The organism is Maribacter aurantiacus (genome assembly GCF_005780245.1).
Taxonomy (GTDB): domain Bacteria; phylum Bacteroidota; class Bacteroidia; order Flavobacteriales; family Flavobacteriaceae; genus Maribacter; species Maribacter flavus.
This window is the reverse complement of record NZ_VBUK01000010.1, coordinates 1-57,486: the sequence shown is the minus strand read 5'-3', so window position 1 is coordinate 57,486 and position 57,486 is coordinate 1. Positions and strand designations below refer to the sequence as shown.

General features: G+C 42.3%; 59 protein-coding genes and 1 other RNA gene (1 of these 60 only partly in view). 40 read left to right on the top strand and 20 right to left on the bottom strand.

Features of this window, described 5'->3' with window-relative positions; all coding sequences use genetic code 11:
* Positions 1-141, top strand: partial view of a trimeric intracellular cation channel family protein gene (locus FEK29_RS14755; protein WP_138259204.1) — the final stretch only. Its footprint begins 465 nt before the window's first position; the window shows 141 of its 606 coding nt (coding positions 466-606); its start codon lies off the left edge, out of view; its stop codon occupies positions 139-141.
* A gap of 4 nt (positions 142-145) precedes the next feature.
* Here the strand turns inward: FEK29_RS14755 and FEK29_RS14750 are convergent, their stop codons facing one another.
* The gene (locus FEK29_RS14750) at positions 146-862 is read right to left on the bottom strand and encodes a peptidylprolyl isomerase (protein ID WP_138259203.1); all 717 of its coding nucleotides are present in this window, start codon (positions 860-862) and stop codon (positions 146-148) included.
* On the opposite strand from FEK29_RS14750, the gene FEK29_RS14745 reads away from it, so the two are divergent.
* Both FEK29_RS14745 and FEK29_RS14740 read left to right on the top strand, forming a co-directional pair.
* Positions 861-1,502 carry an NUDIX hydrolase gene (locus FEK29_RS14745; protein WP_138259202.1) on the top strand — a complete coding sequence of 214 codons (642 nt, stop codon included), beginning with the start codon at positions 861-863 and terminating at the stop codon, positions 1,500-1,502. The two genes, FEK29_RS14750 and FEK29_RS14745, sit on opposite strands and share 2 nt — an antisense overlap.
* Before the next feature lie 23 nt (positions 1,503-1,525).
* On the top strand, positions 1,526-2,335 hold the full coding sequence (locus FEK29_RS14740) for a lysophospholipid acyltransferase family protein (protein ID WP_138259201.1): 810 nt from the start codon (positions 1,526-1,528) through the stop codon (positions 2,333-2,335).
* Here FEK29_RS14740 and FEK29_RS14735 read toward each other — a convergent pair.
* The 3 genes from FEK29_RS14735 to FEK29_RS14725 form a co-directional block, all read right to left on the bottom strand.
* Positions 2,332-2,982, bottom strand: coding sequence for a hypothetical protein (locus FEK29_RS14735; RefSeq protein WP_138259200.1), 651 nt, complete (start codon positions 2,980-2,982; stop codon positions 2,332-2,334). The two genes, FEK29_RS14740 and FEK29_RS14735, sit on opposite strands and share 4 nt — an antisense overlap.
* A gap of 3 nt (positions 2,983-2,985) precedes the next feature.
* Positions 2,986-3,480, bottom strand: coding sequence for an RNA polymerase sigma factor (locus FEK29_RS14730; protein WP_138259199.1), 495 nt, complete (start codon positions 3,478-3,480; stop codon positions 2,986-2,988).
* 227 nt (positions 3,481-3,707) lie between these two features.
* A complete protein-coding gene (locus FEK29_RS14725) occupies positions 3,708-5,135 on the bottom strand; it encodes an amidohydrolase (protein WP_138259198.1) in 1,428 nt (475 codons plus the stop codon).
* Positions 5,136-5,237: 102 nt separating this feature from the next.
* Here FEK29_RS14725 and FEK29_RS14720 point away from each other — a divergent pair, with 102 nt between their 5' ends.
* Positions 5,238-6,530, top strand: coding sequence for an NAD(P)/FAD-dependent oxidoreductase (locus FEK29_RS14720; RefSeq protein ID WP_138259197.1), 1,293 nt, complete (start codon positions 5,238-5,240; stop codon positions 6,528-6,530).
* An 84-nt stretch (positions 6,531-6,614) separates the two neighbouring features.
* The gene (locus FEK29_RS14715) at positions 6,615-7,133 is read left to right on the top strand and encodes a hypothetical protein (protein WP_138259196.1); all 519 of its coding nucleotides are present in this window, start codon (positions 6,615-6,617) and stop codon (positions 7,131-7,133) included.
* 1 nt (position 7,134) lies between these two features.
* Here the strand turns inward: FEK29_RS14715 and xerD are convergent, their stop codons facing one another.
* Positions 7,135-8,031: a site-specific tyrosine recombinase XerD gene (xerD, locus tag FEK29_RS14710; protein ID WP_138259195.1), complete on the bottom strand. Its 897-nt coding sequence runs from the start codon at positions 8,029-8,031 to the stop codon at positions 7,135-7,137.
* Positions 8,032-8,155: 124 nt separating this feature from the next.
* Here xerD and FEK29_RS14705 point away from each other — a divergent pair, with 124 nt between their 5' ends.
* The 4 genes from FEK29_RS14705 (at position 8,156) to FEK29_RS14690 (ending at position 11,173) form a co-directional block, all read left to right on the top strand.
* The gene (locus FEK29_RS14705) at positions 8,156-8,716 is read left to right on the top strand and encodes a porin family protein (RefSeq protein ID WP_138259194.1); all 561 of its coding nucleotides are present in this window, start codon (positions 8,156-8,158) and stop codon (positions 8,714-8,716) included.
* 203 nt (positions 8,717-8,919) lie between these two features.
* Positions 8,920-9,438, top strand: a complete 519-nt coding sequence (locus FEK29_RS14700; RefSeq protein WP_138259193.1) for a hypothetical protein — start codon at positions 8,920-8,922, stop codon at positions 9,436-9,438.
* Positions 9,439-9,520: 82 nt separating this feature from the next.
* Positions 9,521-9,934 carry a type II 3-dehydroquinate dehydratase gene (locus FEK29_RS14695; RefSeq protein WP_138259192.1) on the top strand — a complete coding sequence of 138 codons (414 nt, stop codon included), beginning with the start codon at positions 9,521-9,523 and terminating at the stop codon, positions 9,932-9,934.
* Positions 9,935-9,997: 63 nt separating this feature from the next.
* Positions 9,998-11,173, top strand: a complete 1,176-nt coding sequence (locus tag FEK29_RS14690) for a PQQ-dependent sugar dehydrogenase (RefSeq protein ID WP_138259191.1) — start codon at positions 9,998-10,000, stop codon at positions 11,171-11,173.
* On the opposite strand, the gene FEK29_RS14685 is transcribed toward FEK29_RS14690, so the two are convergent.
* The 4 genes from FEK29_RS14685 to FEK29_RS14670 form a co-directional block, all read right to left on the bottom strand.
* The gene (locus FEK29_RS14685; protein ID WP_138259190.1) at positions 11,165-11,437 is read right to left on the bottom strand and encodes a DUF3817 domain-containing protein; all 273 of its coding nucleotides are present in this window, start codon (positions 11,435-11,437) and stop codon (positions 11,165-11,167) included. The two genes, FEK29_RS14690 and FEK29_RS14685, sit on opposite strands and share 9 nt — an antisense overlap.
* 57 nt (positions 11,438-11,494) lie before the next feature.
* Entirely contained in the window at positions 11,495-12,886 is a 1,392-nt protein-coding gene (gene lpdA, locus FEK29_RS14680) for a dihydrolipoyl dehydrogenase (RefSeq protein WP_138259189.1), read from the bottom strand.
* A 332-nt stretch (positions 12,887-13,218) separates the two neighbouring features.
* On the bottom strand, positions 13,219-13,716 hold the full coding sequence (msrB, locus tag FEK29_RS14675) for a peptide-methionine (R)-S-oxide reductase MsrB (protein WP_138259188.1): 498 nt from the start codon (positions 13,714-13,716) through the stop codon (positions 13,219-13,221).
* A gap of 194 nt (positions 13,717-13,910) precedes the next feature.
* Positions 13,911-14,486, bottom strand: coding sequence for a collagen-like protein (locus tag FEK29_RS14670; RefSeq protein ID WP_138259187.1), 576 nt, complete (start codon positions 14,484-14,486; stop codon positions 13,911-13,913).
* Between the two features lie 248 nt (positions 14,487-14,734).
* Between FEK29_RS14670 and glgB the strand changes: the two genes are divergently transcribed.
* The 4 genes from glgB (at position 14,735) to FEK29_RS14650 (ending at position 21,461) form a co-directional block, all read left to right on the top strand.
* Positions 14,735-16,633 (top strand): 1,4-alpha-glucan branching protein GlgB, encoded by a 1,899-nt coding sequence (gene glgB, locus FEK29_RS14665; RefSeq protein WP_138259186.1) that lies wholly within the window; start codon positions 14,735-14,737, stop codon positions 16,631-16,633.
* Positions 16,634-16,735: 102 nt separating this feature from the next.
* Complete coding sequence (locus FEK29_RS14660) at positions 16,736-19,135, top strand: glycoside hydrolase family 31 protein (protein ID WP_138259185.1); 2,400 nt, start codon at positions 16,736-16,738, stop codon at positions 19,133-19,135.
* 40 nt (positions 19,136-19,175) lie between these two features.
* A complete protein-coding gene (locus tag FEK29_RS14655) occupies positions 19,176-19,985 on the top strand; it encodes a M48 family metallopeptidase (RefSeq protein WP_138259184.1) in 810 nt (269 codons plus the stop codon).
* Between the two features lie 144 nt (positions 19,986-20,129).
* Positions 20,130-21,461 (top strand): MFS transporter, encoded by a 1,332-nt coding sequence (locus FEK29_RS14650; protein WP_138259183.1) that lies wholly within the window; start codon positions 20,130-20,132, stop codon positions 21,459-21,461.
* Positions 21,462-21,503: 42 nt separating this feature from the next.
* On the opposite strand, the gene FEK29_RS14645 is transcribed toward FEK29_RS14650, so the two are convergent.
* From FEK29_RS14645 to FEK29_RS14630, 4 genes are read right to left on the bottom strand one after another with little or no spacing between them, the layout of a single operon-like run.
* Positions 21,504-22,229 carry a head GIN domain-containing protein gene (locus tag FEK29_RS14645; protein WP_138259182.1) on the bottom strand — a complete coding sequence of 242 codons (726 nt, stop codon included), beginning with the start codon at positions 22,227-22,229 and terminating at the stop codon, positions 21,504-21,506.
* 46 nt (positions 22,230-22,275) lie between these two features.
* Complete coding sequence (locus FEK29_RS14640; RefSeq protein ID WP_138259280.1) at positions 22,276-23,370, bottom strand: DUF4097 family beta strand repeat-containing protein; 1,095 nt, start codon at positions 23,368-23,370, stop codon at positions 22,276-22,278.
* Positions 23,351-23,911, bottom strand: a complete 561-nt coding sequence (locus FEK29_RS14635) for a hypothetical protein (RefSeq protein ID WP_138259181.1) — start codon at positions 23,909-23,911, stop codon at positions 23,351-23,353. Before FEK29_RS14635 ends, FEK29_RS14640 begins: the two co-directional genes overlap by 20 nt.
* On the bottom strand, positions 23,911-24,465 hold the full coding sequence (locus FEK29_RS14630; protein ID WP_138259180.1) for an RNA polymerase sigma factor: 555 nt from the start codon (positions 24,463-24,465) through the stop codon (positions 23,911-23,913). Before FEK29_RS14630 ends, FEK29_RS14635 begins: the two co-directional genes overlap by 1 nt.
* Before the next feature lie 108 nt (positions 24,466-24,573).
* Here FEK29_RS14630 and FEK29_RS14625 point away from each other — a divergent pair, with 108 nt between their 5' ends.
* From FEK29_RS14625 to cmk, 3 genes are all read left to right on the top strand, one after another.
* A complete protein-coding gene (locus tag FEK29_RS14625; RefSeq protein ID WP_138259179.1) occupies positions 24,574-25,146 on the top strand; it encodes a sugar O-acetyltransferase in 573 nt (190 codons plus the stop codon).
* A gap of 185 nt (positions 25,147-25,331) precedes the next feature.
* Positions 25,332-27,782: an endopeptidase La gene (gene lon, locus FEK29_RS14620; RefSeq protein WP_138259178.1), complete on the top strand. Its 2,451-nt coding sequence runs from the start codon at positions 25,332-25,334 to the stop codon at positions 27,780-27,782.
* Positions 27,783-27,831: 49 nt separating this feature from the next.
* Positions 27,832-28,527, top strand: a complete 696-nt coding sequence (gene cmk, locus FEK29_RS14615) for a (d)CMP kinase (protein WP_138259177.1) — start codon at positions 27,832-27,834, stop codon at positions 28,525-28,527.
* Positions 28,528-28,571: 44 nt separating this feature from the next.
* Here the strand turns inward: cmk and FEK29_RS14610 are convergent, their stop codons facing one another.
* Positions 28,572-28,952: a LysM peptidoglycan-binding domain-containing protein gene (locus FEK29_RS14610; RefSeq protein ID WP_138259176.1), complete on the bottom strand. Its 381-nt coding sequence runs from the start codon at positions 28,950-28,952 to the stop codon at positions 28,572-28,574.
* A 265-nt stretch (positions 28,953-29,217) separates the two neighbouring features.
* On the opposite strand from FEK29_RS14610, the gene rpsA reads away from it, so the two are divergent.
* From rpsA to ppk1, 9 genes are all read left to right on the top strand, one after another.
* Positions 29,218-31,062, top strand: coding sequence for a 30S ribosomal protein S1 (gene rpsA / locus FEK29_RS14605; protein WP_138259175.1), 1,845 nt, complete (start codon positions 29,218-29,220; stop codon positions 31,060-31,062).
* 125 nt (positions 31,063-31,187) lie between these two features.
* The gene (pyrR, locus tag FEK29_RS14600; protein WP_138259174.1) at positions 31,188-31,727 is read left to right on the top strand and encodes a bifunctional pyr operon transcriptional regulator/uracil phosphoribosyltransferase PyrR; all 540 of its coding nucleotides are present in this window, start codon (positions 31,188-31,190) and stop codon (positions 31,725-31,727) included.
* Positions 31,728-31,732: 5 nt separating this feature from the next.
* A complete protein-coding gene (locus FEK29_RS14595; RefSeq protein ID WP_138259173.1) occupies positions 31,733-32,659 on the top strand; it encodes an aspartate carbamoyltransferase catalytic subunit in 927 nt (308 codons plus the stop codon).
* Between the two features lie 8 nt (positions 32,660-32,667).
* A complete protein-coding gene (locus FEK29_RS14590) occupies positions 32,668-33,000 on the top strand; it encodes a ribonuclease Z (protein WP_138259172.1) in 333 nt (110 codons plus the stop codon).
* Positions 32,997-33,905, top strand: coding sequence for a ribonuclease Z (locus FEK29_RS14585; RefSeq protein ID WP_138259171.1), 909 nt, complete (start codon positions 32,997-32,999; stop codon positions 33,903-33,905). The genes FEK29_RS14590 and FEK29_RS14585 overlap by 4 nt, the downstream gene beginning before the upstream one ends.
* Before the next feature lie 52 nt (positions 33,906-33,957).
* Positions 33,958-34,458, top strand: coding sequence for a hypothetical protein (locus tag FEK29_RS14580; RefSeq protein WP_138259170.1), 501 nt, complete (start codon positions 33,958-33,960; stop codon positions 34,456-34,458).
* Positions 34,459-34,560: 102 nt separating this feature from the next.
* Complete coding sequence (pdxH, locus tag FEK29_RS14575) at positions 34,561-35,208, top strand: pyridoxamine 5'-phosphate oxidase (RefSeq protein WP_138259169.1); 648 nt, start codon at positions 34,561-34,563, stop codon at positions 35,206-35,208.
* Between the two features lie 10 nt (positions 35,209-35,218).
* Complete coding sequence (locus FEK29_RS14570; protein WP_138259168.1) at positions 35,219-35,704, top strand: SixA phosphatase family protein; 486 nt, start codon at positions 35,219-35,221, stop codon at positions 35,702-35,704.
* Entirely contained in the window at positions 35,704-37,773 is a 2,070-nt protein-coding gene (ppk1, locus tag FEK29_RS14565) for a polyphosphate kinase 1 (protein ID WP_138259167.1), read from the top strand. The genes FEK29_RS14570 and ppk1 overlap by 1 nt, the downstream gene beginning before the upstream one ends.
* Before the next feature lie 13 nt (positions 37,774-37,786).
* Here the strand turns inward: ppk1 and miaE are convergent, their stop codons facing one another.
* Entirely contained in the window at positions 37,787-38,368 is a 582-nt protein-coding gene (miaE, locus tag FEK29_RS14560) for a tRNA-(ms[2]io[6]A)-hydroxylase (RefSeq protein WP_138259279.1), read from the bottom strand.
* Between the two features lie 98 nt (positions 38,369-38,466).
* Between miaE and FEK29_RS14555 the strand changes: the two genes are divergently transcribed.
* The 7 genes from FEK29_RS14555 to FEK29_RS14525 are packed head-to-tail and all read left to right on the top strand — an operon-like array spanning position 38,467 to position 45,240.
* Positions 38,467-39,315, top strand: coding sequence for an EboA domain-containing protein (locus FEK29_RS14555; RefSeq protein ID WP_138259166.1), 849 nt, complete (start codon positions 38,467-38,469; stop codon positions 39,313-39,315).
* Between the two features lie 6 nt (positions 39,316-39,321).
* A complete protein-coding gene (locus tag FEK29_RS14550; RefSeq protein ID WP_138259165.1) occupies positions 39,322-40,230 on the top strand; it encodes a TatD family hydrolase in 909 nt (302 codons plus the stop codon).
* Position 40,231: 1 nt separating this feature from the next.
* The gene (eboC, locus tag FEK29_RS14545) at positions 40,232-41,131 is read left to right on the top strand and encodes a UbiA-like protein EboC (protein ID WP_138259164.1); all 900 of its coding nucleotides are present in this window, start codon (positions 40,232-40,234) and stop codon (positions 41,129-41,131) included.
* Between the two features lie 4 nt (positions 41,132-41,135).
* Complete coding sequence (locus tag FEK29_RS14540) at positions 41,136-42,296, top strand: 3-dehydroquinate synthase (protein ID WP_138259163.1); 1,161 nt, start codon at positions 41,136-41,138, stop codon at positions 42,294-42,296.
* Positions 42,297-42,307: 11 nt separating this feature from the next.
* A complete protein-coding gene (gene eboE, locus FEK29_RS14535) occupies positions 42,308-43,501 on the top strand; it encodes a metabolite traffic protein EboE (RefSeq protein ID WP_138259162.1) in 1,194 nt (397 codons plus the stop codon).
* A gap of 1 nt (position 43,502) precedes the next feature.
* Positions 43,503-44,876, top strand: coding sequence for an alkaline phosphatase family protein (locus tag FEK29_RS14530; protein WP_138259161.1), 1,374 nt, complete (start codon positions 43,503-43,505; stop codon positions 44,874-44,876).
* Between the two features lie 10 nt (positions 44,877-44,886).
* Positions 44,887-45,240: a transmembrane 220 family protein gene (locus FEK29_RS14525; RefSeq protein ID WP_138259160.1), complete on the top strand. Its 354-nt coding sequence runs from the start codon at positions 44,887-44,889 to the stop codon at positions 45,238-45,240.
* Here the strand turns inward: FEK29_RS14525 and FEK29_RS14520 are convergent.
* A complete protein-coding gene (locus FEK29_RS14520) occupies positions 45,229-47,058 on the bottom strand; it encodes a DNA polymerase III subunit gamma/tau (protein WP_138259159.1) in 1,830 nt (609 codons plus the stop codon). The two genes, FEK29_RS14525 and FEK29_RS14520, sit on opposite strands and share 12 nt — an antisense overlap.
* Positions 47,059-47,166: 108 nt before the next feature.
* Here FEK29_RS14520 and rnpB point away from each other — a divergent pair.
* Positions 47,167-47,472, top strand: an RNA gene (gene rnpB / locus FEK29_RS14515) — RNase P RNA component class A.
* On the opposite strand, the gene FEK29_RS14510 is transcribed toward rnpB, so the two are convergent.
* The 4 genes from FEK29_RS14510 to FEK29_RS14495 form a co-directional block, all read right to left on the bottom strand.
* Complete coding sequence (locus FEK29_RS14510) at positions 47,471-48,586, bottom strand: DUF2914 domain-containing protein (RefSeq protein WP_138259158.1); 1,116 nt, start codon at positions 48,584-48,586, stop codon at positions 47,471-47,473. The two genes, rnpB and FEK29_RS14510, sit on opposite strands and share 2 nt — an antisense overlap.
* Before the next feature lie 93 nt (positions 48,587-48,679).
* Positions 48,680-49,216 carry an RsmD family RNA methyltransferase gene (locus tag FEK29_RS14505; RefSeq protein ID WP_138259157.1) on the bottom strand — a complete coding sequence of 179 codons (537 nt, stop codon included), beginning with the start codon at positions 49,214-49,216 and terminating at the stop codon, positions 48,680-48,682.
* The gene (locus FEK29_RS14500; RefSeq protein ID WP_138259156.1) at positions 49,216-50,052 is read right to left on the bottom strand and encodes a DUF3822 family protein; all 837 of its coding nucleotides are present in this window, start codon (positions 50,050-50,052) and stop codon (positions 49,216-49,218) included. Before FEK29_RS14500 ends, FEK29_RS14505 begins: the two co-directional genes overlap by 1 nt.
* The gene (locus FEK29_RS14495; RefSeq protein WP_138259155.1) at positions 50,030-50,680 is read right to left on the bottom strand and encodes a hypothetical protein; all 651 of its coding nucleotides are present in this window, start codon (positions 50,678-50,680) and stop codon (positions 50,030-50,032) included. The genes FEK29_RS14500 and FEK29_RS14495 overlap by 23 nt, the downstream gene beginning before the upstream one ends.
* 100 nt (positions 50,681-50,780) lie before the next feature.
* Between FEK29_RS14495 and FEK29_RS14490 the strand changes: the two genes are divergently transcribed.
* From FEK29_RS14490 to FEK29_RS14460, 7 genes are all read left to right on the top strand, one after another.
* Positions 50,781-52,214 carry an ATP-dependent DNA helicase gene (locus FEK29_RS14490; RefSeq protein ID WP_138259154.1) on the top strand — a complete coding sequence of 478 codons (1,434 nt, stop codon included), beginning with the start codon at positions 50,781-50,783 and terminating at the stop codon, positions 52,212-52,214.
* A 71-nt stretch (positions 52,215-52,285) separates the two neighbouring features.
* Positions 52,286-52,855 (top strand): DUF4126 domain-containing protein, encoded by a 570-nt coding sequence (locus FEK29_RS14485; protein ID WP_138259153.1) that lies wholly within the window; start codon positions 52,286-52,288, stop codon positions 52,853-52,855.
* Positions 52,856-52,874: 19 nt separating this feature from the next.
* Positions 52,875-53,588 carry a 3-deoxy-manno-octulosonate cytidylyltransferase gene (gene kdsB / locus FEK29_RS14480; protein WP_193554891.1) on the top strand — a complete coding sequence of 238 codons (714 nt, stop codon included), beginning with the start codon at positions 52,875-52,877 and terminating at the stop codon, positions 53,586-53,588.
* The gene (locus FEK29_RS14475) at positions 53,579-54,277 is read left to right on the top strand and encodes an HAD family hydrolase (protein WP_138259151.1); all 699 of its coding nucleotides are present in this window, start codon (positions 53,579-53,581) and stop codon (positions 54,275-54,277) included. Before kdsB ends, FEK29_RS14475 begins: the two co-directional genes overlap by 10 nt.
* A gap of 9 nt (positions 54,278-54,286) precedes the next feature.
* Positions 54,287-55,414, top strand: coding sequence for an iron-containing alcohol dehydrogenase family protein (locus tag FEK29_RS14470; RefSeq protein ID WP_240042762.1), 1,128 nt, complete (start codon positions 54,287-54,289; stop codon positions 55,412-55,414).
* Positions 55,415-55,434: 20 nt separating this feature from the next.
* The gene (locus tag FEK29_RS14465; RefSeq protein ID WP_138259150.1) at positions 55,435-55,971 is read left to right on the top strand and encodes a 1-acyl-sn-glycerol-3-phosphate acyltransferase; all 537 of its coding nucleotides are present in this window, start codon (positions 55,435-55,437) and stop codon (positions 55,969-55,971) included.
* Positions 55,972-56,267: 296 nt separating this feature from the next.
* Positions 56,268-57,486 (top strand): hypothetical protein (locus tag FEK29_RS14460; RefSeq protein ID WP_138259149.1); only part of this gene is annotated, 1,219 nt, incomplete at its 3' end.

Genomic DNA, 57,486 nt, shown 5'->3' with positions numbered 1-57,486 from the left:
GGTGGCGGTATCTATTTTTTAATCCTTCAATTTCCCGTGAATCCAGATATTCCCTACATCACGGGAATTATCTGCATCATAGTTTTGCGCCTTTTGGCAGTGAAATTTAAGATAGCCTTACCCAGTATTTATAGGAAATGAGCGTTTATTCGATAACCTCCGCTTTGGTGATGTAAATATTCTGTTGTGGCCAATCACCCTTGCCAACGGGTTGGGCATTGATTTTGTCCACTACGTCCATTCCCTCGATTACTTTTCCAAATGGTGTGAAATCTCCATCCAAATGATAGGAACCTGGGTCCGTTACCACGATAAAGAACTCGTAAGGCGAAGCCAGTTTGTGCGGGTTGTCCATTTCGCTACTGGGCATGGAGACGGTGCCCCTGTGATGGCTGTACCCTTTTTTGGTGTCTGGCGGAAGGAGGTATCGGCCAATGTCCCATCGTTTGTCGGCCGTTTTTTGATCGTCTGAACTGCCCCCTTGTATTATAAAATCCTTGACGACCCTGTGGAATTGGGTATAGTCAAAATAACCTTTTCGGGTCAAATAAATAAAGTTGGCCTTGTGATAGGGAACATCGTCATAAAGTTGGATTATGAAGCTTCCAAACTTTGTGGTCATTTTTACCTTGTTGGCTTTTAGGTCTTTTTGATAATCGAAGAAAAAATCGATGGCATTTTCTTCGGTAAGTTCAAAAGTATCTTCTTCTACTTCCGTAGTTTCTTTGGCCGCAACGACAGTAGAATCCACATCTTTTATTTCTTTTTTCGATGGGGTTTCAGGCTTTTGGGGCGTATCTTTACACCCTATAAATGGAACCGTAAGAATTATAAAAAAATAGTAGAAAGTCTTTAAACGCATGGATTTCAACTTTTTTGAACAACGGATTTCAAAAATAAAGGATTTACCGCTCCCGGGCGAAATTTCCCATTATAAAATGGCGCCCCAGGAAAGGATAAAGGAACTTATGGAAGGCAGGTTTCCGAGAAAAAATCCAAGGAAAGCGGCGGTCATGGCGCTTTTTTATCCGGGTTTGGGAAACCGGACGCAGTTTTTGTGCATCTTACGCAAGACCTACGAGGGTGTCCATTCCAACCAAGTGGCATTTCCTGGAGGGAAGGCGGAAAAGGAAGATGGGAACCTAAAGATCACCGCCCTACGGGAAACCTATGAGGAAGTTGGTGTGAACCCAATGGATGTGGAAGTGGTAAGAACACTATCTGAAGTGTATATACCGCCCAGTAATTTTGAGGTGCAGCCTTTCATCGGTCTGTACAAAAAACCAAAGCCTTTCAAGCTACAGGAATCTGAAGTGGCCTCAATTTTGGAAATTTCCCTGGCCGATTTTTTGGAGGATATCAACCTGACCACAAAAAAAATGAAGACCTCCTACGCTGATGAAATTGCCGTACCGGCCTTTAAACTAAACGATTATATTATTTGGGGGGCAACGGCCATGATGTTGAGCGAGATTAAAGATCTTTTGAAGCAGGTGTTATAAGTGTATTTAGTATTTTAGCAACTATGGGATTGTTTAAGAAAAACCCTTTTGGGCATAACCTTTTTCTAAAAAAATGGCTGATACGGATATTAGGTCTAATGTCCCATCAAAGGTATAAGCGATTTAACAAGTTGGAAATCGACGGCTCCGAAATTATTCGAAGCTTGCCAGATACCAATGTACTTTTTGTGAGCAACCACCAGACCTACTTTGCCGATGTAGTGGCCATGTTCCATGTGTTCAATGCCAGTTTGAGCGGTAGGGAGGATTCCATCAAGAACGTAGGATACATTTGGCAGCCAAAGCTTAACATGTATTACGTGGCCGCGGCCGAAACAATGAAAAAAAGCCTATTGACCAAGATTTTGGCCTATGCAGGCTCCATTAGCGTGGAAAGAACTTGGCGTTCCGAGGGAAAGGAAGTAAACAGGCAGGTAAAAATGAGCGATATCTCCAATATTGGCATTGCCTTGAAGGATGGTTGGGTAATTACCTTTCCGCAGGGTACGACCACTCCTTGGAAACCCCTTAGAAAGGGCACGGCCCATATCATTAAAAAGTTCAAGCCCATTGTAGTACCGGTCGTCATTGACGGATTCAGACGCTCTTTTGATAAAAAGGGACTTCGGGTTAAAAAGAAAGGCATTTTACAGTCCATGGTCATCAAAGAGCCCTTGGAAATCGATTACGATAACGAAACCACGGAATCCATCATAGAAAAATTGGAATATGCCATAGAGCAACATCCTTCTTTCTTAAAGGTCATTCCCAAGGAGGAGTTGCTGGCCTACGAAGAAGAGAATAAACAACGTCGTTGGCGAAAAACCAATTAAATTTCCAGCTGTTTAAGTTCCCGATAGTTTTTGTTGAGTTTTCTTAGCAACAGTCCGTATAAAAGAAAGTACACTCCTCCCATGAATAGGGTAAGAATTATACCAAAAATCCCAACAGAAAACATTAGGGTAAGTTTTAATTTTTCCGGAGAAATGTTGTCAAGTTTATACTTCAAATCTGGAAATGCACTTAGCACATTATCGCTTAGGGCGATACCCACAACCATAATCAATACGTTTACCAACACCATGGAAAGTGAAAATATGACATAATGCTTCACCGTTCTTCTGGTTCGAATGATTTTACGCATCAAATTTTTGGAACTGTCCAAAACTGAAATCTCTTTAAAACGCTTGTAAAACTGGAAGATGAAATAGAAAATAACCGCATAAGTCAAAGCAGAGGCCCAAAATAAATATTTGGACACACCAATCTTTTTATAAACTTCCATTCCATCTTGCATGGAGGGTAAGAGATAGAGCAAATGGGGTACGGCAAACTCCAAAATACTGATAATCAATATCCACTTGACTATGGAAGAGGATTTCTTCCAAATCATTTTATGAATATCCTCATAGGAAAGCTTGGGCAGGTTTACTTCCTTTTTCTGCCAATCCCTCTTTAATAATTCCAACTCATCCGTCATAACCTAGGGGTTCAAAATGGTTCTTAATTTTGTTTTGATACGGTTCATCTTTACGCGGGCATTTACTTCCGTGATACCGAGTGTTTCCGCTATTTCCGTATAATTTTTATCTTCCAGGTACATAAATACCAAGGCTTTTTCAATATCGCCCAATTGCCGTACGGCCTTGTACATCAGTTTTAACTGCTGTTCTTCCGTTTCATCATATTCATCGGCCTTTATCTTGAATAAGACCGATTCATAATCCTGTGTATCTATTCTTCTTTTGGATTTCCTGTAAAGGGTAATCGCGGTGTTCAACGCTACCCGGTACATCCAAGTACTGAACTTGGATTCTCCCCTAAATTTGGGGTAGGCCTTCCATAGTTGAATAGTAATTTCCTGAAACAGGTCGTTGTGCGACTCCCTATCATTTGTGTATAGCGTACAAACCTTGTGGACAATATTTTGATTGGCCTCAAGCTCTGTCACAAAACTATGTTCCAGTTCTTTATTCACAAATGGTTGGCTGTTGTTAAGCTATTAGTAGTATGTAATCAGCTTTTGTTACAGTTTGGGTTGAAAATAAAATAACAGAGACCGTCTAAAAAAGTAGTCCCGCAAGTCATATGAAGCTTGTCGAAATATTCTAACCTAATGAAATTAGCAATCGGTTTCGACAGGCTCACTCTGACAATAAGGCAAATAAAACTTTTTAGACAGCCTCTTTTAATAACCCATTGATACTACTTTCTATAATCCAGAGCAGGCTCCCTATCGCCCAAAAGTGGGATGTATTTGAAGTCGGCTCCCCGTTTTTCCTGAAATTCGGCCTTGGCGGCGTCCACTAATTTTTTATCGGAAAAAATATCGATAGCGGTCAAGGTCAGGGTCTTTGCGGCGACCATCATGCCTTTTTTTCCAATTGAAGTACCGCCCGCGGCCACGGCCTGCCAGCTATGCGCCGGTGTTCCGGGCACCCACGTGGCGGCGCTCATTCCTACGGTTGGCACGGTAAAGCTTACGTCGCCAACATCCGTGGAACCTCCCGGTTTTGCTTCGGTTTTGTAGGGTTGGATATTTTGGGCAACACTGATATCGGCCTGATCCTTGCCTAGGGATTTTGCAATTTTATCGGCAAATTCCCTTTCCTCGGTGGTATAATCAAAACCACCCACTTCGGTCAAATTGTCGAACATTACTTTCTGTAAGGTTAGGTTGGGCAACAATTCATGGGTACCCCCGATCATTTCATAGTCCATGGTAGTTCCCGTTCCCAAAGCAGCTCCTTCGGCAGCTTTCACGATCCTGTCAAAAATATCGATGACCACATCCCTTTTTGCATGGCGCGCATAGTAATAGACTTCGGCAAAATCTGGAACTACGTTGGGCGCCTTACCACCAGAGGTTATAACATAGTGAATTCGCGCATCAGATGGTACATGCTCGCGCATCATATTGACCATCATGTTCATGGCCTCTACACCGTCCAAAGCGGAACGACCCTGCTCCGGAGCGGCCGCTGCGTGTGCAGAAAATCCATGGAAACGAAATTTGGCCGATTTATTGGCCAAAGCGGCCCCTACATTCGATGCATTTTGTGCGCCAGGATGCCAATGAAGCGCAATGTCTACATCGTCAAAAAGTCCGGCCCTAACCATGTACACTTTTCCGGATCCCCCCTCTTCGGCCGGGGTTCCATAAAAGCGTATCGTACCCTGTTTATTGTTGGCCACCATCCAGTCCTTTGTAGCAATGGCTGCAGCGGTGGAAGCGGTGCCGAACAGGTGGTGCCCACATGCATGACCTGCTGCACCTCCGGCCGATTTTTTCTCGGCCACGGCCTCTTGCGATAGACCGGGGAGTGCATCATACTCGCCCATAATGGCCACGATAGGGCTACCGCTGCCATACTCGGCAATAAAGGCCGTTGGAATGCCCGCTACGCCGGTTTCAATTGTGAAACCTGCTTCTTCCAAGGTTTTTTGTAGTAATGCGGAACTTTTTACTTCCTGGTATCCCATCTCTGCCAGGTTCCATATTTCCTGCGATATTTCTCCGTAGGTTTCGCTTTTCTGATTCAAGGATTTCAATACTTCCTTTTTGGTTTTTTGGGCGCTCAATGTGAGTACGGAGGTACACAGAACGATGAGCATAATCGTAATTTTTTGCATGCTGGAGTGATTTAGTTGAATTAGTCCTTAAAGTTACTAAAAACGCTATATTCTTTTCTATTCGAAACCCGTTTGTTTAATTTTGCAACTTACTTTTTGAATATGAACATACCTCGTTCCAATAATCCTAGAGTTGTCATCATTGGTGGAGGCTTCGGTGGAATTTCCCTGGCCCAAAAACTTCGGAAGCAAGAAGTACAGGTGGTACTTTTGGATAAGAACAACTACCATACCTTTCAACCTTTGTTGTATCAGGTATCCACAGGCGGATTGGAGCCGGATTCCATTGCCTATCCCCTGCGTAAGGTGTTGATTGGATATGATAATTTCTTTTTTAGGCTCGCCGAGGTAACAGAAATACTTCCTAATAAACAGTTGTTAAAAACCACCATTGGCGAGATTTCATACGATTATTTGGTGGTCGCTACGGGTTCAGAGACCAATTTCTTTGGCAATACGGAATTGGAGCAGCATGCCATGGCCATGAAGTCCATCCCGCAATCCTTGAATCTAAGAAGCCTCATTTTGGAGAACTTTGAACAGGCACTGCTCACGGATGAATACCACGAACGTGATGCGCTCATGAACTTCGTCATAGTAGGAGGCGGGCCTACCGGGGTGGAACTGGCGGGTGCCTTGGCCGAAATAAAAAAAGGTATCCTGCCCAAAGACTATCCCGATCTGGATACACGTAGGGCACAGATAAATTTGGTTCAAGGAGGAGACCGACTTCTAGATGCGATGAGCGAAAAGGCGTCCGAGAAGGCCGAGAAATTTTTGGAAGATCTGGGCGTACAGGTTTGGAAAAATGTGAGGGTAACCGGATATGACGGCAAAACCGTTCGGACCAAAACCGATTTAGTCTTCGAGACCGCCACCTTAATTTGGGCCGCCGGCGTAAAAGGGGCCACCATAAAGGGTCTGGATGCCAAGGAACTGATTGCTGGTGGTAATAGACTTTCGGTCAATGAGTTCAACCAGGTGATTGGATTCCCAAATATTTTTGCCATAGGCGACATTGCATGTATGCAGACCGAAGAGGCACCTAGAGGACATCCCATGATGGCGCAACCTGCCATTCAACAGGGCAGGAAATTGGGCGAAAATTTGATACGACTCATAAACGGAAAACCGCTCGAACCCTTTATTTACAAAGACAAAGGCAGTATGGCAACGGTTGGGCGTAACAAAGCGGTCTGCGATTTAAAAAATATTCGATTTCAAGGTGTCTTTGCCTGGTTCGTGTGGATGTTCGTGCATTTGTTCTTTTTGATAGGCTTTAGGAATAGGGTAGTGGTGTTCGTTAATTGGGTGTATAATTATATCCGATTTGACCGGGAGGCCCGACTCATTATCCGACCGTTTAAAAGAAACTACGATCAGTTCAGGGATTGATTTTTAACGGGCTGCGTTAAATTTTTCATAAGTTGGGAACTCTAAACGGGATTTTTCTTTTCCTTTAAAGAAAAGGCGAATCCTATGAAGTGCTATCTTTTTATAATTTTCCTTTTTATTTGCTCCCTAGGTTCTTCACAGACAATTGGATTGGCAAACGAGCCCAAACCAACAGATGGTTTGAAGTTGGAATCATTTGGGTACCCTGTTTTTCTGGGTGGAGAGCAACATGCGTCCTTTCGTTTAAGCTATATGATTACGAACACCTTTTCGGCAGATCTCAGTGCTTTTTACGACACTTACGTGCTCTCCAATCGATTTAGATCCAACATACTACTTAAGCACTATTTGAATGAAAACTGGTATTTGTTTTCAGGCATGGAAGCAGAATACAGTATTAAAAAGTATCCTGGTTTAGAATCCCAAAAACAGGTTCCTCCAAGAATTGGTATTGTCTCTGGAATCGGTTATGAGGTTAATAAAAATTTTCAAGTGGAGGCAAGGGGCAACTTCCAAATAAACAGTTCTTCCGTGGGAGCCTTTGGGGAACCATTGATACCAATGCCTCAAGTATATACACTAAAAGGAAAGCTCAAATTTTAAGTTACTTCCTTGGATGATATTTATTCAGCACGGCTGCCAGATGGCTTCGGTCAACATGCATATATACCTCCGTCGTCGTGATGCTTTCATGACCCAACATCTGTTGGATGGCCCTTAAATCGGCACCATTTTCCAATAAATGGGTGGCAAAGGAATGGCGAAAAGTATGCGGGCTAATATTTTTATGCAGGCCTATTTTCTCGGCAAGGTTTTTAACAATGGTAAAGACCATGGCCCGTGTCAATTGCCTTCCCCTTCTGTTCAGGAATAGAGTGTCTTCGAATCCTTTTTTTATTTCTTGGTGTACACGAAACTCATTTCGGTAGATATCAATGTATTTTTTGTTGATATCGCTTATGGGTACAAAGCGTTGTTTATCACCTTTCCCCGTAACTTTAATAAAATCCTCATCAAAAAAAAGGTCGGATAATTTTAAACCGATAAGTTCCGATACGCGAAGGCCACAACCGTACAACGTTTCGAGCATGGCCCGGTTTCGTTCGCCCTCGGGTTTGCTCAAATCAATATGCTCTATAAGCTTGTTAATTTCCGCTTCGGAAAGGGTGTCCGGCAATTTTCTTCCTATTTTGGGAGATTCTATCAAATCCAGCGGATTGTCCTGCCTATAATCCTCAAATACCAAATAATTGAAAAAACTTTTTAATCCGGATATGATACGTGCCTGCGATCTGGGATTTACAACTTTGGCAACCTCGTAAATGAACTGTTGTAGGATATCCCTTGAAATGTTTATTGGGGATTCCTTTATTTGATAATCTTCAAGAAATGCAATAAGCTTTTCCACGTCCATTATGTAATTTTTAATGGAATTATGGGCCAATCCACGCTCCAATTTTAAGTAATGTCCATAGTCTTTTAAGGCCTTTTCCCACTTCATACCTAAAGATACATTTAATCCTAGAATAGGTTTCTTTATAATTACGTCCTCTTCTTTAAATATAGTAGATAACTAAATTATCAAAGATTCATATCTTTGAGAGCAACCATTAAACAAATTGAACATGAAAAAAGTAGTTTTTATGGTGTCCTTCGTACTCATGGGATGCTACGCGATGAACGCACAGGATATTACGAGATTTGGGGCCAAAACCGGATTGAACCTTTCAACCTTGGGAGGGGATGCACTCTATAGTTTTGACCCAAAGGCGGGATTTCATTTGGGCGGGGTTTTGGAGATTCCATTTAGTGACAATATTATCATTCAACCGGAAGCACTTATTTCCCTACAGGGAAGTGGTGGTTTTTTTCAGGACGATTTGAATTTTTGGTATTTGAATATTCCCGTAATGGCCAAGTATAATGTGTTCGACGAACTGTACATTGAGGCAGGGCCTTACTTGGGTTTGATGTTGTCAAATAACCTCGATGGAAATACCTTTGTGGGCGGACAGACCTTTGATCAGACAAACGGACTTGACTTAGGTTTGGGGATAGGTGCCGGGTATCGTCTGGATGAAAATTTCTACCTTCAGGCACGGTATTCTGCTGGGTTGATCAATGCCATTGAGGACCTAAAGACCAAAAACAGGGTATTTGCACTTTCCGTGGTGTATTTTTTATAAGGACAAAGTCTATTTTTAGATGGCCGAAGGACTTCCTTCGCCTTTTTTTGTCCCAAGAAAAATCAAACATTTTTGGGTTTGGAACTGAATCCAAAACCTTCATTATTCCCTTTTTTACCACCATTATTTTATCTGTCACAACTTAAAATTAGTCAATTGTTAAAATGGAGTTAAGTTTAACGCTTAATCAACAAACAACAACAATGAAAGGATTGCTTACGATTTTGTTTTTACTGGGAATAGGGCACTTAGGTAGTGCGCAGTATGTTGACAGAACAAATTTTAGGGCAGGTCTGGTTGGTGGTATCGTGGTAGGCGACTTTTCTGAAGCCTATAGCCTAAACCTAGGTTTGGATATTTACCACCACTGGGGTGTTTCCCGGGAGATTGACTTGGGTCTTACTACAGGATTTATGAATGCCTTTGGAGAAAAACAAACCATTTCTAATGGTAGTATATCTGTAGAAACGGAATTTGATAATTATCAATTTATTCCAGCGGGTGCATCGGTACGTATTTATCCAACTTCAGGCTTCAAATTTGGCGCGGATGCTGGGTTTGCTATCGGCTTAAACGAAGGCAATGACGGTGGATTTTACTACAGGCCGTCCATTGGTATCGATTTAAGTGGGGGTTCCTCAGAATTTAATATATCCTATATGGCCGTTACGGACGACGTAACCTTTGGCACCGTGCTTTTGGGGTATTTGTTCCTGTTTTAATTGCGTTTAATAAGTATATAAGTGAAAGTGGTATTCATGGAATGCCACTTTTTTTGTTCAAATAATTAGTACTTTTAGCGGCATGAAGCTAATAATCATCAATGGTCCCAATCTAAACCTTCTAGGGAAAAGGGAACCCGAATTATACGGTCACAAAACCTTCGAGGATTACTTTTCAGAACTGCAATTTCGCTTTAAGGAAGTGGAATTGGAGTATTTTCAATCCAACATTGAAGGTGAGTTGATTACCAAGTTACAGGAGGTAGGTTTTGAATACGATGGCATCGTTTTAAACGCCGCGGCCTATACACATACGTCGGTTGGATTGGGCGATGCCGTAAAGGCAATAAATACACCTGTTGTTGAGGTGCATATTTCCAACACGTACAATCGGGAGGATTATCGGCATGTTTCCTACATTTCCCCTGGGGCAAAAGGGGTGATATTGGGCTTCGGACTTCAAAGCTACGATTTGGCCATCTGCAGTTTTTTATAAAATCAAATCCGTAAAGTCGATCCAAGAGCACCTAGTTTTTCGTACATAATTAAAAATTATGCTATGAAAAATTTATTTCCCCATTTAACCCTTATTCTTATAGTTCTCCTTTCATCCTGCAGTAATTCCGATGATATAAATCTTGCACCGATCGAGGACGAAAGCATATCAATAGTAAATGCCTTTCCCAATCTTTCCTTTTCAAGGCCCTTGGATTTGCAAAGTCCCAATGATGATACCAATAGGATTTTTGTGGTGGAACAAAGGGGTACCATAAAAGTTTTTAAAAATGATACCGATGTTGCTGATGCCACCACCTTTTTCGATATAAGTGGCAGTGTCACCAGTTCCGATGAACTGGGGTTGTTGGGCCTTGCCTTTCACCCTAATTTTGAGGAGAATGGCTTCTTTTATGTTTGTTATACGCCATCGAGCAGTTTAAGCGTGGTTTCCCGTTTTAAAGCGATGGATAACGACCCAAATATGGCCGACCCCAATAGTGAGACCTTGTTACTACAAATTCCCCAACCTTACACCAATCATAATGGAGGCCAGCTGGGATTTGGACCCGATGGTTATCTGTACATTGCATCCGGGGATGGAGGTTCCGGCGGAGACCCTGATGGAAATGCGCAGAATTTAGAAAACCTCTTGGGAGCAATCTTGCGTATTGATGTTGACAATACAGTTAACGGGCTGAATTATGCCATACCAGGCGACAATCCATTTTTAAATATAGAAAATGCAAGACCTGAAATCTTTGCCTATGGTCTTAGAAATCCGTGGCGCTTTTCTTTTGATAGCCAGAACGGGAATTTATGGTCCGGGGATGTAGGCCAAGGCGAAAAGGAGGAAATCAATATTATAGAAAAGAGAGGTAATTACGGATGGAATATCCTGGAAGGCACATCGTGTTACAATGCCCAGGAGTGTGATTCGGCCGGAACCATAGCACCAGTTTTCGAGTATGGTCATGGAAACAATGACCGTTCCGTAACCGGTGGATATGTGTACAGGGGAAGCTTAAATCCCTCTCTGAACGGTTATTATATATATGGGGATTTTATTTCAGGCAGGATATGGGCTTTGGACAATGTATCCGGTGCTACGCCTACAAACAAGTTATTGTTTGAAACCAATTTGCCCATAGCCTCCTTTGGAACGGACCAGGACAACGAACTATATATTTGTAGTTTCGATGGTAAAATTTACAAGATCGTAGAACAACGTCTACCGTAAATATTTTTCCTCCACATAAAAAGTGGCAAAAGGAAGAAGTGAGGCAATTCCAAAAATGGCCAATCGTTTAAAGCCCCATTTTTTGGTGTAACAAACACCTATGGCCAATAGTATAAAGGCGATGAACAAAAAGCCATGCGCATACCCCACCCATTTGTTCGGTTCCGGGATTTCCGCCCAATATTTCAAGGGCATGGTTACTCCAAATAGGGCCAAATAGGATATTCCTTCTAAAATGGCAGTGATTCTAAAGGCTTTGAGCATACCAAAAGAAAAATTGAAGAGAAGCGAAGTGCAAGGGCACTTCGCATTTCAAGTTATTTATAAGTGAATTACCTCGTCGTAGGCATCCGCCACCGCCTCCATGACCGCTTCGCTCATGGTTGGGTGTGGGTGTACCGCTTTTAAGACTTCGTGACCGGTGGTTTCCAGTTTTCTGGCCACTACCGCCTCCGCAATCATGTCGGTCACACCTGCCCCGATCATATGACAACCTAGCCATTCACCATATTTGGCATCAAAAATAACTTTCACAAAACCGTCTGAAGCTCCTGAGGCTTTTGCTTTTCCGCTTGCGGAGAAGGGGAATTTGCCAACCTTGATGTCAAACCCTTTTTCCTTGGCCTGTTTTTCCGTAAGTCCTACGGAAGCAATTTCAGGGCTGCAATAGGTACATCCGGGGATGTTTCCATAATCCAAGGGTTCTACATGCATTCCAGCGATTTTTTCAACACACAATATGCCTTCTGCCGATGCTACGTGTGCCAAGGCCTGTCCAGGGGTCACGTCCCCAATGGCATAATATCCAGGAATATTGGTCTGATAATAATCGTTTACCAAAATCTTGTCCCGGTCCGTAGCGATACCAACCGACTCCAGACCTATATTTTCTATGTTTGTTTTGATTCCAACGGCGGAAAGGACGATGTCCGCTTCCAAAACCTCTTCACCTTTAGATGTCTTTACGGTCGCTTTTACACCATTACCGGAGGTATCCACGGATGTTACTTCCGCAGAAGTCATAATTTTTACTCCCGCCTTTTTGAAACTGCGCTCCAATTGTTTGGAAACGTCTTCGTCCTCAACGGGGACTATGTTGGGCAAGTATTCGACAACGGTAACTTCGGTGCCCATGGAATTGTAGAAATAGGCGAACTCGATACCAATGGCCCCACTTCCCACAACGATCATTTTCTTGGGCTGCTCTGAAAGGGTCATGGCTTCCCTATAACCGATTATCTTCTTTCCATCTTGTGGCAGACTGGGCAATTCCCTGCTACGGGCCCCGGTTGCAATTATGATATGGTCCGCACTATATTCGGTTTCCTTACCATCTTCGGATGTTACCGAAACTTTTTTACCCGGTTTCAAGGAACCAAAACCGTTTATAACCTCTATTTTATTCTTTTTCATCAAGAATTGAACCCCTTTGCTCATTCCATCGGCAACACCTCTACTTCTTTTGATAACGGCGCCAAAATCCTTATCCACACCTTCTGCTTTGAGACCGTAGTCCCCGGCGTGCTGTAGGTATTCGAATACTTGAGCCGACTTCAACAATGCTTTGGTTGGTATACATCCCCAATTTAGACAGACACCTCCTAGGTTTTCCTTTTCAATAATGGCGGTCTTAAAACCTAATTGGGAAGCTCTAATTGCGGTAACATAACCACCTGGTCCACTACCCAGAACAATGACATCAAAAGTGCTCATATAAATTTCTTTTTGAGGTTGAAAATTGAGGTGCAAAAATACAAAACCAAATCGGAATTCTGGCCTTGAAGAGAAATAAAGAAATTCTAAAAGCCTACTTGTTTAAAGTAGTAGTCATTAGGGTATTTCGAAAGTTATAGGTTATTGTAAGGACTAAAAAACCTAAAGGGTATCTTCCCATTTATTCAAATCCAAAGCCTTTGTCAGCGCCTCGAAGAATTATTCCATTGTGGTATTTGGACCTTGCTGATTAATTTTCGGATACTATTATTTTATCTAGAAAAAGACATATGTAAGGTGCCGCATTTTTGGTAATTTGGTATTCTTTACAATTATTTGTTCTCTACAAAATTTAAGGCCACTCCGTTAATACAATGTCTTAGACCCGTTGGGGCAGGGCCGTCCTCAAATACATGGCCCAAGTGCCCACCACAGGTAGCGCAGTGTTCCTCGGTTCTTTTGTATCCAATCTTGTAATCGACATCGTACCCAACATTTCCCTCAATCTCTTGATAAAAACTGGGCCATCCGGTACCCGAATCGAATTTTGTCTCGCTTTTGAAAAGAGGGGTGCCGCACCCTGCACAGACATAGGTCCCCTTTTTCTTGTTATCCAGAAGTTCACTGGTAAAGGGATTTTCGGTGGCCGCTTTCCGTAGCACGTAAAATTCGGCATCGGTGAGTTCTGCCTTCCATTCCGCCTCCGTTTTTTGGACCTTAAATTCCTTCATTTTTTCTTGACCCTTATCTTTGGCCATATCTTTTTCCTGTGAAATGCCTTTGCAGCTGGTCATTACCGCTAGGACCGCTATTAAAACTGTAAATTTCATTTCATTATTTTTTTGGTGAATAATCGTGTCTTTTTATTGTTCGCAAGAATTTGCTTGCACCTACATTGGGTCGCTAATTGGATGGATTCCTTTCAAAGATAGGATACAAATAATTACAGGTTCGTTAAGTTTTTCTAAATATATTAAAATAAAAAACCCCGAATTATCGGGGTTTACATCTATATTTTCGGCATTTATTTTAAAATCACTTTTTGCACATCCTTTTCGGTGACGCCAAGTCTGCCCATTACGGAATGTATGTTGCTAACATCCAATTTTCCGCTCTGTGCAGCTTCGGCAGGTAACACGGCTATCCTAAATACTTGGTTGTCCGTATCGCCGGGCAGTAGGGTGGCCAAATCAAAATCGGCCTCCAAAAAGATACTCACGTCAAAAAACGTATAATCATAATTGTACTGTAGTAGGCCCTGGTCGATGATTCTGGTCTGTGGCATTAACCTCCAAATGTCTACGGGATCGCCATTGCCATCCTCGGTTTGGTCCCATAACAGGTACACCAAAACAACATCGGTTTCAAAAACCTCTATGGATTGTGGAAATTCATAGAATATGGAATAGTCGTTTCCGGCATCAAAGGTTCCCTGAATATCCACCACTTTCCCCAAAATATTTATGCCATCCTGGCCATCGATACCGTCACGACCGTCACGACCGTCCAAACCATCGAAACCCGGAGGGCCTTGGGGTCCTTCACATGCCATAAATAAAAATGCAAATATTGTGCTGAGTAGAATCGTTGTTTTCTTCATGATATTTAATTTTATTGGTTTACCATTATTAATTTAAACCAAGTTATTCAAAAAGCGTTCCATTTTTGGTGTTTGCACGAATATCCTTTTGACCGAACCGTAATTTTTCATTTGATGGCCTGTCCGTAATCCATTAAAATATCAAAACTAAGGAACCAAATTTTGTTTCTGGAGTTGTCTTCAAAACAATTCTCGTTAGATTTTAACGTAAAGTTGATTAGATTTACAGGAAAACCAAAAGCTCGCATATGTCCAAAGTAATACCACATTCGCTATTTACGGATTTTGATATAAACCTTTTTAAAGGCGGTAAGCACTATAGGTTATACGATAAATTGGGATCCCATATCATAGAATTGGACGGTATTGAGGGTACCTATTTTGCCGTTTGGGCCCCTTCCGCGAAATCCGTATCGGTCGTTGGGGATTTTAACCATTGGAATTCCGATGAACATAAATTGAACGTTCGATGGGATTCCAGTGGAATTTGGGAAGGTTTTATCCCAAAGGTTGCAAAAGGCGCCATTTATAAGTATAAAATCCAGTCGCACAATAATGACATCTGGACGGAGAAGGCCGACCCATTTGCCCGTTTGTGCGAGCACCCGCCTAAAACGGCCTCCATCGTTTGGTCTGCCGATTACAAGTGGAAGGATTCCGCTTGGATGGGCTACAGGAAGGACAAAAATGGATTGGACAGGCCTTATTCCGTTTATGAAGTACATATCGGTTCATGGAAACGGGATGCAAGCAATAATGTGCTTAGCTATAGGGAATTGGCCAAGGAACTGGTCTCCTATGTAAAGGAAATGGGCTATACCCATGTGGAGTTTATGCCCGTGATGGAATATCCGTACGACCCCTCTTGGGGATATCAATTAACGGGTTACTTTGCCCCAACTTCTAGGTTTGGTACCCCTGAGGAATTTAAGTTTCTGGTCGATGCTTTCCATCAAAACGATATTGGGGTCATTTTGGATTGGGTACCTTCCCATTTTCCCGAAGATGCCCATGGATTGGGCTTCTTTGATGGTTCTCACCTGTACGAGCATCCGGACAGAAGAAAGGGCTACCACCCAGATTGGAAAAGTTTGATCTTTAACTATGGCCGAAATGAGGTACGTGCCTTTTTGATCAGCAATGCACTTTTTTGGCTGGATCAATATCATGTGGATGGCTTACGGGTAGATGCCGTTGCCTCCATGTTGTACCTGGATTATTCCAGGGAGGATGGTGAATGGGAACCCAATATGTATGGCAACAACGAGAATCTGGAGGCCATGTCCTTCATTAGGGAACTCAATCAGGAAGTGCAGGCAAGTTTTCAGGGAGCGGTCCAGACCATAGCGGAAGAATCTACGGCGTTTTCCGGTGTATCCAGGCCGGTGGAATACGGGGGTCTTGGTTTTGGGATGAAATGGATGATGGGCTGGATGCACGATACCCTTGAATATTTCAAGAAAGAGCCAATTTACAGAAGGCACCATCAGAACGACCTTACCTTTAGCATGACCTATGCGTTTACCGAGAACTTCATGCTGCCATTTTCACATGATGAGGTGGTCTATGGCAAACAGTCCTTGGTGTATCGTATGCCTGGGGATGAATGGCAACGCTTTGCCAACTTAAGACTGTTGTTTGGATATATGTTTACGCATCCGGGGACCAAATTGATGTTCATGGGCGGGGAATTTGGCCAGACGGCGGAGTGGAACTTTCAGAACAGTCTGGATTGGCATTTGTTACAATACGAGGTGCACGCGGGCGTACAGCAATTTGTAAAGGACCTGAACGCACTCTATAAGAGCTCGCCGGCCTTGTACGAAAAGCAGTTTAGCCCGGAAGGCTTTCAATGGATAGACTATGGGGACCATGAGAACTCCGTGCTTACCTACATCAGAAAGGGTCATGATGCCGAAAACGATCTTGTTATCGCCTGTAATTTTACGCCCGTGGTCAGGGAGAATTACAGAATCGGTATGCCAAAAAAAGGAAAGTTGAAAGAGGTATTGAACAGTGACGCTAATAAATACGGTGGAACGGGCAAAGTAAATCCCAACATCAAGACTTCGAACAAACCGTGGCACGGTCATAAAAAATCGGTGGAGATTACAATTCCTCCCTTGGGTGTTGTAATCATGAAATAACGCCGATTAAAGGAGGCAATCTTTTCGGTATATTTTTAAAATAAAGTTTTTTAAGTTATCCGATATTGTTCTTCTTTTGCGGATATCAATAACCAAAATGATATGATTACGAATACGGAACTGGAATATAAAGGAAATTTATATCCCAATCATATTGTCGAGTTTAAACAGGACAACGACAAGCTATATTTTACCACGGAAAACGGGGTAATCCTTCAAGTAACTATTTTACGCGGCAGCGTTCTGCGGTTCAGATACGCAACAAACCATGTCTTTGAGCCCGATTTCTCCTATGCCATAGACGAAGAGGCGTCGTTGGGTTATAGCATCCTGGAAGTGACCGAAAACGAAACCGAGTATTTGGTAAAGACCGCCAGGTTACAGCTTTTGGTGGATAAAATGTCCCTACGCACCCAGATCTCAGACCTCGATGGAACTATCATCAATGAGGACGAAGCAGGCTTCCACTGGGAGGAAAACTATGAGTATGGGGGCAATACCGTAAAGATGAGTAAAATGACCCCTACCGGTGAAAGCTACTACGGTATGGGCGATAAATCCACCCATAGCAATTTAAAGGGAAAACGGGTGGAGAATTGGGTGACGGATTCCTATGCTTACGGGAAGGATCAGGACCCTCTTTATAAGGCGATACCTTTTTACATTGGATTGAATAGGGGAAGGGCCTATGGTATCTTTTTTGACAATAGCTTCAAGACGCATTTTGACTTTGCCTATGAGAAAAGAACCGTCACGAGTTTTTGGGCGGATGGGGGCGCCATGGACTATTATTTCTTTTATGGTCCGGATATGTCCACGGTCGTTTCGGCCTATTCCAATTTAACGGGTACCCCGGAGCTACCGCCTTTGTGGGCCTTGGGCTTTCATCAATCCAAATGGAGCTATTACCCTGAAAGTAATGTGAAGGAAATTGCAAATCAATTCAGGGAGCACAATATTCCTTGTGACGCCATTTATCTGGATATCGATTATATGGATGGTTTCCGATGTTTTACATGGGACAAGAACCATTTTCCCGACCCAAAAAGAATGATTTCAGAATTGGAGCAGGACGGCTTCAAGACCGTCGTGATGATAGATCCCGGTATCAAGATCGATCGTGATTATTGGGTGTATCAAGAGGCCTTGGAAAACGACTATTTCTGCAAACGTGGAGACGGTCCCTTGATGCACGGGAAAGTCTGGCCGGGGGAATGTAATTTCCCTGATTTTACAAATCCAGAGGTGCGCGAATGGTGGGCGGAACTTTACAAGGAATTTATTTCGGATATCGGGGTGCATGCCGTGTGGAATGACATGAACGAACCCGCCGTTATGGAGGTTCCCAGCAAAACCGCTCCATTGGACACTCGTCATGATTACGATGGATATCCCTGTACCCACAGAAAGGCTCACAATGTGTATGGAATGCAGATGGTAAGAGCTACCTATGAGGGTGTCAAAAAGTATGTATATCCCAAAAGACCTTTTGTAATAACCAGGGCAGCTTTTGCAGGGACTCAAAGATATTCTTCAACCTGGACAGGGGATAATGTTGCTACTTGGGAGCATTTATGGATTGCCAACGTTCAGGTGCAGCGTATGTGTATGAGCGGCTATTCGTTTGTGGGTTCGGATATTGGTGGATTTGCAGAGCAACCCAATGGGGAGCTTTTTGCACGATGGATCCAATTGGGCGTTTTTCATCCCTTCTGTAGGGTGCATTCCAGTGGTGACCATGGAGATCAGGAACCTTGGTCCTTTGGTAGTGATATTACGGATATCGTTCGAAAATTTGTGGAGATACGATATCAGCTATTGCCCTATCTATATACGATGTTTTACAAGTATAGCAAAGATCATATACCCATGCTGAAACCCTTGGTGTATTACGACCAGGAGGATACCCAGACACATTTTAGAACGGACGAGTTTATCTTTGGAAACCAAATATTGGTATGTCCTATTCAGGAACCCAATGCCCAAGGTAGAAGAATGTATTTTCCAAAAGGAAAGTGGTATGATTTTTGGACCCAGGAGTGTTTGAATGGAGGTAAGGAACGTTGGGTGACCGCAGAACTGGATATGATCCCCATCTATGTTAAGGCCGGTGCCGTAATACCAAAGTATCCCGTTCAACAATACGTGGGTCAGGTAAAATTAAAGGAATTGGTATTGGAAACCTATTTTACTGTTGGGGTAGAGACTTCTGAGGTTTATGAGGATGCACAGGATGGATACGATTATAAAAAGGGTAGGTATTCATTGCGGAACTTTAAATTGACGGGAAAGGAAAAGTCTTTGACCATCCAACAATTCAAGGACGGTAGCTTTGTAACTGGATATGAAAAATTTAGGTTCAATATCTACGGACTGCCTTTTAAAATTGGTAAAGTGCAGGTGGACAATGAGGAAGTAAATTTGAAAACTGTACGTTCCAATGGGGACAATTCCATGCTCATCGACAAAAACTTTACGCTTTTGCACATAACCTCGAAATAATAATTTTGTAATTTTCGCAAAACAGTAAAACACTAAAACCATGAAGAGAATACTATTGATATTGACCCTGTTTCTGGCAGTCTCTGCCTGCAAGGTCAATCCTTTTACGGGTCAGAAAACATTGAATTTTTATCCCAATAGTCAAATTTTTCCAATGGCCTTTGCCCAGTACGACCAGTTTTTGGGCGAGAACAATGTAGTTAAGGGAACTTCCGAGGCACATATGATTACCAGGGTGGGACAAAGAATTTCCTCGGCCGCGGAGCGATGGTTGTCGGCCAACGGATACCCAGGGTATTTGAACGATTATAAATGGGAGTACAACCTGGTTAAGGACGAAACCGTAAACGCTTGGTGCATGCCCGGTGGAAAAATCGTTTTCTATACGGGGATATTGCCCATTTGTGACGGGGAGACCGGTGTGGCCGTAGTTATGGGCCATGAGGTTGCCCATGCCCTGGCAGACCATGGTGCCCAGAGAATGAGTGCGGGTACTTTGCAGCAATTGGGTGCGGTTGCGGGAAATATAGCCATTCAGGATCCCCAAAAGAGAAATATGTTTAACCAGGCATACGGTATAGGTTCCCAATTGGGAGCAATGTTGCCCTTTAGCCGAAGCCATGAAACCGAAGCAGATCGTATCGGATTACAGATTATGGCCATCGCTGGGTACGACCCTTATGAAGCCGCTGAGCTTTGGAAACGCATGAAGGCACAGAGCGGGGGACAGGCACCACCGGAATTTATGAGCACCCATCCATCTAACGATACCCGGATCAACAACCTAACGGCTTGGGCACCAGAAGCTGCTGCGGAGGCCGCTAAATTTGGTGTGACGAGTTTCAAATAATACATACTTTTTATTGTATATTCAGGCCGTTCTTAGGAACGGCTTTTATTTTAAGGGTACCGCCAAACGATAAACAAGGCCAGCCCCAAAAATTATTTTTTCCAACAAATGTCTCGTGGGCTACCCCAGAGTGGATGTACGATAATGGCAAGAACGCTGGTCTTAAAGGGAAGTAAAAAGCTGTTGAACGCATGGGCGTTCTATGATTGGGCCAATTCCGTTTACAGTTTGGTCATCTCATCAGCGGTTTTTCCCATATTCTATGGAGCACTTTTTAGGGTGGCCGAGATAGAAAAGTTGACCGTCTTTGGAATAGAAATCGCAAGGGCTCCACTAATTAGTTATACCACATCCTTGGCCTTTGTATTTATAGCAATAATCACCCCTTTGATTTCGGGCATTGCGGATTATCTTGGAAACAAGAAAATGTTCATGCAGTTTTTTTGCTACCTGGGCGGTCTATCCTGCATTGGCCTTAACTGGTTTTCCTTGGAGAACATCTATTTTGGATTGCTTTGTTACTTTTTTGGACTTGTGGGGTTTTGGGTAAGTTTTGCCATCAACAATTCGTATTTGCCCGATGTGGCCTATCCGGAACAACAGGATGCCGTTAGTGCGAAAGGGTTTTCCCTAGGATATATTGGGAGCGTTCTTCTGTTATTGGTGAACCTCGCCATGGTGATGAAACCAGAAGTTTTTGGAATCACTTCCGGTGATGGTGGAGTAGCCGAAATCAAGGCCATGAAATATTCTTTTGTTTCGGTTGGGTTCTGGTGGATACTTTTCGCACAATATAGTTTTTACTATTTACCCAAAGGTAATAAACGTGAAGGGGCTCGATCCAATGTTATCCTGAACGGATTTAGGGAGTTGAAGGGTGTCTGGCACCAATTAGGGAATCAAACCCGATTAAAAAGGTATTTAGGGGCGTTCTTCGTATATAGTATGGCCGTACAGACCGTTATGTTGATCGCGACCTATTTTGGGGAGGAAGAAATAGGTTGGGGATCGGATTCTGAACGCACCACGGGCTTGATCGTAAGTATTTTGGTCATTCAAATCGTTGCCATTCTCGGGGCCTCGGTAACGGCATGGGCCTCCAAAAATTTTGGAAACGTAAAAACCCTGATCGTGGTAAACGCGCTTTGGGTCGCTATCTGTGTATATGCCTATTTTTTGATTACACCGATGGATTTCTATATAGCTGCCGGATGCGTAGGATTGGTCATGGGCGGCATTCAGGCCCTGTCCCGTTCCACCTATTCCAAGTTCATTCCTGAAACCAAGGATACCACTTCCTTTTTTAGTTTTTACGATGTTGCCGAAAAAATAGGTATTATCATAGGAACTTTCCTTTATGGTTTTATCGCCCAATTTACCGGCAGTATGCGTAATGCCATTATTTTCTTGGGAATATTTTTCATGGTGGGTATGTTGCTACTTACAAGGGTGAAACAACTAAAAAGACCCCTTTGATTAGAGGCCTTTTCACAGTTGTTGATTGTTCGCTATTTGATTTTATCCTTTTGAAACGTCCCCGGAACCGGACGTTTTCGTGTCTATTTTCTCAGGATTTCCGCGGTAGGTAATATCCCCTGAACCTGAAACCCTTGCCTTTAACATCTTATTGGCCGTTACCTTTATGTCAGCCGAACCTGAAACGGTAGCATCCACATTATCGGCCTCCATATCAAAGGCCTTGATATCACCACTTCCAGAAATGGTTGCCTGAAAATCCTTAGTGCTACCGCTCAATGTGATATCCCCTGATCCCGACATACTTGCGTGTACGGAGTTGGCATCCACATCCAAAATAATGTCGCCAGAACCTGACATGGCCGTTTCCAAATTGTCCGTTTTTATGGTCGTTTTCCCTACAATATCCCCAGAACCGGAGAGTGCAATGGCATCAACACTTTCTACGGGTACGGTTATTGTTATACCATTTTTCCAAGAAGAAGGCTTTAAGTTGACCCCTTTTTCGGTTTTGATTTCCAATTTTCCGTTTTTCACTTCTGTAATAATATATTCCAATAAATTCGATTCTCCCGTAAGTGTCAATTTACCTTCATTTCCTTCTACCAAGTGCACATCGAACCAACCCGATACACCAATGGCATCATAGTCGCTGGTAGTTCTATCGATAGTAACCTGTTCCCCGTTACCGTTAATTCTTTTGCCCCATTGTGCAGAGCAGGAAACTGTCATGGCCAAAACAATGGCTAGTGTTGTGATTTTTTTCATTTTTTAATTGATTTTGAACTGAACATCGTTCAGCTTTTGATTGATATTAATTTTTGGTAAAACTGATGCTGCCGTAATCGCTATTTAAGGTAATCATATTTCCACTTCCCTTACTTCCAAAATACCCTTTATAATGCTTGGAGGTTGATTTTTCCTCACTGATGTTGATAACAAAATCGTCTTTTCCGCTCACACCTGCATAGCTAGTGGTAATATCGAAATCGAAATGATAATTGGCGTTGTAACCAATTTTTACCCCTGTATAATCTGATCGTATATTGACATTCCCTGCATCTTCGGACAATTCCTCAATACGTATGGAACCATAGTCTGATGCTATATCCACATTACCGTGCACACTTCCCAATTTTACGGTAATGTAGTCACCGTTTCCTTGAATATTCCGCACGTTTCCAACTTCCATTTTTCCATAATCACTGCTATAATCCAAATTTTCCATCTGGTCTATTTTGGTGTTGGTATAATCCGCGATTACTTTTAGGTTTCCGGCCTTTTCAAGGGTAAATCCAGAATAGTCCGCCCTGATTTCGCCACTGTTCATAAATCCTATGGTGGAATTAGAGGTGTAATCAAAATTCAACTGATTGTTTCTACCCCGTAGTTCCCCAATTTCCAGCCTTCCATAATCACAGCTAATTTTTGCGTGCCCATCGATCCGGTCCAGAAGTATGGAACCATAATCATTGTCCAAGTCAACACTGTTTTTTATTGGAAGCTTTATGGTGTAATTGATCTGCATGTTCACATTGTTGTTTCTTCCCCAGCTCCAGCCCCAACTGCTTTTGTTGTCGTTGAACTCCGTTTTGGCGGACACCATGGAACTACTGGCATCAAAGGATACCGATATCTCGTCCAGCTTTTGCTGTACTTTTTCCTCGTTGTTACCGTTCGTTTTAATATGGACTTCGATCATGACCTTCTTTTCTGTCCACGAGGTAATATTTAGGTTACCATAACTGTTGTCCACCTTTAAAAGGGCATCGGCATTAACATTGAACTCCTTTTTTATGGTTTTTTCCTTAGTGTACTTTCCGGTTGGTTTTCCACCGTTTTCGGCCAATAAAAAGGACGGACAAAGCAAAAGTACAAGTAGGCCGTATTTAAATAGTATAGTTCGCATCATCGTAATTTTTTAAATTTTTAATAGTTTCAATTTGATTTAGAACATCGTTCAATAAATCGATTCTTGTTTGGAAATTGGTTATCATAGCACTGAGGATCAATTTGCTGTTACCCCCGTTTAACAACTCATTCTCCAACATTTTATAGTCCTGTTCCAGTTTTTTAAGCTGGTCCATGGTGTCTGAAATTATTTTTCTTGTTTCAGGGGTTTCCTCAGCTTCCAACTCCTTTACTTGCTGCTCGATGAGACTTGCAAAGTAAAACTGGGTATTGGCAACCTCGGGTGAAATCTCGGCAACTTGTTCCTCTATGGATTTGTTCAGGTCTAACCGGGGGTACACCAAAGCGACCATAAGGGCCAAGGAGGCCGCTATGGACAAGGGCTTCCACCAGTTGAATTTAGTTTTGGCCGTTGAAACGGTGCCATTAGATTGGTTCAGTTTGGCCAAAAAACGTTCTTGGTGCCCCAAAGCTGGTTCTTCCGTATCAAAACGGTCCTGGAGTGTTTTGAACAAATCCTCTAGTTTATCTTTTTCCATCAGTTCGCAATTAATAATTCTTTTCTAAGACTTTCCTTCGCCCTGGAAATGGTGGTCCTACAATTGGCATAGCTCATATTCATTATGGAACTAATTTCCTCGTAGTCGTAACCCTCGATCAAATGTAAGGTCAAAGAAATTCTGTAATTGTCTTTTAAGCGTTTCATGGTTTCCACTACTTTTTGAGCCTTTTGTTCGGCAAACACATGATCCGAAGCAATTCCGTCATTATCTTCGACCTTGTACATTAAATCGTCCAGCGCAACTTCATTCTTTTTCAGTTGCTTTTTGTAATGGTAAATACTGTTGTTCACAACGATTCTTTTCAGCCATGCCCCAAAAGTAACCTCGCCTCTAAATGTATCCAGTTTCGTAAACGCGTTTAAAAACGATTCCTGCATAATGTCTTCGGCCTCGGCACTGTGTTTTACGATCCGTAAAGCCGTGTTGTACATGGCTTTGTAATACCGATTGTAAACCTCCAGTTGCGCACTTTGTTTACCTTCCTTGCACGATTGCAATAAATCATCAATATGTACCTTACTTTGGCTCAAAAAGTGATTGGTTTGTCTAAGAGATGATCCAATTTACCCATTGTTACAGTTTTGGCCGAAAAGTTTTTCTAAATTGAGCGGTATTTATGCTTCATCAATTTTTAGTTTATGACTGAAAGAAAAAAAATGCTTCAGGGCCTGCTTTATAATTCCCGGGATCCGGAATTATTGGAAATGTATTTCCGTGCCCGAAGATTTTTGAAGGAATTCAACAATTTGGATGCTGAATTGACCGAGGAAAAATATCGGGTGTTGTCTGAACTTTTTAAGAGTATCGGCAAGGGAGTATGGATAGAATCTCCTTTTTTCTGCGATTATGGCAACAACATATCCATTGGCGATGGCACTTTTGTGAACATGAACTGTACCTTTTTGGACGATAATGCCATCAGTATCGGTCAGAATGTGCTCATCGCGCCTTATGTGCAAATTTATACTGCGTCACACCCGTTGAAGGCTTCGGACAGGATAGTTGAAAATTCGGATGGTGCTTCGTACGTTACTTCAAGTATGCCCGTTACTATAGGGGACAATGTATGGATAGGCGGTAATAGTGTTATCTGTCCCGGGGTTGAAATTGGCCATAATGTTACCATTGGTGCAGGAAGTGTAGTTACCAAGAGTATTCCAAACAATGCGGTTGCCGTAGGTAATCCGTGCAAGGTTCTGAGAGAGCTATAATGTTTTCTAATCCCAAACTTCTATCATTATTTGTTATAGGTATGGCATAGGAATTGAAATATAGAGGTGAAGTAAAGACTAAAAAACGATAAAAACCCTGTTAGCAAGGTCTTTCAAGGGTTTTTAAATTTGAACGATAAAAAAATTGCTGTCTAATTTAATGACAGAATGACCGATATATGAGTATGGGAGATTCTAAATTTTCAAATTTTGACAATATGTCCTTACAGGGCATCGATCAGGATTCCGAGTTGATACCATTGCTTACCGCAGAGGATGAGGAGCAAATGAACAGTGAGGAATTGCCGGAAACCTTACCAATCCTACCCCTTAGGAATACGGTCCTTTTTCCAGGCGTGGTAATTCCTATTACCGCCGGGAGGGACAAGTCCATCCAATTGATAAAAGATGCGAACAATGGTAGTAAAGTGATCGGGGTGGTGTCCCAAAAGGACGAGGAAACGGAGAACCCGGATATAAAGGATATCAACACTTTGGGTACCGTGGCCCGTATTTTAAGGGTATTGCAAATGCCCGACGGAAATACCACGGTAATCATACAAGGAAAAAAGCGGTTTGAAATAGCCGAAGTGCTTACCAAAAAGCCCTACATAACCGCTACTGTTCGCGAAACCGAGGAACTTAGGCCAGAAAAGGGCAATAGTGAGTTCATGGCCATCATAGATTCCATCAAGGATCTGGCCTTGAGAATTATTAGGGACAATCCAAATATTCCAAGTGAAGCTTCTTTTGCCATCAAAAATATTCAGAGCGATTCCTTCTTGATAAATTTTGTTTCCTCCAACCTTAATCTTGCGGTAAAGGAGAAACAAGAGTTATTGGAAATCGGGAGTTTGCAGGACAGGGCCTTGGCTACCTTAAAATACATGAACATTGAGCTTCAAAAACTGGAGCTGAAGAATGATATTCAGTCCAAGGTGCGGAGCGATTTGGATCAACAGCAGCGCGAATATTTTCTTCATCAACAAATGAAGACCATCCAAGAGGAATTGGGTGGTGTTTCCTATGATGAAGAATTTGAGGAAATGCGCGAACGTGCCAAGAAGAAAAAATGGAACAAAAAAGTAAAGGAGCATTTTGAAAAGGAACTTGCCAAAATGCAACGTATGAACCCCCAAGTAGCGGAATATTCCATTCAGAGAAACTACTTGGACCTGCTTTTGGATTTGCCATGGAACGAATTCTCCAAGGATAAGTTCGATTTAAAAAGGGCCCAACGTATTTTAGACCGTGACCATTACGGATTGGAAGATGTTAAGCGACGTATTATAGAATATCTGGCAGTTTTAAAATTGCGTAACGATATGAAATCCCCCATTCTCTGCCTCTATGGACCTCCAGGTGTAGGTAAGACCTCTTTGGGAAAATCCATTGCGGAGGCCTTGGGTAGAAAGTATGTCCGCATGTCCTTGGGAGGCCTGCGGGACGAAGCGGAAATTCGTGGTCATAGAAAGACCTACATTGGTGCCATGCCGGGCAGGATCGTTCAGAACCTCAAAAAGGCGGGTACTTCGAATCCTGTTTTTATATTGGATGAAATTGATAAATTGTCCAACAGTCATCAAGGCGATCCATCATCGGCGATGTTGGAAGTGTTGGACCCTGAACAGAACAATGATTTTTATGATAATTTCTTAGAAATGGGCTACGACCTTTCTAAGGTCATGTTCGTTGCTACCGCGAACAATCTTGGGAATATACAGCCAGCGTTGCGGGACCGTATGGAAATCATCAATGTAAGCGGGTATACCATAGAGGAAAAGGTTGAAATTGCCAAAAGGCATTTACTACCCAAGCAACTGGAGGAACATGGTTTGAATTCCGGTCATTTGAAGATCGGTAAACCCCAAATGGAGAAAATCGTTGAGGGGTACACTAGGGAATCCGGGGTACGATCGCTGGAGAAACAAATTGCCAAAATGGTGCGTTATGCGGCCAAATCAATCGCAACGGAGGAAGACTATAATGTAAAGATCAGCACCGCGGATATTGAGGAAGTGCTGGGGCCTCCAAAAATGGAACGCAGCAAATATGAGAATAATGAAGTTGCCGGCGTGGTTACGGGATTGGCTTGGACCAGTGTTGGTGGGGATATCCTATTCATTGAATCCATTCTGTCTCAGGGTAAGGGGAACCTGAGTATTACGGGAAACCTTGGCAAGGTGATGAAGGAATCGGCCACAATTGCCATGGAGTATATTAAATCCAATGCCGATAGGTTTGGTTTGGATGCGTCTATTTTTGAGAAGTACAACGTGCATATACACGTACCGGAAGGAGCTACCCCAAAGGACGGGCCAAGTGCCGGAATCACCATGTTGACTTCCTTGGTATCCCTTTTTACTCAAAAACGAATCAAGAAAAGTTTGGCCATGACAGGGGAGATTACGCTTCGGGGCAAGGTATTGCCCGTTGGCGGTATCAAGGAGAAAATATTGGCGGCAAAGCGTGCAAGGATCAAGGAAATTATACTTTGTGCCGATAATGAACGGGATGTAAAGGAAATCAAGGAATCCTATCTAAAAGGGTTGACATTCCATTATGTCACTGAAATGTCTGAAGTAATCGACATAGCGTTGACAAATCAGAAAGTAAAAAATGCCAAAAAATTATAATCTATTTCTGTATCCTCTTGGAAAATGGAATCGGCAATAAAAACATTCAATGAATAAGATTACCATAGCCATCGATGGATTTTCCTCCACGGGTAAAAGTACCTTGGCAAAGCAACTGGCCAAAAAATTGGAGTATATATATGTAGATACCGGTGCCATGTACAGGGCGGTAACGTTATATGCTATGAATAATGGCTTTGTAGTAGATGGTGAAATTGATACAGCAGGTCTTATTGAGGATTTGGATAGTATTGAGTTGAAATTTGTATTTAATCAGGATTTGGGTTTTGCCGAAATGTATTTGAATGGTGAAAATGTGGAAAGACAAATTCGGACATTGGAAGTTTCCAATTATGTGAGTCAGATCGCCGAAATCAAGGAAGTAAGGACCAGACTGGTCGCCCTACAGCAGGATATGGGCAAGAATAAAGGTGTGGTCATGGACGGTAGGGATATTGGAACCGTTGTTTTTCCCGATGCCGAACTCAAAATCTTTATGACCGCAAGCCCCGAAAAAAGGGCGGTAAGGCGTTACAAGGAATTGCTGGATCGGGGCGAGGATGTAAAATATGAGGATATCCTGGAAAATGTTCAAAAAAGGGATTATATAGACTCGCACAGGGAAAATTCCCCTTTAACAAAGGCGGAAGGTGCCATTGAATTCGATAACAGTGATATGGGATTGGTACAACAATTTGAGCGCATTTATGAACATGCGCTTAGGGTCATTGAAAAAAATAAATAAAAAAACCGTCAGATTTCCTGACGGTTTTTTTTTATTCTTTGATTTTACAAATTTGGAATGACCAAAACCTGATCTGGATGGATGAGATCCGGATTCTTCAAAATGCCAGTATTGGCCTCAAAAATTTGCTTGTATTTCATAGGATCTCCATAGTAGTGCTTGGCGATTTTGCTAAGCGATTCCCCACTTTTAACGGTATGCCTGTGATACACGGAGTCATCTTCTACGGTAATGTTCGCTTTTATATCGGACGGACTTTCGCCACCTATTTCCTTTATTTTGTCCCAAATGATGTTTTTCTCATACTGGGTCTTCGCCATTCCTTTAACCTTAAGGACATCGCCCTCAACGGTCACATTTCCATCTTTGATACCAAGTTGTTCCCCCAGGTCCAAAACGGGTTGATACTTTGCCTTTACGCTCATAATTAATTTCAATTTAACGGTTAATATTTATGCGGTTAAGGTACTAATTATTGTTCAAAACCTTTCCAAATTCACAAAATACTGTAATCAGCGCATAGCAAGGATTTCAACATGTTGTGTATTAAGGAATTTAGTTGTAGTTTTGCACTCCTTTTTTAGCAAGCGAATCAAGATGGAAAAGGGACAAAAAATAGATCAATAATAACTTTCATGATCATTGCTTACATCTTGATTGGGTTATGGAATACAAATTTTATATCAGCACATGGCTGAAGAAAAAACAACGGCTGAAGTAGAAGAAACTATGGAAGCTACTACACAAGAAACTGCACAGGAGACCCCAAAGCAGGACCCACAGGAGTTTTTGGAAAATTTTAACTGGGAAAAGTACGAGCAAGGAATCGAAAGAGTAGACGATTCCAAGCTAAAGGAATTCGAAGAATTGGTTGCCGAAAATTTCGTTGATACTGCCGATGAGGAAGTAGTGGAAGGAACGGTAGTGTATTTGACCGATAGGGAGGCAATTATTGATATAAATGCCAAGTCTGAAGGTGTCATCTCATTGAACGAATTTCGATATAATCCTAATTTAAAGGTAGGTGACAAGGTAGAGGTATTGATTGATATCCGTGAAGACAAAAGCGGACAGTTGGTATTGTCTCACAGGAAGGCGCGTACCATCAAAGCTTGGGATAGGGTGAATGCCGCTCATGACAAGGAGGAAATCGTATCCGGTTATGTGAAGTGTAGAACCAAGGGAGGTATGATTGTCGATGTTTTTGGTATCGAGGCGTTCTTACCAGGTTCTCAGATTGACGTGAAGCCTATCAGGGACTACGATCAATACGTGAACAAAACAATGGAGTTCAAGGTGGTCAAGATCAACCACGAGTTCAAGAACGTTGTTGTTTCGCACAAAGCGCTTATTGAAGCCGATATCGAAGAACAGAAAAAAGAAATCATCAGTCAGTTGGAGAAAGGACAGGTATTGGAAGGTGTTGTCAAGAACATTACTTCCTACGGTGTCTTTATCGACCTTGGTGGTGTTGACGGACTAGTTCATATTACAGACCTTTCCTGGAGCAGGATCAACCACCCGAACGAGGTTGTTGAGCTTGACCAGAAATTGAACGTTGTTATTCTTGATTTTGATGAAAACAAATCCAGGATCCAACTAGGTCTTAAGCAATTGGAGAAACATCCTTGGGAAGCACTAAGCGATGAAATTAAGGTCGGTGATAAAGTAAAAGGTAAAGTTGTCGTTATTGCGGATTACGGTGCCTTTATTGAGGTTGTTGAAGGTGTTGAAGGTTTGATCCACGTTTCTGAAATGTCTTGGTCCACTCACTTGCGTTCCGCTCAGGATTTCGTGAAGGTAGGGGATGAGGTTGAAGCGGTTGTATTGACTTTGGATCGGGAAGATCGTAAGATGTCTTTGGGCATCAAGCAATTGACTCCGGACCCTTGGACAGATATCACTTCCAAATATCCTGTAGGTTCCAGACACAAAGGTATCGTACGTAACTTTACCAACTTTGGCGTTTTTGTTGAGTTGGAAGAAGGTATTGACGGTCTTATTTATATTTCCGATCTTTCTTGGACCAAGAAAATCAAACATCCTTCCGAGTTCACCAATGTCGGTGATACCTTGGAAGTTGAAGTGTTGGAATTGGATGTGGAAGGACGTAAGTTGAGCTTGGGTCACAAGCAAACTACTGAAAACCCTTGGGATAAGTACGAAGAGGAATTTGCCGTTGGTACGGTTCACAAAGCTGCCATAACCGATGTAGTGGATAAAGGAGCTACTATTGACTTTAACGAGGATATTACGGCTTTTGTTCCACAGCGTCACCTTGAAAAGGAAGATGGCAAAAAACTGGGCCGAGGCGATGAGGCAGAATTCAAGATTATTGAGTTCAATAAAGACTTCAAACGCGTTGTAGCTAGCCACACTGCTATCTTCAGGGAAGAGGAACAACGCAATGTAAAAGCAGCGGCCCAAAGGCAGTCTGCAGCGTCAGAAGAGGCAAAACCAACATTAGGGGATGCCAATGATGCGCTACAAGCATTAAAGGATAAAATGGAAGCGGATTCCAAAAAGAAGAAGTAATACATTTGACTTTTAAATATTCAAAGGCCTGGTTTTTTACCGGGCCTTTTTGTTTCTAAAAACTAGGAAAGATAATTAGGGAGAATTCCCTATTTTTGCTTTGCTTAAAGCATGTGTGACGAATTATGGGTCAAAAAGTCCTACTTTCCAAAAAGGAAATCAATATTATCCTTCACCGTTTGGCCTGTCAACTGCTTGAAAACCATGAGGATTTCAAAAATACTGTATTAATCGGAATACAGCCCAGAGGGATATACGTAGCCCAAAGGCTTACTAAAATTTTATTGGAAGAATACAAGGTTAAACATATAGACCTTGGTTATTTGGATATCACTTTTTACAGGGACGACTTTAGAAGAGGGGAAAAAACCTTGGAGGCGACCAAGACGAAAATCAATTTTTTGGTAGAGGATAAAAAGGTGGTTCTAATTGACGATGTGCTGTACACAGGTCGTAGTATCAATGCAGCCTTAACGGCCTTGCAATCCTTTGGAAGGCCCAAGGAAGTTGAGCTGTTGACCCTGATTGACAGAAGATTCAGCAGACATCTGCCCATACAGCCCAATTACAGAGGTAGACAGGTGGATGCCATAGACAACGAGAAGGTAAAAGTGATGTGGGAGGAAAATGACGGGGAGGACATAATTTATTTGATAAATAGATAGTACAAATGAGCGAACTGAGTGTAAATCACTTGTTAGGAATAAAATATTTGAACGAGTCGGATATTCAGCTCATTTTTGAAACAGCGGATCATTTTAAGGAGGTAATCAATCGGTCCATTAAAAAAGTTCCTTCCTTACGCGATATTACTATTGCCAACATTTTTTTTGAAAACAGTACCCGAACAAAGCTCTCCTTTGAATTGGCTGAAAAAAGACTTTCCGCCGATGTCCTGAACTTTTCGGCAAGCCAGTCTTCGGTAAAAAAGGGGGAAACGCTAATCGACACCGTAAACAATATTCTTTCCATGAAAGTGGATATGGTGGTCATGCGACACTCCAATCCTGGGGCCGGTATTTTTTTGGCCAAACATGTCAAGGCTTCCATAATAAATGCCGGGGACGGTGCCCATGAACATCCCACCCAAGCCTTATTGGATTCCTATTCAATCAGGGAAAAGTTGGGCGATGTTGCGGGAAAGAACGTGGTCATCGTTGGGGATATTTTGCATTCTAGGGTAGCACTTTCCAATATTTTTGCGCTAAAACTGCAAGGTGCTAATGTAAAGGTCTGTGGCCCAAAAACTTTGATGCCCAAATATATAGAATCCTTAGGGGTAGGGGTTGAGATGAATTTGAGAAAGGCCTTGGAATGGTGCGATGTTGCCAACATGCTACGCATACAGAACGAACGACTTGATATAAGCTACTTCCCAACAACCAGGGAGTATACCCAACAATTTGGGGTCAATAAGAAGTTGCTGGACAGTTTGGACAAGGAAATCGTAATAATGCACCCGGGTCCCATCAACCGGGGCGTGGAAATAACAAGTGATGTGGCAGATTCCAAACAGTCCATCATACTCAATCAGGTAGAAAATGGTGTGGCCGTTCGCATGGCGGTCATTTATTTGTTAGCTTCAAAAATTAAATAATTGCAAGTATGATTTTTGATAAGGACGGAACTACGACCCTAATATATCAGGAAAAAAAATCACTATCCATCTTTTTGAAAAACTTGGATGAAAAATATTCGGAAGTCAAAAATGACAACCTAATAATCAATCTTTTTTCGTTTGATACATTGACCTCTGGGGATGTCATGGAGTTTTTGGATATTTCCAATAGACATCGTAAGTCGGGCAAATCCTTTGTAATCGTTACGGATAAGGTTTCGTATGACGACGTCCCCGATGAAATTATCGTGGCCCCTACATTACAAGAAGCGAAGGACATCATTGAAATGGAGGAAATTGAAAGAGATTTGGAGCTTTGAAGTTGACCATCCTAGGGTGTTATGCCGCCACGCCCAGAACTTTGACCAACCCAACCTCCCAGGTACTGGAAGTCAAAAACCATATGTTTTTGATCGACTGTGGGGAAGGTACCCAAGTCCAGCTTAGGAAACACGGAATCAAATTTTCCCGCATCAGCCACATTTTTATTTCGCATCTACATGGCGATCATTTTTTTGGACTACCGGGCCTGGTTTCCACCTTTAGGTTATTGGGAAGGGAAAAGGAACTCCATATTTATGGCCCTAAAGGGATAAAGGAAGCTATTACCATGTTGTTAAAATTGGGAGATTCCTGGACAAATTATCCCTTGTGTTTTCATGAATTGACCTCCGTGGATAGCCAGGTTATTTTTGAGGATGCAAAAGTAATCGTACAAACGATACCCTTAGATCATAGGGTCTATACCAATGGATTTTTATTCAGGGAAAAGGAGAGGGAACGCACCTTGAACATAGAGGCCGTTCGATATTATGAAATAGACAAGGCATATTTCAATACTATCAAAAAAGGAAAGGATATTGTTACCGAAATAGGCGAAATCATTCCCAACAGGGAATTGACTTTCGATCCACCTAAACCGACTTCCTATGCTTTTTGCAGCGACACGGCTTATCATCCTAGTATTGTTCCCCTGATAAAGGAGGTGGACTGTTTGTACCACGAGGCCACTTTTTTGGAATCCGAAGTTCATTTGGCCAAAAAGACAAAACACGCAACGGCCAAAGAGGCCGCCGAAATAGCAAAACAAGCTTCCGTAGGAAAATTGATATTGGGCCATTATTCAACACGATATAGTTCCTTGGAGTTATTTAGAAAGGAAGCATCTGTGGTATTCGAACCAGTTGAATTAGCAGATGATGGTAAATCTTTCCACATAGGTTAAATCTTTCTACGCAACCTTTAGGCAGCTCGAATATCCTTAAGTAAAGCCAATCATGAAAAATTCATTTTTACCTGGTTTATTTTTTGTGCTTATTCTATCAATTTCTTGTGAAAAAGAAGATGGAATAAACGCTGAGTTACGAGGTAGTGCCATCATCGGTACTTGGAACCGTTTCGATGAAATACCTAGTGGCAGTATACGAGAGGAATATCGGTATTTCGATGTAGAGACTTTGCACACCTTTGAGTTGGATGGAACCTACACCTATAAAGTGAATTACTATGGTTTTAAGGATGAGAACCCAAATGAACTAATGGGGCAATCTGAAAATAAAGGAACTTTTGAAGTTAACAATGATAGTGTTTTTATAAGGGTTTTTGAAAATACTTCTTGGGAAAAAGGATTTAAACCGAAGGCCGAGACCATCTTATTGAATGGAGAGGCTTATGGGAATCGGTTTACCATAAAGAACGAAACATTGACCTTGTATTATATTTCATATCCTGCAGATGCACCAGTACAGTCCCAAATGAGTTTTAAAAGGTTGGAATAGGTTAAAATTAATTGTTTAATAAGACCCCAAAGGTGATTAAAGCTTTTGGGGTCTTGTTATTTTTAGTGATCTTTGAGTATCTTGATTTTTTTAGTTTTTAGCATGCAGAAAGACCTAGGGAATTATCGCAAATCGTATGAGAAAAGTGCCTTGATGGAGGATAGTATATCCAATAATCCCATGCAGCTTTTTAAAACATGGTTCCATGAAGTGGAGCAGTCAGATGGTGTCGATGAACCCAACGCGATGACCGTTTCTACCATTGGATTGGATGGCTTTCCCAAAAGCAGGGTGGTTTTGTTGAAGCGGTTCAACCATGAGGGCTTTATTTTCTACACAAATTATACCAGTGAAAAGGGTAAGGCCATCGCGACGAATCCCAACATTTGTATATCTTTTTTTTGGCCCAATATGGAGCGTCAGGTTATCATAAAGGGAAAAGCGGAAAAGGTTGCCGAGAACCTATCCGATGGATACTTTGAATCCCGACCTAAAGGAAGCCAATTGGGAGCCTTGGTATCCAACCAAAGCAGTGTTATCGCCTCCAGGGATGTCCTGGAAAAGGAACTTAAAGCACTTGAGGCTACCTACAAAAATAAGGAAGTGCCACGACCAGATCATTGGGGCGGTTATTTGGTGAGGCCCATATCCATTGAATTTTGGCAGGGAAGACCTAATCGGTTACACGATAGGATCCGGTTTACCTTGCAAGAGGATTGGGATTGGAAAATGGAACGCTTGGCACCTTAAGCAATAAAGAATGAAGAATCTACTTTTCATGCGCCATGGCAAATCTTCATGGGACCTTGATGTTGGCGACCAGGACAGGCCTTTGTCACAAAGGGGCATTACGGATGCACATAGGGTGGGAAATAACCTTTCAAAAGCGAATCTGAATCCGGACTTCGTATTTTCAAGTCCCGCAAATAGAGCCTTGCATACGGCCATGATATGTTTGCGGAACCTGAAATTTCCCATGACCAAGTTTCAAATTACAACGGATCTTTATGATTTTTCAGGGAATCAAGTACTTGATTTTGTAAAAAAAATAGACAATTCTTTGGACACGGTCATGATTTTTGGACATAATCATGCCTTTACCCATTTGGTAAATTCCCTTGGAGATTCCTATATTGAAAACGTTCCAACAAGTGGTTTTGTCCACATACGGTTCAATCAAGATTCTTGGGCAAGCATTTCCCAAGGCAAAACAGTAGAAACGATTTTTCCAAAGCACTTAAAATAATGGTGAAATTCAACAATCAGTACGTTAATAGAGAAATAAGTTGGTTATGGTTCAATGAACGCGTACTGCAGGAAAGTGCGGATAAAAATGTACCGCTCATTGAGCGTTTGCGTTTCTTGGGAATTTTTTCAAATAATTTGGATGAATTCTTCAAGGTACGATATGCCACGGTGAAAAGAATCGTGGAAGCGGGCAAGACCGGTAAAAGTGTTTTGGGAGGTGAAAAGGCAAAGGATTTACTCGAAGAGATTACGGAGATTGTTATCCGTCAGCAAAGTAAAAGTTTGGTAATCCTAAAGCATATTGAGGAAGAACTGGAGCGGGAGAACATTTTTATCATTCGGGAAACCGCCTTGAACAAAACCCAGAAGGAATTTGTAAAGGAGTATTTTCTCCAGAATGTGAGTCCGCAGCTCATGACTATCATCCTCAACGACCTTACACGCTTCCCTACTTTAAAGGATACCGCCGCTTATTTGGCCGTAAAAATGATAATAAAGGGGGACAACGGGAAAAAGGAAAAGCGCTTTGCGCTAATTGAGATTCCAAAAGGAGTGGACAGATTTGTGGTACTGCCAAAGGAAGGCGATAAAAATTACATCATAATCCTGGACGATTTGATCAGGTATTGCCTGGGCAATATTTTTACCATGTTCGAATATGAATCCATTTCCGCCCACATGATCAAGATTACAAGGGATGCGGAACTGGATATGGACAATGACTTGAGCAAAAGTTTTATAGAGAAGATTTCTTCCAGTGTGGAGCATAGAAAAATAAGCGACCCTGTACGTTTTGTTTATGATAAAAGTATCGCGAAGGACACCTTGGCCTTTCTAAAGGAGAAAATGCAAATTGAGGATACGGATAGTGTGATTCCCGGTGGTAGGTACCACAACAAAAGGGATTATATGGGTTTTCCAAGTTTGGACAGGAACGATTTACTGTACGATAAAATAAAGGCACTCCCCGTAAAGGGACTCAGCATCGAGGGGAGTATTTTGGAAAGTCTAACCCATAAGGATTACCTACAATACACACCATACCATACCTTTACCTATATCCTCAAGTTTCTGCGGGAAGCTGCCTTGGACCCAAAAGTGCGCACCATTAAAATCACGGTATACCGATTGGCGAATAACTCCCAAGTGGCCGCGTCGCTAATCAATGCCGTTAAAAATGGAAAACAGGTAACGGTGCAAATTGAGTTGCAGGCTAGGTTTGATGAACAGGCTAATATTGAGTACGCAGAGCAGTTGCAGGCAGAAGGTGTAAAATTGATATTTGGGGTTCCTGGACTAAAAGTCCATAGCAAGATCTGCCTGATAGAACGCGAAGAGGACGAAGGTCTAAAGAGATATGGATTTATCAGTACCGGAAACTTCAACGAGTCCACCGCGCGTATTTATACCGATTATACCTTGTTTACCTCCCATGCACCAATTCTTAAGGAGTTGAACAAGGTCTTTGATTTCTTTGAAACGACCTACAAGATAAATAAGTACAAGCATTTGATCGTTTCGCCACATTATACAAAAAAGGTATTTCATAGGCTTATTGAACAGGAAATCGCCAATGCTATCGTGGGAAAAGAGGCCTACATCAAAATAAAGATGAACAGTTTCACGTCTTACGAGATGGTGGATAAACTGTACGAAGCAAGTAGGGCAGGGGTAAAGATCCAATTGATCGTTCGTGGAATCTGTTGTTTGGTTCCCGGCGTAAAGGGAATGAGCGAGAACATTGAGGCCATTAGTATTGTCGATAAATTCTTGGAGCATACCAGGCTGTTCGTGTTCGCCAATGCCGGAAATCCAAAAGTCTATATCTCCTCTGCGGATTGGATGACCCGAAACCTCGATTATAGGGTGGAGGTTGGTTGCCCCATTTATGATGAGGATATCAAGCAGGAACTGATGGATACTTTTGAAATTTGCTGGCGCGATAACCTAAAAGCGAGGGTTTTTTCCGAGAAACAGGACAACGCTTACAGAAAGGCCAAAACGCCCAAACACCGTTCGCAGTTTGAAACGTACGATTACTACGCAAAGAAGTTAAAGGAGAAGTAAATGCCTCCTAACTTTACCCATGTACCTTTTCTGTTTTGCTGAGGTTTTTCATGATATCCGCTTCGTATTCCAACAGTGCCTGCCATTTTGCATCCACCTCTTTTCGGTCCCCATATTTGCGGGCGAATTTTAGGAACATCGTATAATGCCCCGCTTCGCTGATCATGAGTTTATGATAGAAATCGGCCAATTTTTTATCTGGAAGTTCTTCGGATAAAAGTCGAAAGCGCTCGCAGCTTCGGGCTTCAATTAACGCCGCATATAAGAGTCGGTGTACCAATTGGGTGGTTCTGCTTCCGCCCTTGGGAAAAAATTTAAGCAGTTCCAACACATATTCGTCCTTTCGGTCCCTGCCCAATTTTTGACCTCGTTCCAAAATCAGGTCGTGCACCATTTTAAAATGCCCCATTTCCTCACGGGACAATGCCACCATTTCCTCAACCAATTCCGTGTATTCTGGAAATGAGACAATCAGGGAGATGGCCGTACTGGCGGCCTTTTGTTCGCAATAGGCATGGTCCGTCAAGATTTCATCGATATTCTTTTCCACAATATTTACCCATCTTGGATCGGTGGGTAATTTTAAACCTAACATCATTTTAACGCTTATTTACCTTGTTTACGATGTAAAAATAAGGCTTTGTGGGTTTTAATAATTATTTTTGGGAGGAGAGAAATTAGAATACACGTACAATGCAGGTAAGCGAACGGATAAAGGAAGCGCTAGGAGTCCAAGCGGATTCAGGTTCAATGCAATGGCTGACGGAAAAAACCCAAAAACTGGAATCGGATAAATCCGTACGGGACCTGTTCATGACGTACAGCCTCTTGGCTTCAAAATTTGACAAGAGCACTACATTCAAGGTAGCAAATGCCGATGAAGGAACACTCGAATTTTTAACCTCCCGAGATGCAAACTTGTTGGAGGTAGCCAGAATTTACCTGCTTATCAAGGTTTTGGAAATCGACACCGAATTTTATGGGCCCAAAGTGGCCAATATCATCCAGGTGGCCGATATAACGGAACTGGAGACCTTCTTAAAGTTTCTGGACCTATTGCCAAACCCGAAAATGTTCCTATTTACGGCCGTAGAAGCCTTGAGAACGAACATATCCGTCATTTTTGATGCCATTACGTTGAACAATCCATATCCCGCCAAATACTTCAACGACCAGCAGTGGAACCAGATGTATCTAAAAGCTGCGTTTATGGAGCGAGATCTCTCGAAAATACCATCGGTAGCGGAACGTGCCAACGTGGATTTGGCAAGGATCATTTCGGATTACGCCCATGAACGATGGGCTGCCTCACGAAAAATAGACCCCATGTTCTGGAGGCCGGTTTCGGGATTTTTAAATCCGGTGTTGCTTCAGGATATGGAACATTTGATGGAGAGCGATGATCCCGTGGAGAACAAGGCCGGGGCTTTGTGCTGTTATCATTCCGGCACTACCGAAGCGATTGAAATTTTGAATCGTAAACCCGACTTGAAACAGCAGATAGCAGCAGGAAAACTAACTTGGAAAAACTTAAAGAATTAATAGAATATGCAGAATAATTTAATGATAATCGACCCACACGTTCACATGTCATCCAGAACGACCGATGACTATGAGGCCATGCAGCAAGCGGGCGTGGTAGCTATAATAGAACCTTCTTTTTGGTTGGGCCAACCCAGAACTCAGGTCGGGTCCTTTCAGGACTATTTCAGCAGCCTTGTAGGCTGGGAACCCTTCAGGGCCAGCCAGTTTGGGATCAAGCACTATTGTACCATTGGCCTAAATTCAAAAGAAGCCAATAATGAGGCCTTGGCAGAACAAGTGGTGGAACTTCTGCCGTTGTATTTGCATAAGGAGAATGTGGTCGCCATTGGAGAGATAGGGTATGATGATCAAACTCCCGCAGAGGACAAATATTTTAGGATGCAATTGGAACTGGCAAAGGAATTGGATATGACCGTACAGGTGCATACACCGCATCGGGACAAAAAAGCGGGCACCATCAAGAGTATGGAAGTATGTCTGGAACACGGGTTGGACCCCGCCAATGTAATTATTGACCATAATAATGAAGAAACTGTAAAGGAGGTTTTGGATAGGGGATTTATCGCCGCATTTACCATTTATCCCAAGACAAAAATGGGCAACGAGCGTATGGTTGAGGTGGTTCGAAAGTTTGGTAGCGATAATATCATAGTTGACAGCTCCGCGGATTGGGGTGTAAGTGATCCGTTGGCCGTGCCAAAAACTGCTTCCTTAATGCTTAAAAGGGGGATTTCACGTGAAGATGTAGTGAAGACCTGTTACCAAAACGCCTTGGATGCGTTTAGCAAAAATGGACGCATGAAGGAGGAACACTGGTTAAAGCCAAAAGGCATCGACCAATCACAACTTTTTAATGATAATAGCGTTTTAAGAGGGCAGACACCTCGGATAGATTCCGAACAAATCTCTTAGAATGATGAAAAAAATCATGGGTTTTGCCAGACTGGCAAGGCCTGCCAATTTACCTACGGCGGCAGCGGATATCTTTGCCGGTATAAGTTTGGCACTTTTTTCTTCCGGTATAGCAATTCCTGATTTTTTTTCGGCGAACGGGACTGCTTTTCTTTCCCTGGTTTTTGCATCGGTGTTTTTGTACGCCGGAGGTGTGGTTTTCAACGATGTCTTCGATGCCAAATTGGATGCCGTTGAGCGTCCGGAAAGGCCTATTCCCAGCGGACTCATACCTAAAAACCAGGCTGCCCTATGGGGGGTGTTTTTATTTTTCATCGGGCTTTACTTGGCATTTTCGGTGCATCAGGTAAGTGGCAGTATTGCAGGTATTTTGATATTTTCAATTCTTGTCTACGATGCCTTGGCCAAAAAGCATTCCTTTTTTGGGCCCTTGGTCATGGGAATTTGCAGGGGATTGAACCTATTGTTGGGGATGTCCATCTTGGGACAGTTGGAGGTATGGTGGGTTTCCGTGGTACCCATGATCTATATTTTCGCCATCACGCTGATCAGTAGGGGCGAGGTCCATGGCGATAACAATAACCATATTGCGATCGCCGGTTTTTTATATATTTTGGTACTGGCTTTTATTGCGATTACCATTACTTTGAATACCGATACAATACTTATTTCCCTACCTTTTATTGTCCTATTTGGGTTTTTGGTGATTAGGCCTTTATTAAGAGCCTACAGGGAAAACTCCCCAAGGAATATTAAAAAGGCGGTCATGGCCGGGGTTTTGTCCCTCATTGTTATGGATGCCTGTTGGGTAGCCGGTTTTAGCCACTGGTATGTGGGACTGCTGGTTTTATTACTTTTGCCTTTATCTTTGTTACTTTCAAGAATTTTTGCCGTTACCTAGTGCTATGGAATTAAAACCTATCAAGCAGTCGTTTTCAGTTCAATATGAGTACCAACTCCACTTTACAAAGGATTTGTTTCATGTTGATAACCCGCTGTTCGTCAATATTATAAAAGGGTACAAGGACTACGAGCCTGTAAAGTTGTTTTTTGTAGTCGACAAAGGAGTGGCGGACAGCCATTCAAATCTCTTGAACAATATTTCCGCCTATTGCAGTTTGTATTCCGGGAACCTGATCTGTACCGATACTTTGGTGATCGACGGAGGCGAACAGTCCAAAAATCATGCAGAATATATTGACCTTGTGCTGAAAGGGATTAATGAAAATGCTATCTGCAGGCACTCCTTTGTGGTGGTGATCGGAGGCGGTGCGGTAATCGATATGGTGGGCTATGCTGCGGCCATTGCCCATAGGGGGGTAAAATTGATTCGGATTCCAACTACGGTGCTCTCTCAGAACGATTCCGCCGTAGGCGTAAAGAACAGTGTAAACATATTTAAGAAGAAAAATTTTCTGGGGACATTCGCTCCGCCTTATGCCATTATCAACGATAGTGATTTCTTGGCAACCTTGGAGCAGCGGGATTGGATAGCCGGAATCGCCGAGGCCATAAAAGTTGCCTTAATCAAGGACGAGGAATTCTTCGGATTTATTGCAAAGCATGCCATTGACCTTAAGGAAAGGCATTTGGAACCTATGCTATATGTAATTTATAAATGTGCAGAAATGCACATGCAACACATTTCACAGGGAGGTGACCCCTTTGAGTCCGGTTCCTCCAGGCCGCTGGATTTTGGTCATTGGGCGGCCCATAAATTGGAGTTTATGACCAATTACGAGTTAAGACATGGCGAGGCCGTAGCTAAGGGAATTGCATTGGACGTTACTTATGCACAGTTAATCGGGTTGATTTCCGAGGAAGAATTGAGGATTATTCTTGATGTTATGAAGGAAATAGGTTTCGATTTATCCTTGCCACTGCATTCTGAAAAGGAAGTGGACCAGCTTTTGGCAGGTATCGAGGAGTTTAGGGAACATTTGGGCGGTAGATTGACCATCACATTAATTTCAGGATTGGGAAAGAAACATGATGTCCATGAAATTGACAGGTCGATAATGAAACGGTCCATTGAGCAGCTTAATCATCAGATGGCCCTTAAATAGCGAATCCCCTTATGTTTATAAAAAACAAATACCACCTTTCTTATTGTACGAACATACATCCCGGTCAGGATTGGAAAAGCACCTTCTCTAGTATAAAGGAACATGTTCCAGGTATTAAGAAGTCGGTTTCACCGGATAGCCCCTTTGGTCTTGGTTTACGACTTTCAAACAAGGCGAGCGAGGAACTAGCTTTGGGAAACCATATGACTGAATTCATGAATTGGTTGCAGGAGGAGGATGTTTATATTTTCACCATGAACGGGTTTCCCTATGGAAATTTTCACAATGAAAGGGTGAAGGACGATGTCCACACGCCGGATTGGACCACCAAGGAACGTTTGATATATACCCAACGATTGTTTGAACAATTGGCAGTATTGCTTCCAAAAGGAATCAATGGCGGAATATCCACATCGCCAATTAGTTATAAGCATTGGTTTGCTTCGGAAATGGAAAAGGATACCGCTTTTAAAATAGGTGCCGAGAACATGACCCAAATCGCAAAGCAACTCTTTGAACTGGAACAAAGGACAGGTACCTATCTCCATTTGGACATTGAACCGGAACCTGATGGATTTTTGGAAAATACGGAGGAGGTCCTTTCATTTTATTCGGACTATCTAGTTCCCATCGCGCAACAGGAATTATCCAGGACGTTGGATAAAAACGCTTACCAATTGGAAGAATTGGTAAAACGATATATTACCATTTGTTATGACATTTGCCATTTTTCCCTGGCGTATGAGCATCCTTGTGAAACCTTTGCCAAATTTAAGGAAGCAGGTATCCAAGTTGGTAAAATTCAGGTTAGTGCCGCACTGAAGATTCTATTCAAAGGTAAGAATCGGGAGGAGGTATGGTCGGTTTTGGAAAAATTCAACGAACCGGTCTATTTGCATCAGGTAACTGAAAAAATAGGGAAGCGGGTAAAAACCTATAACGATCTGCCTATCGTATTGGCAGCGAAAAAGGAGGTAGACGAACTACGGGCCCACTATCATGTGCCTATATTTTTGGAGCGATTTGGGGCGTTGGACTCTACCCAAGATCAGATTTTGGATACCTTGGATTATTTAAAAATGGATTCATTGACGGAACATTTGGAAATAGAAACCTATACGTGGGATGTACTGCCGGAAGGGTTAAAGGAAAATCTTTCGCATTCCATCGTCCGTGAAATAGAATGGTTAAAAGCGCACATATAACATGCAAAAGACAGTTGTCATCAATGTTGTTGGACTGACCAAACGCCTTATAGGTGAGCATACACCCTTCATAAAAACGTTTTTGGAAAATGGTGGACATACGTTTATAAAACCCATGTTGCCAGCCGTAACCTGTTCCGTTCAGTCAACGTATGTAACAGGAAAATGGCCATCGGAACACGGTATCGTGGGAAACGGTTGGTATTTTAAGGACGAGTTGGAAGTAAAATTTTGGCGACAATCCAATAGGTTGGTGCAACAACCCAAAATTTGGGATGCGTTAAAGCAAAAGGATACTTCCTTTACGTGTGCCAATCATTTTTGGTGGTACAATATGTATTCCAATGTGGATTATAGCATCACACCAAGGCCCAATTATTTGGCGGACGGACGTAAAATCCCCGATATTTATTCCTATCCGGCTGAATTGCGAGATGAACTTCAAAAGGAATTTGGTACATTTCCGCTGTTCGAGTTTTGGGGACCTCGCACGACCATTAACTCCTCCCAATGGATTGCGAACGGCGCCATAAAAACCGATGAAAAATACGATCCCACCTTGACCCTGATCTATCTTCCGCATTTGGATTATAACTTGCAGCGTCATGGTTTGGATTTCGGCAAAATTTCAAAGGATTTAAATGAAATCGATGGAGTGGTCGAACAATTGGTACATCATTACGAAAAACTGGGTGCCCACATTATATTATTGTCTGAATACGGAATTACCAATGTAAAAAACCCCATTCACCTAAACCGAGTTTTGAGACGTGAAGGCTTTGTAAATGTGAGAATAGAGAGGGGCTTGGAACTATTGGATGCCGGCGCCAGTGAAGCCTTTGCCGTGGCGGACCATCAAGTCGCCCATATTTATGTAAAGGATAAAAACAAATTGGAAACTATCAAAAACTTGATCGCCAAAGTTCCCGGTGTTGAAAGGGTACTGTCAAAAGAAGAAATTGCTGTCGAGCATTTAAACCACGAACGATGTGGTGATTTGGTTGCCGTTGCGGATGCCGACTCCTGGTTTACTTATTATTTTTGGTTGGATGATGCCGTAGCTCCGGATTATGCCAGAATGGTGGATATCCATAAAAAACCCGGGTACGACCCTGTAGAAATGATGACGGACCCCAAGGATAAACTTGTTATGGTAAAAGTGGCTTGGAAACTTTTGAAAAAGAAATTGGGATTTAGAACCGTTTTGGATATCATTCCCTTGGACGCCTCCCTGATCAAAGGCTCCCATGGCAGACTCCCTGAGGATAAGGAGGATTACCCCATATTTATAACCAATCGGGCAACTAAAATTGATACCCATGAAGTAGCGGCCGTAGAGGTCTATGACCTAATTAAAAACCATGTAGTAAGCTGATTTATTTGTAATGAATTTATTTTTTAAGACGATAGGATATGTATTTGCGATACTTTTTGCGGTAGGTGCCATTGTTCAATTTAATGACCCTGATTCTTTCCTTTGGATTTTGATTTATGCGGTGGCGGCTATCATATCCGTACTTTTTTCCCTCAACCGATTGAGAGCCGTGGTTCCATTGGTATTGGGAACAGCTTGTTTTATAGGCTTTATGTATCTATACCCGACCGATTTCCAAGGTTTTGGATTGGAGGACGGTCCCATTGAAACCGTTGAATTGGGCCGTGAAGCCTTTGGATTGTTGATAATTGCCCTGGTGATGTTCTTCTATACCGTGAGGTTACGAAGGATGTTAAAGATCTAGGTCAAACTCTTTTCTCAATAGGTCGATTGCTGGATTTTTCTCCCGTAGTTTCTCGTATTTTTCCTCAGGTGTAAAGGCGAATTTCTTGGCACTGGATTCATTTACCTTTATAATCAATTGGATGAAGTGATTGTTAAGTTTGGTTCTCAGGTAGCCCATGAGCTCAAAACTTTCACGCTCTATTTCCTTCTTCATCGTACCGTTGGGAAGCTCAATATGTATGGTAAAGTCCTTTCCAAGTTTGGGAACGTCCGTATTTAGATTGGATGCCAGAATCTTTTGCCCTTTTTTGTCTATTTGTTCCGTAAAATCGGACCAATGTCTTTGTAGATCGGCCTCGGTAAAATCATCCTTGGGTAAATCCTCCTCATCGATGACCACTTCAATTTTGTTGAGTTCGTGCTCCTTCTTGGCCTTTAAACTGGATAGCGATAATCCAGAAACTCTTTTTTTAGAGGGATTAATTTGGATTTTTTGCGATACCGGTTCTTGAACAGCTTGCGTTACATCGGTTTCAACCTCTTTTATTTCTTCTTTAATGGTATCATATAAGGTGGGCCGATTTTCTTTTTCATCCGATACATTTTCTAAAGGTAAGAATGGGGATTCTTCCTTTTTGCCTGCGATATTGGTGGAGACAGAAACGGCTATCGGTTTTCTTTCTTCCGGATTTCTTTGGAAATTTTTGTAAAACTCGGCCGGTGCGATGAAATCGATTGTCCTGTTTTGAAGGGCTAGGGATTCAGGATTTTTTTTTTCTCCATCAAAGTCGATGGAGGCCAATTTCATTAAAGTTAGTTCTACTAGAAGTCGCTGATTTTTGCTCGACTTATATTTTAGGTCGCAGTCATTGGCAATATCAAGTCCCTGTAAGAGAAAACCTGGGGAGGCCTTCTTGGATTGTTCCCGGTATTTTTCTTGGGCGTTCTCTCCAACTTCCAAAAGTGAAATGGTATCCTTATGTTGACACACCATTAAATCCCTAAAGTGGGAGGCAAGACCGGCTATGAAATGGTGACCGTCAAAGCCCAGGGAAAGTGTCTTATTGAATAGAATCAATACGCGGGGAATATCATGGTCCAGGATGAGGTCCGTCGCTTCAAAATAAGTGTCGTAGTCCAGCACGTTCAGGTTTTCCGTCACCGCTTTCCTGGTGAGTTCCTTACCGGAAAAACTAACGACCCTGTCAAAAATGGAGAGGGCATCCCGCATGGCACCGTCCGCCTTTTGTGCAATGATATGTAGGGCGTCTTCCTCAGCTTCTATTCCTTGGTTTTCCGCAATGTATTTTAAATACTCTGCGGCATCGTTTACCGTAATTCTTTTAAAATCAAATATTTGACATCTGGAAAGTATGGTAGGTATTATTTTATGCTTCTCCGTGGTGGCAAGTATAAAAATGGCATGCTTTGGCGGTTCTTCCAAGGTCTTCAAAAAGGCATTGAAAGCCGATTGGGAAAGCATATGGACCTCGTCGATGATATAAACTTTATACTTTCCAACCTGGGGCGGGATACGCACTTGATCGATTAGGTTTCTAATATCATCCACGGAGTTGTTGGAAGCTGCATCCAGTTCAAAAATATTGAATGCAAAATCCTCATCTTCGCGTTCGCTGCCATCAGAATTTATCTGTTTGGCCAAAATACGGGCGCACGTCGTTTTTCCTACGCCCCTTGGACCACAGAATAAAAGGGCCTGTGCCAAGTGATTGTTGTCTATGGCATTCTGGAGCGTATTTGTAATAGCCTGCTGCCCCACAACATCCTTAAAGGTCTGGGGTCTGTACTTGCGGGCAGAAACTATGAACGGTTCCAAAATATAGACAAGTTTGTATGCTTACAAATATAGAAATAGCGGTTTATTTGATGGTGGATTTACATCGTAGATCATCTTTAGTTATCAACAATTGGAGTACATTTGCGCTGAGCAGGCCACCTTATCGCTCCCGATTTATATCGGGGGAGGAAAGTCCGGACACCATAGTGCGGTATAGCGGGTAACGCCCGTCCGCCGTAAGGCGAGGACCAGTGCAACAGAAAGCAAGTACAGTTAGGCTGTAGTGAAATCAGGTAAACTCTATACGGTGAAACGTCATGTAAATCGGTTTTTGAGGGCTGCACGCTCGAGCCGAAGGGTAGGCGGTTGGAACCATGGGGTAACCCATGGTCTAGATAAATGATAAGGTTTCGTTCAACGAAAACAGAATCCGGCTTATGGCCTGCTTTTTTTAGAATTTGCGTTCCACCAGATTTATAGGTTCAAGATTCTCATCGATGGATATTTCAAAATCGATGACGCCCAATACCAATTCCTCCGTAGTGATGACCTCTACCTTCCATTGGCCCGGCCAAATATTGTTTTTATAAGTATAGCCCCTGAAACCATCGTCCCTACCGCCTTTTATCTCATACCCGATATCCTCTACCAGTTCCCACTCCAAAGATTCTTCATTGAACCATTTCCATCGGTGTAGGATGGATTTTTCCAAATCCGTCGGGGCGAAAACGGAAGAAAAAATATACACGTTTTCGTTCGGCTTAAAGCTAAATTTTGTCCTATGGTCCCGCCAAAAAATGAATGTGTCGTTTTTCTCGTAGGCAACGGTATAAGTATCCCCTTTTTTTTCAACATAATGGGCTACAATACCTTCATCGAGTGCAAGGGGGACAGGTGGAATTAATCTAAAATAATAAAACAGGTTTATGAAGGCGTATATGGATATAATGAGTGAAAGCAACTTGCCTATATGTATTTCCCTTCGTGTGCTGGGGCTCATAACATAGATCAAAATTATCAAGGCTAGGGTACAGCCAAGACTTATGAATCCAGAAATAAAGAATACTTGGGGACTCATTTTTGTTGTAACTACCGGAATCATGAAGGCGAAGAAAGTAAAGCTCAGAAAAAAGTAGACGCTGAACTGTAAGTATTTGTTGGATATCCTTTGTTTTAGAAATTCATTGGCAACCAATAGGACCATGAGGATCAAAAAGAATGAAACGGTCTTTGAAAGGGATACGCTCCTTGAAAAATAAATCACATAGGCACTTGATAATGCCCCAAAGAAAAACTGGATGGCCAATGGGAAGTATTCCTCAAAACGTTCCAAAAAGGTATTATTCCAAGTGCCATCATCGGCTAAATTATAGAGATATAAAGTAATACTAAGGTTGGTCATGTGAAGGCATAGCATTACCAAATCGTAGGTACGGTCTATGCGTCCAAGGGTAAGCACATCAAATAGGAACCCTCCTATAAAAAACAGTAAAGGGGCATACTTTCCATGCTTACGGATAAATCTCCGAAATTTACTATTACGATACCGTACCAGGAACCTTTTCATGGGTATTTTGAAAACTTAAATATAGGCCGATTCGTAATTCCTTTTAGGCTCAGAAAATATGTATTTTGGCTTGCTTCATGTGTTTCTTCAATTCTAGGTTTTGAAGAAACTAAATACACTGTTGCCATATTTCCTTGAATTATCAAAATGGGGAATTGATTCCAAATTGGTCTGTTTTGAATGCTCGATAACAAGTACGCCATCTTCCAACAAGAGTTCGTTTTCAAAGATTAAAGAGGGAAGTTTTTGGAATTCACCAAGTTCCATATCGTAAAATGGGTCGGCAAAAATGACATCGAATTTCTCCGTATTGCGACTAAGGAAGGAAAAGACATCACTCTTAACGGTTTTGATATCCATTTTAAGTTCGTTGGCTATTTTTGAGATGTAATTGATACAACCGGAGTGCATGTCCACGGCCAGAATATCGTCTACGCCCCGTGAGGCAAATTCAAAACTAATGTTGCCCGTTCCCGCAAATAGGTCCAGCACTTTAAGGTCTGGAAAATAGTATCGGTTGTTTAGGATGTTAAATAGCCCTTCCTTGGCCATGTCCTTGGTAGGTCTGACCGGTAGGTTTTTTGGTGCCAATAACTGTCTGCCTTTATGTTTCCCTGAGATTATTCGCATTATAGGGTGCTAATCACGGTAAAGTCTATGGACGAAGTTTCCGGTATTCCCAAATTCAAATGATTGGGCGAGGAGGGCGCAAATATGGTCAAATCATTTATATAGGAGTAGCACAATTGAAATACTGCATCGTCCTCTTCAATAGTACCGAAAAATCTGACCGCCGTGGTTTCCGTGTCCAAATCCAATTGCTCCAGCACAAAAAGGAGATAGTAGGCAAAATCCTCCTTGGTCTGGTAAGGGAAACTATTATAAAAGCTTAGACTTTTTTGTTTTAAAACGGTAATATCCATTTGTCTTTGACCCACATGGACATAACAGACACTCTCTCCTTGATTGCCATAGTTATCCAATAAGGATTGGATCAGTACGGAACCATTGTGCAGAAATATAAACTCGCCAAAAAGCTCGTAGATATAGTTGTTTACATTCGTAAAGGGAACATAAATATTGACAATATCAAAACCCTCCAACATGTCAAAGGCAAGCGCATCCGTAGCCAATAATTTGGTATTGAACTTCAGGTATTCTGAAAGGGATTCTTCATTAAAAAGGGGCTTCGGTACCAATGAAAACAGCGTATTGGAATGAACAACGACTACCTCATCGAATTGATTGCCCGTCAATGTATGCTTTCCCAAAAGTGTTTTTAGCTCCTTAAGTAATGCTTCGGGGTGCTGTTCTTCGGAAAATAAAATACTATCGGATAATAGTACCCTGTGCGAAACAGTATCCGCAATACAAAAAGAAAGTCCATTCAAGCTCACTTGAATGGACAATTTCTTAAAGTTTTTATCTGCTATGTCAATAACCTTATTGATCGCCTTTTTTGTCATAGATAGGAGGCCAGTTTCCACTGGTACTAACTTCTGTCAAGGAACCCACCTTTATTTCGGATCCACTTACTTCTTCCACACTCATTAAAGAATTCTCCTTTGCCAATAAATCCTTTGGTTGGTCATATAAAACAACACTTTTGGCAACTTTCACTTCATATACAGGTGCCCTATACCCACTCTTTTCGATAATATCAGCTTTCATTGTGAATGTTTCGCCATTTGGAGCAGTAGGTACGGTTGCTAAATCCTTATACCTTGTGTCGCTTTTGAAGAGTGAATCCTTAACAGATACAAAGTCTAAAGTATCCACAATAACAGTATCCTGCTGAAGGTCAATTTGATACGTTTTATCGTATCGCATGAAAGAAGAATCCCTTTGCTGTGTTATCACATAACTACCAGTGTCTATGAATTTTATTAAGCTAGGGAAATCGTTGGCATACTTACCATTGGCACTTTTATAGGCTTCCTGAGAATTTTTAATATCTTTTAGTTTCGCTATAACTTTGCCAAAACGTTCAACTTTAACCTCGTTAAACTCGATTGGCCCTGTTACCGATTTGTAAATCAAATAGCCTAAACCGATACATGCAATCCAAAGTACAATCTGTATTATGGTCTTCATTTCTTAAGTGTTAATTTAATTTAGTGGTTGTCACAAATCTACAATTTTTTTTTAATCGCAAAAGTTTTTGCCCTAAAAATCCTTTTATATTTGGGGCTCCATGAAGTTACAGACACCTGCTATTTTTTTTAAAGAGTTGGAAACCAAGTTTCCACATGAGCCGACCCTAAAACAACGAATAGCCCTTGAAAAACTGTCCAACTTTATCCTTTCCAAAAAGAAGGACGAGGTTTTTGTTTTAAAGGGTTTTGCAGGTACAGGAAAGACTACTTTGGTTGGTACCTTGGTCAATAGCCTATGGAAGACCGGGATGAAATCGGTTTTGATGGCACCCACGGGCAGGGCGGCCAAGGTCATGTCCAACTATTCCAAAACACAGGCATTCACCATCCATCGAAAGATATACTTCCCTAAAAAGCAAAGTGGGGGCGGGGTTCAATTTGTGATGGCACCCAATAAACATAGGGACACCATATTTATAGTGGATGAGGCCTCTATGATTCCAGATACCCCGGCAGATTCCAAATTGTTTGAAAATGGTTCCCTATTGGATGATCTCCTCATGTTCGTTTATTCCGGTCATAACTGCAAATTACTTTTGATCGGGGATACCGCACAGTTACCGCCCGTCCATTTGGAATTGAGTCCGGCCTTGGACGAGGACAAACTTGCCCTAAATTATAATAAGGAGATAGTCCGCTTGGAATTGGACGAAGTTGTGAGGCAAGCCGAAGATTCCGGAATCTTGGTAAACGCCACTATGCTAAGGGAGCAGCTAAATGGAAGTTATTTTGACAGCTTCCGGTTTGATGTGGGGCCGTATTCCGATATTATCCGATTGATAGACGGGCATGACATTCAGGAAGCCATTGACGAATCCTATTCAAAAAACGGAAAAGAGGAAACGGCGATTATCGTACGTTCCAATAAAAGGGCGAACCTGTATAATCTCAATATTAGGGAGCGAATCCTGTTCTTGGAGCACGAGTTGGCAGCGGGTGATTTTATGATGGTCGTAAAAAACAACTATTTCTGGCTAAAGCCCAATTCTGAGGCGGGCTTCATCGCCAATGGTGATATCATAGAGGTATTGGAAATTTTTGCCTTCAAGGATCTTTATGGATTCAAATTTGCGGAAGTCAAGGTTCAAATGGTCGATTACCCCAATATGAAACCTTTTGAGACAGTTTTACTGTTGGATACCATAAAGGCGGAATCCCCGTCCCTTTCCTATGAGGATGGCAATAGGCTATATCAAGAAGTGATGAAGGATTATGCCCATGAGAAATCCAAGTACAAGAAGTTTCTCGGCGTAAAGAATAACAAATATTTCAATGGACTTCAGGTAAAATTCTCATATGCGATTACCTGCCATAAGTCCCAAGGAGGGCAATGGAACACCGTATTTGTGGAGCAGCCCTATCTGCCAAACGGTCCGGACAAAGAATACCTAAGGTGGCTGTATACCGCCGTAACCAGGGCCAAGGAAAAGCTATACCTTATCGGCTTTAAAAGCGATTTTTTTCTTGAATAGGAAACCGTTACTTTAGTATTGGAATATAATAGACCGAAGATTTTCAAAGTCCAGTTTAAGAAAGAAACAATATGACATCAGAAACCATCATCAGTATTTTTCTCGGTATTGGGCTCGCCGCTTCCGTTGGTTTCCGGGTATTTTTGCCATTGTTCGCTTTGAGTTTGGCCGCTTATTTTAATGTTTGGGAGTTGAACGATAACTGGCAATGGATCGGAAGTTTGGCCGCCTTGATTACCCTGGGAGTAGCTACCGTGGTGGAGATATTCGCCTATTTTATTCCTTGGGTGGACAATTTATTGGATAGTTTTGCAGTGCCCTTGGCTGCGATCGCGGGTACGGCCGTAATGGTCTCCACGGTGGCCGATTTAGACCCCGTGGTAACGTGGTCGTTGGCCATTATTGCCGGCGGGGGAACGGCTACTGCCATCAGGGGGGCGGGCGCCACGGGCAGGTTGGCATCCTCTACGACAACGGGAGGTCTGGCCAATCCCATTTTGGCGACCGTGGAAACGGGAACCGCTACGGTGGTGAGTATCGCATCCATATTCGCCCCCATTTTGGCCGCGGTACTGGTCATCATCATTTTAATAGTAATTTTTAGAATTTATAGAAGTCTAAGGCCCAAGGCAAAAACATAATAAGGTGAAGATAATTGCAATGATTCCGGCACGCTATGCGGCCTCAAGGTTTCCGGCAAAACTGATGCAGGATCTATCGGGCAAGCCCGTTATAGTAAGGACGTATCAAGCGGCGGTTAACACGGGACTTTTTGATGCTGTGTATGTGGTAACGGATAGCGATATCATTTATCAAACGATTCTTGCCGAAGGAGGGAATGTGCTCATGAGCAAAAAGGAGCATGAATGTGGTAGTGACAGGATTGCAGAGGCTGTCACGGATATGGACGTCGATATCATCGTAAATGTACAAGGTGACGAGCCTTTTACGGATCGGGAGAGCCTACACGGTGTCCTTGAGGTATTCAAGCAGGATTTTGAAAAGGAAATCGATTTGGCATCCTTAATGGTCAGGATAACGGATGAAGATGAAATCAAAAACCCCAATACGGTAAAGGTGATTGTGGACAATCGAAATTTTGCCCTCTATTTTTCCAGGTCACCCATCCCGTACCCACGGGCCAAAGGCGATTACACACGCTATTATAAGCACAAAGGAATCTACGCCTTTCGAAAAAGGGCCTTGATGGATTTTCAACGTTTGCCCATGTTGCCTTTGGAAGCCACGGAGAAAATAGAGGCTATACGCTATTTGGAATACGGAAAAAAAATAAAAATGGTAGAGACTACCGTAACCGGTATCGAGATAGATACCCCGGAGGATTTGGAAAGGGCAAAGGCGGCATGGAAATAAATTTTAAGGACATACAGGTCGTAGGTTTTGATGCGGACGATACCCTTTGGGTGAACGAAACCTATTTCCGCGAGGCGGAGGAAGCCTTTGCGGACCTTTTGGAAACCTATGAGACCAAGAACAAGATAGACCAAGAGCTCTTTAAGATGGAAATCAAGAACTTGGATTTGTACGGATACGGTATAAAAGGCTTCATGTTGTCCATGATTGAGTCGGCCTTGGAACTGTCCAATAATGAGGTAAAGCAAGAAACACTTTCTAAAATTCTGGATTTGGGCAAAAGTATGATTTCGCATCCGGTGGAAATATTAGATGGTGTGGTGGAAGTGCTGGAAAAACTACAAGGTAAATACAGGTTGATCGTATTGACTAAAGGCGACCTCTTAGATCAGGAAAGAAAGTTGGAACGCTCCAACCTATCGGAATACTTTCATCATGTAGAGGTGTTGAGCGATAAGAAGGAGAAAAACTATCAGGACCTTTTGGACCACTTGGAAATCGATGTGAAGAATTTTTTGATGATCGGAAATTCATTAAAATCAGATGTTCTACCGCTTGTGAGTATCGGTGCAAAGGCGGTACACGTGCCCTTCCATACCACATGGCAGCATGAAGAGGTGGCGGAGCCCAGGGAAAAAAAAGGATATATAACGGTATCGAAACTTACGGATGTTTTGAATTACCTTTAAATAGAACGGATGGAGACAAGCAAGGAAATGGAAATGAAAAATATACCTACAAGGGCATCCCAAAAGTTTCGAAACTTTCCGATGGTACCCAGAGTGGTCTTTGGAAATGGCAGTTTTGACCAATTGGGGGATATTTTGTTACCGAAACGCAAAAATTCGGACGCGCCCATTATTTTCTTGGTGGACGATGTATTTGAGGATTCCGATCTGCATGCCAGGATACCCCGGATTTTTTCGGATCAAATTATTTTCATTTCTGCGGATGAAGAACCCAAGACCCAGCAGGTAGATGCCTTGGTGAAGCAAATCAAGGAATCCTTTCAGGAAATGCCGTCCGGGATTGTGGGCATTGGTGGTGGTACCCTTTTGGATCTGGCCAAGGCCGTAGCCATACTGCTGAACAATACCGGAAGTGCGGCCGATTATCAGGGTTGGGATTTGGTACATAGGGAATCGGTCTACCATGTCGGAATCCCTACCATCAGCGGTACCGGGGCCGAAGTCTCCCGAACCACGGTGCTTTTGGGACCTGAAAAAAAGTTGGGCATCAATTCGGACTATACCACATTTGACCAAGTTTTATTAGACCCAGAACTCACAAAAGGAGTACCCAAGGAGCAATGGTTCTACACGGGAATGGATTGTTTTATCCATTGCATAGAAAGCCTGAATGGCACCTATCTGAATGCTTTCAGTCAAAGTTATGGGGAAAAAGCTTTGGACCTATGTAAAGAAGTTTTTCTTGGGGATTTATCGGATGAGGAATCGAGGAATAAATTGATGATGGCCTCTTGGCATGGGGGTATGAGCATTGCCTATTCCCAAGTAGGGGTCGCGCATGCTTTAAGCTATGGCCTGGGATATCAACTTGGAATCAAACATGGTTTGGGCAATTGTTTGGTATTTCAACATTTGGAGGAATTTTATCCGGAAGGGGTTGTGATTTTCAACGAGATGCGAAAAAAACACCACATCGAGCTTCCAAAAGGTGTTTGTGCCGGTCTGACCGAAAATGACTTGGATACAATGGTATCCATAGCTTTGGGTATGGAACCGCTCTGGGAAAATGCCCTTGGGCCAAATTGGAAATCGGTAATTACTCCGGCCAAATTAAGATCCATCTATAGAAAAATATAGGCAAAACTACTTCAACCCAAATGCAGGGACTCGCGCGTTTTATTTACTTTAAACTTTTGGGTTGGAAAATGTCAGGTACATTTCCTTCCCATTTGGATAAGTTTGTCATAATCGTCGTGCCCCACACCAGTTGGTGGGATTTTCTCTTGGGGCTATTGGTGAGAAAAATATTGAATGAGGAAATCAACTACATTGGTAAGAAAAGCCTTTTTGATTCCCCGTTTGGCTGGTTTTTTCGTTGGACTGGCGGTGCTCCTATAGACCGAAGCAAAAGTAACGACACCGTTAGTGCCATTGTACGAATTTTTGAAAGCAGGGAAAAATTCAGATTGGCCCTGTCCCCCGAAGGCACACGTAAAAAGGTAGAAAAATGGAAAACGGGCTTTTACCACATTGCCAAGCAGGCAAAGGTTCCCATTGTCATGGTCGCCTTTGATTATGGCAAGAAAGAGGTGAAGTTTTCCAAACCTCAAATACCAACAGAGAATCAAACAGCTGATTTGGAAAAATATGAGTCCTTTTTTATGGGTGTGAGGGGGAAGGATGCCAAATCATAAAAAAACATCGCTAAGAGTCTTGCAGTCAATCGATTCTAACAACAGGTCCTAAAAAACTTAAAGTGTTTCGGAAAGAAAGTATAAGTTAATTTTAAGGATATAATGTGCATTTCATCGATTTTTTCAGGAATATTTAACAAAATTTTGCAAAAAGTTAAATTTCTGACTAGCTTCACTTAATAGTCCCCCGCAGTATTTTTTATTAAGAGTTTTTTAGTCACAGATTAAGGCCCCACATCTTAATTTTGATACTTCTCGTTTGTATGCTTTGGTTCTAAACACTAAAAACCAAACATATGGGGAATTCTACTCTTCGATTTTCAAAATCTTTTTCAACCTATTTTTCCATCGCCTTGATTTGTCTTTCTTTTTTGACATTGAAAGCACAGGAGCAAATGGACCTACGAGAGCTTGATGGTTTGAATTGTACTGCAAATGATGTGGAAGTTCTTAGTGCATCACTTGGATCCACTACATGCCCAACATGTACCCCTGGTGAAACCATTACTGAAGAGCTCTTCATTACAATAAGACATAATACTAATAGTGACAGGCCTGCCTTAGCAATATTGGGTGATTTAACAGTGGTAGATATGAATGGTAATAGCACGACTACTGTGTTCGCACGCTGTAGTGGTCCTATAATACCCAAAAAAAATATTAATGATAATATTCCAGTTGGGAATGGAGGAAATGGTGTCCAAACAATCTCTTATGGTGAAATAACCTTTGAATGTGGATCTCAATTTACCCTGGACAATATACTATTGGTTTGGACGGTACCGTCCGACCCTGATTGTCCAATTCCAGCCTCAGATCCGCCCCCTCCTTCAAAATGTGGGGCTCCCGGTATTTCATTGGAAATTACTCCTCCTTTAAGTGCGGTTGCCACCGCTGAATGCTCAGGTTCTGATGCTAACGTTGATTTGACGATTGTTGGTGGGGAGGCTCCTTATTCTTACACCTGGACAAGTCTTGATAGTGGATTTACATCTTCAGAAGAGGACCCCCAAAATGTTCCTCAAGGAGAAATTTTAAGTGTTACAGTTACAGATTCCGATGGTTGCACTACCACTACATCAATTACTACTCCCATTTGTTTTGTTTGTCCAACTTTAACAAATGAAACTGCAGATTTTGCTACTTGTGAAGATAACCAAGGTCAGACCTTAAGTGTTCAAACGGACATTCCTGACATTGATATTGAGTTTTTCATTTTTTCATCACAGCAAGGCGATCCATATGTAGGCGGTGGTACCCAATTGGGAACTGCGGTTACACCCAGTGGTGGCACAGCAACTTCTTCAACGGGGATTAGTGGTCTTACCCCTGGTACCTATTATTCGTATGCTATATTGGATACCGATGACCCAGATTTAATTGATCCGGATTGTAAACCTTTTGCTGAAATAGTAATAAATATTGACGAAGAATTATCCCCCACCTTCGATGCCGTCGGTCCGATCTGCGAGGGGGATGACCTATCGGCCCTGCCGACGACCTCCACCAACGGGA

Excerpts from the sequence above, each read along its gene's own strand:
- FEK29_RS14745 (WP_138259202.1), top strand. The coding sequence starts at position 861 with ATGGATTTCAACTTTTTTGAACAACGGATTTCAAAAATAAAGGATTTA.
- FEK29_RS14750 (WP_138259203.1), bottom strand. The coding sequence starts at position 862 with ATGCGTTTAAAGACTTTCTACTATTTTTTTATAATTCTTACGGTTCCA.
- FEK29_RS14740 (WP_138259201.1), top strand. The coding sequence starts at position 1,526 with ATGGGATTGTTTAAGAAAAACCCTTTTGGGCATAACCTTTTTCTAAAA.
- FEK29_RS14735 (WP_138259200.1), bottom strand. The coding sequence starts at position 2,982 with ATGACGGATGAGTTGGAATTATTAAAGAGGGATTGGCAGAAAAAGGAA.
- FEK29_RS14725 (WP_138259198.1), bottom strand. The coding sequence starts at position 5,135 with ATGCAAAAAATTACGATTATGCTCATCGTTCTGTGTACCTCCGTACTC.
- FEK29_RS14720 (WP_138259197.1), top strand. The coding sequence starts at position 5,238 with ATGAACATACCTCGTTCCAATAATCCTAGAGTTGTCATCATTGGTGGA.
- FEK29_RS14715 (WP_138259196.1), top strand. The coding sequence starts at position 6,615 with ATGAAGTGCTATCTTTTTATAATTTTCCTTTTTATTTGCTCCCTAGGT.
- xerD (WP_138259195.1), bottom strand. The coding sequence starts at position 8,031 with ATGAAGTGGGAAAAGGCCTTAAAAGACTATGGACATTACTTAAAATTG.
- FEK29_RS14705 (WP_138259194.1), top strand. The coding sequence starts at position 8,156 with ATGAAAAAAGTAGTTTTTATGGTGTCCTTCGTACTCATGGGATGCTAC.
- FEK29_RS14700 (WP_138259193.1), top strand. The coding sequence starts at position 8,920 with ATGAAAGGATTGCTTACGATTTTGTTTTTACTGGGAATAGGGCACTTA.
- FEK29_RS14695 (WP_138259192.1), top strand. The coding sequence starts at position 9,521 with ATGAAGCTAATAATCATCAATGGTCCCAATCTAAACCTTCTAGGGAAA.
- FEK29_RS14690 (WP_138259191.1), top strand. The coding sequence starts at position 9,998 with ATGAAAAATTTATTTCCCCATTTAACCCTTATTCTTATAGTTCTCCTT.
- FEK29_RS14685 (WP_138259190.1), bottom strand. The coding sequence starts at position 11,437 with ATGCTCAAAGCCTTTAGAATCACTGCCATTTTAGAAGGAATATCCTAT.
- lpdA (WP_138259189.1), bottom strand. The coding sequence starts at position 12,886 with ATGAGCACTTTTGATGTCATTGTTCTGGGTAGTGGACCAGGTGGTTAT.
- msrB (WP_138259188.1), bottom strand. The coding sequence starts at position 13,716 with ATGAAATTTACAGTTTTAATAGCGGTCCTAGCGGTAATGACCAGCTGC.
- FEK29_RS14670 (WP_138259187.1), bottom strand. The coding sequence starts at position 14,486 with ATGAAGAAAACAACGATTCTACTCAGCACAATATTTGCATTTTTATTT.
- glgB (WP_138259186.1), top strand. The coding sequence starts at position 14,735 with ATGTCCAAAGTAATACCACATTCGCTATTTACGGATTTTGATATAAAC.
- FEK29_RS14660 (WP_138259185.1), top strand. The coding sequence starts at position 16,736 with ATGATTACGAATACGGAACTGGAATATAAAGGAAATTTATATCCCAAT.
- FEK29_RS14655 (WP_138259184.1), top strand. The coding sequence starts at position 19,176 with ATGAAGAGAATACTATTGATATTGACCCTGTTTCTGGCAGTCTCTGCC.
- FEK29_RS14650 (WP_138259183.1), top strand. The coding sequence starts at position 20,130 with ATGGCAAGAACGCTGGTCTTAAAGGGAAGTAAAAAGCTGTTGAACGCA.
- FEK29_RS14645 (WP_138259182.1), bottom strand. The coding sequence starts at position 22,229 with ATGAAAAAAATCACAACACTAGCCATTGTTTTGGCCATGACAGTTTCC.
- FEK29_RS14640 (WP_138259280.1), bottom strand. The coding sequence starts at position 23,370 with ATGCGAACTATACTATTTAAATACGGCCTACTTGTACTTTTGCTTTGT.
- FEK29_RS14635 (WP_138259181.1), bottom strand. The coding sequence starts at position 23,911 with ATGGAAAAAGATAAACTAGAGGATTTGTTCAAAACACTCCAGGACCGT.
- FEK29_RS14625 (WP_138259179.1), top strand. The coding sequence starts at position 24,574 with ATGACTGAAAGAAAAAAAATGCTTCAGGGCCTGCTTTATAATTCCCGG.
- lon (WP_138259178.1), top strand. The coding sequence starts at position 25,332 with ATGGGAGATTCTAAATTTTCAAATTTTGACAATATGTCCTTACAGGGC.
- cmk (WP_138259177.1), top strand. The coding sequence starts at position 27,832 with ATGAATAAGATTACCATAGCCATCGATGGATTTTCCTCCACGGGTAAA.
- FEK29_RS14610 (WP_138259176.1), bottom strand. The coding sequence starts at position 28,952 with ATGAGCGTAAAGGCAAAGTATCAACCCGTTTTGGACCTGGGGGAACAA.
- rpsA (WP_138259175.1), top strand. The coding sequence starts at position 29,218 with ATGGCTGAAGAAAAAACAACGGCTGAAGTAGAAGAAACTATGGAAGCT.
- pyrR (WP_138259174.1), top strand. The coding sequence starts at position 31,188 with ATGGGTCAAAAAGTCCTACTTTCCAAAAAGGAAATCAATATTATCCTT.
- FEK29_RS14595 (WP_138259173.1), top strand. The coding sequence starts at position 31,733 with ATGAGCGAACTGAGTGTAAATCACTTGTTAGGAATAAAATATTTGAAC.
- FEK29_RS14590 (WP_138259172.1), top strand. The coding sequence starts at position 32,668 with ATGATTTTTGATAAGGACGGAACTACGACCCTAATATATCAGGAAAAA.
- FEK29_RS14580 (WP_138259170.1), top strand. The coding sequence starts at position 33,958 with ATGAAAAATTCATTTTTACCTGGTTTATTTTTTGTGCTTATTCTATCA.
- pdxH (WP_138259169.1), top strand. The coding sequence starts at position 34,561 with ATGCAGAAAGACCTAGGGAATTATCGCAAATCGTATGAGAAAAGTGCC.
- FEK29_RS14570 (WP_138259168.1), top strand. The coding sequence starts at position 35,219 with ATGAAGAATCTACTTTTCATGCGCCATGGCAAATCTTCATGGGACCTT.
- ppk1 (WP_138259167.1), top strand. The coding sequence starts at position 35,704 with ATGGTGAAATTCAACAATCAGTACGTTAATAGAGAAATAAGTTGGTTA.
- miaE (WP_138259279.1), bottom strand. The coding sequence starts at position 38,368 with ATGTTAGGTTTAAAATTACCCACCGATCCAAGATGGGTAAATATTGTG.
- FEK29_RS14555 (WP_138259166.1), top strand. The coding sequence starts at position 38,467 with ATGCAGGTAAGCGAACGGATAAAGGAAGCGCTAGGAGTCCAAGCGGAT.
- FEK29_RS14550 (WP_138259165.1), top strand. The coding sequence starts at position 39,322 with ATGCAGAATAATTTAATGATAATCGACCCACACGTTCACATGTCATCC.
- eboC (WP_138259164.1), top strand. The coding sequence starts at position 40,232 with ATGATGAAAAAAATCATGGGTTTTGCCAGACTGGCAAGGCCTGCCAAT.
- FEK29_RS14540 (WP_138259163.1), top strand. The coding sequence starts at position 41,136 with ATGGAATTAAAACCTATCAAGCAGTCGTTTTCAGTTCAATATGAGTAC.
- eboE (WP_138259162.1), top strand. The coding sequence starts at position 42,308 with ATGTTTATAAAAAACAAATACCACCTTTCTTATTGTACGAACATACAT.
- FEK29_RS14530 (WP_138259161.1), top strand. The coding sequence starts at position 43,503 with ATGCAAAAGACAGTTGTCATCAATGTTGTTGGACTGACCAAACGCCTT.
- FEK29_RS14525 (WP_138259160.1), top strand. The coding sequence starts at position 44,887 with ATGAATTTATTTTTTAAGACGATAGGATATGTATTTGCGATACTTTTT.
- FEK29_RS14510 (WP_138259158.1), bottom strand. The coding sequence starts at position 48,586 with ATGAAAAGGTTCCTGGTACGGTATCGTAATAGTAAATTTCGGAGATTT.
- FEK29_RS14505 (WP_138259157.1), bottom strand. The coding sequence starts at position 49,216 with ATGCGAATAATCTCAGGGAAACATAAAGGCAGACAGTTATTGGCACCA.
- FEK29_RS14500 (WP_138259156.1), bottom strand. The coding sequence starts at position 50,052 with ATGACAAAAAAGGCGATCAATAAGGTTATTGACATAGCAGATAAAAAC.
- FEK29_RS14495 (WP_138259155.1), bottom strand. The coding sequence starts at position 50,680 with ATGAAGACCATAATACAGATTGTACTTTGGATTGCATGTATCGGTTTA.
- FEK29_RS14490 (WP_138259154.1), top strand. The coding sequence starts at position 50,781 with ATGAAGTTACAGACACCTGCTATTTTTTTTAAAGAGTTGGAAACCAAG.
- FEK29_RS14485 (WP_138259153.1), top strand. The coding sequence starts at position 52,286 with ATGACATCAGAAACCATCATCAGTATTTTTCTCGGTATTGGGCTCGCC.
- kdsB (WP_193554891.1), top strand. The coding sequence starts at position 52,875 with ATGATTCCGGCACGCTATGCGGCCTCAAGGTTTCCGGCAAAACTGATG.
- FEK29_RS14475 (WP_138259151.1), top strand. The coding sequence starts at position 53,579 with ATGGAAATAAATTTTAAGGACATACAGGTCGTAGGTTTTGATGCGGAC.
- FEK29_RS14470 (WP_240042762.1), top strand. The coding sequence starts at position 54,287 with ATGGAGACAAGCAAGGAAATGGAAATGAAAAATATACCTACAAGGGCA.
- FEK29_RS14465 (WP_138259150.1), top strand. The coding sequence starts at position 55,435 with ATGCAGGGACTCGCGCGTTTTATTTACTTTAAACTTTTGGGTTGGAAA.